The following is a 54,288-nucleotide window of genomic DNA, read 5'->3' on the forward strand; positions in this document are numbered from 1 at the left end:
GCAGCACGACGCCCGCGAGGTCGGAGCCGATGACGTGGTACGGCAGGTCGTGGCGCTTGGTGAGCTCCGACAGGCGCCCGTAGCGCTCCAGGAAGTTGAACGTCGGAATGGGTTCGAAGAGGGCCGACCAGACGGAGTTGTAATTCACCGAACTGGCCATCACCGCCACCAGAGCCTCGCCAGGACCGGGCTGCGGAGTCGGAACCTCTTGGAGGTGCAGCGACTTGCGGGGATCCTTTTCTGCGGTAGCCATGCCCTCGAACATTCCGGCCTCTTCCTTGAGCAGGACGCAGGCTCGGTAGCTCTCCGGAACAGCGAGGGCGGCGAAATCAGAGGCTGCCGCATCATCGGAGAGGATGGCTTCCAGTATGTCTTTCACGTTCGGGTCCCTCTGGGTCTGTTTTGTGTGTGGGAGTGGGCGAGAAGGTCGCCATCGGCCCGACAGCGCAGCACCGTCAACGCTGATTCCTGGATACGACGGTTCCACAGCGCCACGCGGTGTCCCGGCGGGCCGGGGCCCGGGCCGTGTGCGGCCTCAACCGCGGTGCCTGGTTGACTTCGGGCACCGGGGGTTCGGATCGACCGTCGGATTCGGCGGTCGCTACGCCGGTCAGCAGGCGTACGCGGACCGCACGTCCTCCCACGAGTCGTCCAGCCATGCCTCTCGCGCGAGAATGGCCCGGTGCAACTTCTGCAGCTTCAGCCCGGGCTCGACCCCCAGGTCCTGAACGAGGATCTTTCGGATCCTGCCGTACTCTGCGAGCGATTCCGCGATGCGGCCACTGCGATAAAGAGCGATCATCAGGTGCCAGTAGAGGTTCTCGCGGGTCGGCTGCTCATCAATGAGCGAGTAGAGTTCGCCGATCAGTGAGTTGTGGCGCCCGAGCTTGAGTTCGATCTCGAACTTCTGCTCGTAAGCGAAGGCGCGCTTCTCGTTCAACTGCCTGCACAGGTTGTGGAAGAAGGGCACCGCGCGAAGATCGTCGAGGGCCGGGCCACGCCACAACGCCAGGGCGGCATTGAGGGCCTCCGCAGCCTCCTCAAGCCGGTCCTGCGCCTGGAGGGTGCGGAAGTGGCAGAGCAGGGACTCGAATCGGCGCAGGTCGAGCGTCTGGCTGCACAGGTCCAGCCGGTACCCGGGCGGCTGCGTGACGATCAGCTTCGGATCGACTCCCACGCTCGACAGGTACTTCCGCAGCTGCGAAACGTATACGTGCAACGCTGTGGTGGCGCTCTGCGGAGGCGTCCCGGACCAGAGGGCTTCAATGAGGCGGTCCATCGAGACGGGCCGTGTGCTGTGTATGCACAGGTAAGCCAGGAGTGAGCGCAGCTTGAGCGCTCGAGGGCTTACACGCTGCCCATCCTTCGTTTCAATCTCCAATGGTCCGAGTATCTGAAACTGCATCTTTCCCCCGTAATGTGACTCTTTGGAAACAGCGCGTACATCCGCGCGGTTGCAGGCTGCCGGGCCCCAGCGTTTCGGCGGAGCGCCCCGTGCCTCCGTTCCGTGTTCGTGAGCCCGAAGCCCTCGCCCGCTGGCCTCCAGCGCTGCATCTCCCCGTACGAACCCGCCTAGCGAACTAGACGCTCCGCGCACCTCCGTGCCGGTGCGGCTACATACCGCAACAAGACGACACGCACGTCGGCGCGGCGTGCGGTGCGCGCTCTCGCCGCACCGGGCGAAAGCCCAAGTACACCCGGCACAGGGGCCCCTGGCCGGCACGCCGAGAGCGCGCACCGCACGACACATCTTGACAACTAGACACAGTCTGTCGCGCTGCTAGTGGACTAGACGCGAGTGAATGTACGCGGCGACCACTCCGGCCTGTCAAGTGGACTTGATGCGAATCTGAGGTCTGTTGCGACCATATCTAGCGAGGGAGACAATGAGACGCGGACTGACACGCGTCCGCGACCACACAGGCGGAGGGAGGCTGACGGATGAGCGGCAGGGGCTCGGCGAGCAGTCGGCGCACGATTGCGCAAAGACTGGACTACCTGATCGGAGCGATCCATCCCGCGGGACGTGGGCCCTTCACGTACCACGAGATCGCCGAGCTGATCAGGGAACGTGCCGGCGAAGGAGACCCCACGGTCTCCCACGGCACCGTGCAGGCGATCCGTACCGGCAAGGTCACCAACCCCAGCGTCGACTCGCTCCGCGCACTGGCTGACTTCTTCGGCGTCCCGACGGCCTACTTCCTTGATGACGACGTCTCAGAAGCCGTTGAGGACCGGATCCGGGAGATCAAGGAGAGCGCCGAAGCGGCCGAAGCCGCCGACGAACTCGCCGATGTCCTGCAGGACAACGAGGTTCGCGCCGTCGCGTTCCGCCTCGGCGGCCTGTCGGCTCGGTCGATTCGCGGCATCAAGAGCATCGTCGAGGGGTTCCGTCAAGCCGAGGGTCTGTCCGAGGTCAAGCTTCCCCCGTCAAGGCGCCGTCGCGGCTAGGTCGCCAGTGCCGCATCGGCGAGAATGTCCGACCGGGCTGTGTCCGTGTCTGTGTCGGAAAAATGGCGGGGGAGCCGAGTATGAGGTGGTGGTGGCACGGACGCGGCGTCGTGCGCACGGAAGTTGCGGACGAGCTGATCATCCCTCAGCCGTTCAACCTGGAGGTCTTCTGCGCGAACATCTCTGCGCAGCGAGGACGCCCGCTCCTCGTACTCCCCCTCGACGGTCCCGCTGACACCGACCTGCCGTGCGGCATCTGGGTGGGCCTCGACACGGCGGACTTGGTGTTCTACGAGGCCGGGGCCGCGGACATCCTCAAGATCCAGATCGTCCTGCACGAGATCGCCCACATGCTGCTCGGCCACGTCTCGCCCCAGCTGCACCTCAGCGGCGATGCCGACGACGAACCCGTCACCGTCTCCGAGCACTTCCGACGATTCCTGGCGCGCACCAGCGACTTCGAAAAGGGCTTCCATCCCGATCCGTCCATCGCCGACACCATGCGTGCCGAGGCCGCCCGGATCAAAGTGGCCGCCACCAGGACCACGTCCAGCGACATCGAACTGGGGCTGTCCACCGACCGCATCCTTCACCTTCTGGGCCGCACCAGGTTCGTGAACCGGCAGGAGGAAGAGGCAGAGACCCTGGCAACCCTCATCCTTGAACGCGCCAGCCGCAACGAGGCCATCTCCACCTCAAGTGACGCCTCGGACGTCCTCGCCCGCCTCAACGACGCTCTCGGCCACCCAGGGGGAAAGACGTGACAGCGGTAAAGAGCATCACTCTCATCCTGCTGTGGGTCGTGGCGGCCTGGCGCCTTCCCGGCGCCATCCGCACGCCCAGGCAGCGTGCACTGTGGGTCGCCTTCGCATCGATTGCGGCGGCGATGACCCTCGGGGTGCCGGGAGTCATGCACACGGTCGACGCCTTCGCCGGCGTCCACAACCTGGCCACGCTGGGCAAGAACCTGTTCGGCATCGTCGCATCCGCCGCGATTCTCGACTTCGTCACCGTCATCGCCCGGCCCGAGTCCGTCTCCGGCTTGCGCCGCGTCCTGGTTCCGGCATCCGCGATCACCATGACGACACTGACCGTTCTCTTCGCGCTCACCCCTCGGCCGGAAGAATCCGACAACTTCGTCGAGACGAACATGGGGTCTGCCCCGGGCACCGCCTACTACATCGTCTGCTTCGGGTCTCTCGGGCTGGCCATGGCCGTGGCCACTCGGCTGTTCTGGGGGAGCGGCAGACATGCGGGCGCCCGATGGCTGCGCTGGGGCCTGCGGACACTCGGGGCGGGCAGTGCCTTCGGCCTGCTGTACAGCCTCTACCGCACCATCCTGATGCTGTTCGGCCTGTCGCACACCGACGTCGAAGCCGCGCGGGCCGACCTGGTCGCCGACATTCTCGAGTACACCTCCATCTCGCTGATCATCCTGGGCAGCTCCATACCTGCCATCGGCGTCCGGTGGCGTGTGCTGCGTGACTGGCGGTCGCTGCGAGAGATCCGTCCGCTGTGGGCAGTGCTCACCAGGGCCGTTCCCCACGTCGTGTTGGACATCCGGTCCATGCGCCCCGGCCCGCGGGTCCGGCTGCATCGAGCGGTGATCGAGATCCGTGACGCCACTCTGGTGCTGGCAGACTATGCCTCGCCGGACCTTCGCGAACGAGCCGACGCTGCTGCCGAACAGTACGACCTCACCCCCGAACAGAGGTCCGCTCTGGCCGAGGCCGTCCTGCTGCACGCGGCCGTTGCCGCCAAGCTCGCCGGCACATCACCGGCACCGGCAGGCAATGCGCAACCGAGTTCGCAGCTCCCCGCGGATTTCGACTTCGACGTCGAGGTCGACAGGCTCCGCTCCATCAGCGAGGCCTATCACTCGCCCGCGGTCCATGACCTGACCGCGTCTGCCGCCTCCACCACCCGTACGGCCCATCTGTACGCGGCCCCGACCTGCGTCGAGTCGTAGGAACTGGTCGGTCTCCGGGTGCGCCTCCAAGCCGATGTCCTCACCCACCGGGATCGACATGAGGGTCAACTGGAGGTACTTCCCGGACCAGGCGACCGCGCGATAGTCCGTGTTCTCGAGCGTCGCCGACGCAGTGACGCGGGCTTCGGCGCCTGGCCGGAGTTGCAGGGGTGGGCTGCTGCGAGACGATGGAAGGTGGCCGTCACGACCGCACTGTGAGGCAGGAGGCACACCCCATGTCCATTTCCTCGTTGCTCCCGACGCCCATCCTGGAGCCCGCGGCCCAGGAACTGGTGGATGCCACGAAACCGCACCCGCGCCTCTACGAGGTCCCCCCGGAGAACGGCCGGGAGATCCTTGATGATCTGCAGGCCGGCAAGGGAGTGGACAAGCCCGCGGTGGACGAGGAGTGGGTGAGCGTCGACGCGGGACAGTACGGCCAGGTCCGCGCCCGCATCATCCGTCCCCGGGGGATGACGAAGACCCTCCCGGTGGTGTTGTACATCCACGGCGCCGGATGGGTCTTCGGCGACGAGAACACGCACGACCGGCTGGTCCGGGAACTGGCGACCGGAGCGGAGGCCGCGATGGTCTTCCCGGTCTACGACCTGGCCCCCGAGGCGAAGTACCCCACTCAGATCGAGCAGAACTACGCGGTCGGCAAGTGGATCATCCAGAACGGCGAGGAGCGGAACCTCGACGCCTCGCGCATGGCGGTCTGCGGCGACTCGGTCGGCGGCAACATGTCCGCCGTCTTCGCGCTGATGGCCAAGGAACGCGGCGATGTCCGCCTGGCGGCCCAGGTGCTGCTGTACCCGGTCACCGATGCCAACTTCGACACCCCGTCGTACCAGCAGTTCGCCGATGGCTACTACCTCACGCGCGACGGGATGAAGTGGTTCTGGGACGCCTACACCGCCGACCCCGCGCAGCGCGCCGAAATCCATGCCTCACCGCTGCGCGCCGACATCGAGCAACTCCGCGGCCTTCCCCCCACCTTGCTCATCACCGACGAGGCCGATGTGCTGCGTGACGAAGGCGAGGCGTACGCGGCCAAGCTGCGCGAGGCGGGAGTGGACGTCACGGCGGTACGCGTGCTGGGCATGGTCCACGACTTCATGATGCTCGACAGCCTCCGCGACTCCAAGGCGACCGTCATCGCACGCACCATGGCCATCGAAGCGCTGCGCGGAGCACTCCACCCGTAGCCCGCGACCCGTAGGCACCCGGAGCGCGCCGCGCGAACGGGGCGGCGCGCATCCACGGACGGCTGCGCGGGGATCGGTAGGGTCCGCCGCAATGCATCTGGCCTGCGGCCCAGCCGCCCGCGCCGAGGAGGAGCACCATGGCCGATCACCGGCACGGGGGGACGGGATCGGGTGGGTCGAGCGGGTCGAGCGGTGAGGCCGCGGCGCGGCCGCCGGAGGCTCGTGGGCCGAGTGGGCGGGACGCGGTGCGTCTCGCGCTGGTGGTCGGCGCGCTCGGCGTGGTCTTCGGCGACATCGGAACCAGCCCGATCTACACCCTCCAGACCGTGTTCAACCCGAGCGACCCGCACCCCGTCCCGGTCACCACGGACAACGTGTACGGGGTGGTCTCGCTCGTGTTCTGGTCGGTGGTCATCATCGTCCTCGTCACGTACGTGCTGCTGGCGATGCGCGCCGACAACGACGGCGAGGGCGGCATCATGGCGCTGATCACGATGCTGCGCCGGTGGAGCTCGGAACAGAGCCGTCGGGCCACGGGCACGCTGATCGCCTTGGGCATCTTCGGCGCGGCGCTGTTCTTCGGCGACAGCATGATCACTCCGGCGATCTCGGTGCTGTCCGCGGTCGAGGGGCTCAAGGTCGTCGAGCCGTCGCTGGAGAGCCTGGTCGTGCCGGCCACCGCGGTGATCATCGTGGTGCTGTTCATGGTGCAGCGCAGGGGTACCGCGGTGGTGGGCCGGGTGTTCGGGCCGGTGATGATCGTGTGGTTCCTCGCCATCGGCGCGTTCGGGGTGCTCGGCATCGTCGACCACCCGGAGATCCTGCGGGCGCTGTCGCCGACGTACGCCCTGGGCTTCCTGTTCGGCCATTTCGACATCGCCTTCTTCGCCCTGGCCGCGGTCGTCCTCGCTGTCACCGGCGCCGAGGCGCTGTACGCCGACATGGGGCACTTCGGCCGCCGGGCGATCACCCGTGGCTGGCTGTTCCTCGTCTTCCCCGCGTGCGTACTGAGCTACCTCGGCCAGGGCGCGCTGATCCTCGCCGACCCCGCCAACACGAGCAGCCCGTTCTTCCTGCTCGTGCCCGGCTGGGGACGATGGCCGATGGTCCTGCTGGCCACGGCGGCGACGGTGATCGCCTCGCAGGCGGTGATCACCGGCGCGTACTCGGTCGCGTCCCAGGCCGCTCAGCTCGGCTACCTGCCGAGACTGCGGATCGCGTACACCTCCGAGTCCACCATGGGCCAGGTCTACGTGCCGTGGATCAACTGGCTGCTGATGATCTCGGTCCTCACCCTGGTCTTCGCCTTCCGCAGCTCCACGGCGCTGGCCTTCGCCTTCGGCATGGCGGTGACCGGGACCATCACCATCACCACGCTGCTGTTCTTCTACGTCGCCCGCGTGAAGTGGGGCACGCCGGTGTGGTTGCTCGTCATGGGCGGGTCCGTACTGCTCTTCGTGGACCTGCTGTTCGTGGCCGCCAACCTGACCAAGCTCGTCCACGGCGCGTGGCTGCCGCTGCTGATCGGGATCATCGCGTTCACCGTCATGACGACCTGGCGGCGCGGCCGCGAGCTCGTCACCGCGGAGCGGGAACGGCACGAAGGCTCGCTGCGCGAGTTCGTCGAGCAACTGCGCAGCGGCACGGCGGCGACGAGCCGGGTCCCCGGCACCGCCGTCTTCCTCAATCGCGGCAACCAGACCGCGCCCCTCGCCATGCGGGCCAACGTCGAGCACAACCACGTACGGCACGACCAGGTCGTGATCATGTCGCTCCAGACGGAGCCGGTCCCCCGGGTCCCGGCGGACCAGCGGTGCGTCGTCGACGACCTCGGCTACGGCGACGACGGGATCATCCACGTCACCGCCCGGTTCGGCTACATGGAGACACCGGACGTGCCCGGCGCTCTGGCCACGCTCGACCCCGCCATGACCGAGGGGCGGCTCCAGACCGACCAGGCTTCCTACTTCCTGTCGAAGATCGAGCTGCGCCGGGGGAAGGCGCCCACGATGGCGCCGTGGCGCAAACGGCTGTTCATCGCCACGTCCTACATCACCGCCGACGCCGCCGAGTACTTCGGCCTGCCCCGCGACCAGACGGTCATCATGGGGTCGCACATCGAGGTCTAGGCCGTTGGCCCCGTGAGCACATTCGGTCTAGCCGGCCCGGAGCCGCCACAGCGAGGTGACCTCGGCCGCCCGGGCGCTGTGGAAGGGGTCCGACGCGTCCTTCGCGCGGGGGTGACGGGGCTTCGCGAGGTCGGAGAGGATCAGCCAGCCTTCGCCGCCCGGCTCCAGATGGTCCGGGAGCCCGGTGAGGAAGCCCCGCAGCATCCGGCTGTCCGGGTCGTACACCGCCCGGTCGAGCGACGTACGGGGACGACCCGGCAGGACGCCCGTACCGGTGCCGATGTCGAAGGCCGTGTATCCCGCGGGGAGTTCGGCTTCGGCCACCAGGTCCAGGTACTCGCCCCGGACCGGGGAGAAGACCCCGTGGTGCGGGTGGATCCGGTCGCCGCCGAGCGCCGGGATCGCCCAGCCGGCCTCGTACGGGATGAGCAGCATGCCCAGCAGTCGTGCGCGGCGGGCCTGCTCGCCGCGGTGCAGCCGGTACCGGTCGGCATCGGCCGGTGCCGGTGCCGGTGCGGAGGGCGGTGCCGGTGCGGAGGGCGGTTGTCTGCGGTCGAGGCGGCGGCCCAGGGCGGTGAGGAGCCGGCGCGCGGACGGGTAGTCGCCGCGCCAGAGCAGTGCGGTGCCCTCACAGATCAGCCGGTACGCCTCGGCGACGCGGAGGGTGTCGCCGAGGGTGTCGCCGACGGTGACGACGCGCCCGGGTGGCGGGGCTCCGTTGGCCGAGTACCAGCAGGTCGGCACCGTCGCTTCGGTACCGGCAACCGATTCCATGACCTGTGTCATCACCGGACATCAACTCCCTTGAGGGTCGATCCTCGATGCCCTGGAGCGCTGTGGCCGTTCCGTACGGAATGTTTCGCAGTATTTTGACGCGCCGCGAACGCCGCCCATACGCCCGCGCGCGCTCGCTCCTCGCGCAGGGCCGGGGAACCGACCTCACACTCCGGCGCGGCGTCTCGTCGAAGTACCGAGAGCCGGGCGAACGCGTGGCGTTCGGCCACACCGGCGACACCGGCGACACCCATGCATCTGGAGCCCACGAACATGCGCATCCGACTCCTTCAGGCACTCGCCCTGCTCGCCACCGGCCTCCTCGCCGGGGCCTTCGGCTACGGCGCGGCCAACCTCGTCCCCACCTTCAACGCGGTACCCCTCGACATGCGCCTGTCGTTCCACGCCGAGCTGATGAAGATGAACGGCATCACCATGCAGGCCGCGATGGCGGTGTCGACGCTGAGCTCCCTCGCCCTCGCGACCCTGACGCGCGGACGCGCCCGGCTGATCGCGGGTGCGGCGGGCCTGCTGACCCTCGCGTCCTTCCTGATCACCCGGCTCGGCAACGTGCCGATCAACGGCCGGATCAAGGAATGGGCGCTCACCTCGGCCCCGGCCGATCACGCGGAGATCCTGCGGCGCTGGGAACTCTTCAACAACCTGCGCACCCTCACCGCCCTCACGGCCTTCGCCCTGCTGATCACCCTCGCCCTGCAGGGACCGGGCACCGACCGGAAGCAGCCGGCCCGGACAGCCCGTGGACGGGCCTGGTGGGGCGGGCGGGGGTCTGTCAGGATCACGCCGTGATCGAATCCTCGAACGTCGCAAGAATGAGCAGAGCCCTTGACTGGGCGGGGCTGCTTCCGTCCTCCCTCCTGCTGGTGGTCGGCATCGGGCAGTACCGCGACGGCGGGTCCGTGGGGTGGCCGATCGGCGGCGCGCTCCTGGTTCTGGCCAGTGTCTGGGTGGTCTACCGCGGGCTGCCCCACCGCAAGCGCAAGACCTCCGCTTCGCGGTAGGCGTCGTCCTTCGACCTGCCGAGCCCTTGGAACACCGCCGCCGTCCTGGCGGGGAACGGTCTGACTCTGGGCGGGCTGTCCGTCGCGCTGCTGTCCCCGGCCGACTGGGTGGAGTTCGGCTTCGTCCGGGACGCGGTGGGCACCAGCGACTCGGCACTGGAGAGGATCGTGGCGGCGGCGCGCACACCTCCGGCATAGGACGGGAAGGCAACGCCCCTGCGCGGTCGATTCCGCTCCTCCGAGAAGGCCCAGGTCAGCGACCTGGGCCTGCGTCGTTTCCGCGTCCTCTTCCACGGCCCGGAACCGGGTGCAGGAAGCTGAACCGTGCATACAGGAAGCTGAACGTTCTTTCCCCTCTCATGGGCCTTCCGGCGCGGCAGAGTTGTCCTCGTCGAGAAGGAAACGACACCACGAGGGGAAACGAAATGACGAAGCCGGCCACCGCCAAGGAACGTTCGAAGAAGCGCTCGGTCTACGTATTCACCGCACTGGGCCTGGTCGCCGGAATCGCCGTCGCGACCCGGACCAATTCGGGTGACTCGGAAGACCGTTCCGCCGCACCGGCCGGCATCCACCAGGTCACCGCGACCGCCGTCACGGTGGCCGACGAGACCCCCAGCGAGCCGACGGAGCCGCAGGTCACGGCCGCTTCCATCCCGGGCTGGCAGAGCCCCAGCCAGCAGATCCCGGGCTGGCAGAGCCCGAGCCAGCAGGGCCCGAGCCAGACGATTCCCGGCTGGCAGAGCCCGCCGGCGGCCACCGGTCCCGCGACGCAGAGCATCTGAGGCCGGCCACCCGATGTCGACCACATTCGCTCCCGTCGATCTCGACGGAGTTCCGGCGGTGGAATCCTTTCTCGACCGCATGGGATTCGGCCACTTCGACAGGAATTCGGTCTCCGCACCGATAGGCCGCAACGAAATATGGGCCGGCAGCACGGAAAGCGGCCGCGAGGTCTTCGTCAAACGGCTCGTCGGAACCGGCGATGACGTCCGCGACCGGATGCAGCGCCTGCTCGCCTTCGAACGGTTCGCCGTCACCCTCCCGCCCCACGCACTGCGCGGCCCGGTCTTCCTGGGCAACGACACCGCCGAACGGCTGGTCGCCTTCACCTACCTCGACGGCGCCCGCAGCGGTGCCGAGCTGATGGTGGACGAGAGCTTCGACGACGAGCTGGCCGGCCAGGTCGGCCGCGCCATCGGCCTCCTGCACGGCGCGGAGTACCCCGCCCCCGAGGAGCTGGACACCACCCCGCCGGCGCTGCCCTCCCTGCCCTTCCTCCAGGGCCTGCCCCCGGGCATGTTCGACAACCTGGGCTTCGCCGAACTCCAGGCCTGGCGCCTGATGCAGAGCGACGCACAGCTGGTCGAGGCACTGACGCGGCTGCGCGCCGCCGAGGCCGCCGCACCCAAGGTCCCCTCCCACTGCGACTTCCGCGTCGACCAGCTCCTGCTCACCGACGAGGGCCTGTACGTGGCGGACTGGGAGGAGTTCCGGCTCGCCGACCCCGCCCGCGACGTGGGCAGCTTCGCCGGCGAGTGGCTCTACCGCTCCATCCTCGACGTGGTCACCACCCGTGGCGACGAAGAGGGCAGCGGGCCCGAGGAGTACGAGCTCACCCACGAGGCGATCCTCAGCCGCGGCGTGGCCAAGATCGAACGCCTGCGGCCCAAGATCCGGCACTTCTGGCAGGAGTACGCCGCCGTACGCCCCGACATGGACCCCGGACTCCCCGAGCGGGCCGCCGCCTTCGCCGGCTGGCACATGCTCGACCGCCTGATCGCCGGCAGCGCGCAGCGGATGCGCCTGTCCGGCATCGAGCGGGCGGCCGCCGGCATCGGCCGCAACATCCTTCTCCACCCCCAGAAGTTCGTCACCGCACTCGGATTGGAGGTAACCCCGTGAGCACGGGAACGAGAACCAGAACAAGAACGACCACCGACACGAGCACGAACACGGCCACCAACACGGCCGAGGCCCCGCCCGCCGCGCTGCTCCAGGCCCTCGACCGCGTCCGCATCGCCGACGACCGCCTCTCCGCGACCGTCGCCGGCCGCGAACTGACCGCGGACAGCGTCGGCGAGCTCAAGACCCTCCTGGGCACCGCCCTGTACGAGACCCTGCACTCCGGCCAGGACGAGTCGGCCTCCAAGCTGCCGCGGATCCTGCGCGACAGCGACTTCGAGCGGCGCCTCGGCGAGGCCGTACCGCACCGCAGCGTCACCGCCGAGGCCGTGGTGCTGCCCCAGCCGCCCGGCACCCCCGCCGACGCCGCCGACGTGCTCGTCCTGCGGGACGGCATCCGGACCTGGACCCCCCGGCGGACCATGAGCGTCACCGACCCGGCCCCCGGCACCCTCGTCGAACTCGGCGTACCCGCCGCGCGGCCCGCGCTCTCCCCCGGCTTCTTCGTCGTCACCAGCCCGGTCAACCGGGGCGCGCCGGCCGAACTGCTGCGCGTCTACCTGAACCTGGCCGACTCCCAGGCCGCTCCACAGGCCTGGCAGGCCGTCCTGACCCGGCTCAACGAGCTGGAGATCGCGTACCAGGCCAAGGTCCTCTCCTGCCTGCCGCTCTACCCGCGGCGCGACGCCCTCGTCGTCTACCTCCAGCCCGACGCCTGGCACGCCGTTCCGGTCCTCGCCGAACTGGCGCCGTCCCTGCCCGGACTGGGCTCCGAGACCTCGCACTTCGTCCACCGCGTCGCCCCCGGCGTCGGCGTGGCCTTCGAGCCCGCGGACCACCGGCCGGCCATGCGCGGCCTCAGCTTCGGACAGCACCGCGCCGGCGCCGCCGCCGAAGCCCTGCTCGACCGGGCCCGGCACGGCACCCCGCTGGCCGAGGCGCTCACCGCCCGCTTCACCCAGGCCGGCATCGACCCGCACCGCCCGGCGCGCAACCTCACCTCGCCGGAACTCCCCGCACCCGCGACCCCGGGCGCGACCGGCACCGCCTCGACGGCTGCCGCGGCCTGAGGGGGCTGCAGGGCGTGAGTGCCCGCGTACCCGCTCCCTGCTTCCACCTCAGTACGTACCGCACGTGCACCACGTACGGCACACCTCTCGGGTGCCCACAGGGCACCCACCCACAAGGAGAAGAACCATGGACAACGCTTCGATGATGGACCTCGTCGCCGGCTACAACACCTACGCCGAGGCCTCGGAGCTGGGCATCCAGGCCGTCGCCGACGCCCCGGCCACCACCCCGGTCTGCGCCGCGACCATCGCCGCCTCCGCCGTGTCCTCCGGCTGGTGCGCCTCGGCCGCCGCCTCCGCCGCCGGTGGCGCCACCTACAAGCTCGGCTGCTGATCCCCGCGGGATTCCCGCAGCCGCCGTCCCCCCGTACGCAACCAGCCGACGAAGGGAGGTGAAACACATGTCCCACGACCAGAACACCCTCGAGGAGCTGGTGACGGGCTACGAGTCCTACGCCGACGCCGACGAGATCGAGGTCGACGCGGTGACCGGCGCCCCGGCCACCACCCCGTTCTGCGGTGCCGCCGCGAGCTTCATGCTCAGCTACGTCACCACCAACGGACCCGGCTAAGCCGGAGCCTCACCCCAACTCACCATCCACACACACCCTTTGAAGGGAGACGAACACCATGAGCAATGACCAGAGCACGCTCGAAGACCTGGTGACCGGCTACGAGTCCTACGCCGACGCCGACGAGATCGAGGTCGACGCGGTGACCGGCGCCCCGGCCACCACCCCGTTCTGCGGCGCCGTCGCGAGCTTCGCGCTCAGCTACGTCACCACCAACGGGCCGGGCTAAAACGCCCGCGGCGGGTGCCCCACTCCGGGCACCCGCCGCCCCCCGGGGCCTCACGGTCCCGCGCCCGCCCCCGGGCCCCCGCGCCCGCACCTGACTTCCGGGCACCGTGCCCGCCCCACTTCCGGGCCCCGTGCCCATCGACCCCCTCACCTCCACAACGGGAAGCCCAGGCGAATGACCGACAACAGCGCACACACCCAGACCCTCCTCGACATGTCCGACCTCCTCAAGCCCAACGCCGTCCGCGTGGCCGCCACCCTCGGCATCGCCGACCTGGTGGCCGAAGGAGGCGGCACCGCCGCGACGCTGGCCGAACGGGCCGGCGCGCACCCCGAGGTGTTCGCGAAGCTCCTGCGCTACCTCGTGGAACTGGGGCTGTTCACGGTCGACGCCGACGGCGTCCACGCCCTCACCGACCTCTCCCGCCCCCTGCTGCGCACCAATGAGCCGAGCCTGGCCCAGTACCTCAGCATGGAGGGCCTGTTCGGCCGGGTCTCCCTCGGACTGGTGGGCCTGCTGCACACCGTGCGCACCGGCGAGGCCTCCCACGCCGCCGTGTTCGGCCGCGACTACTGGGACGAGATCAACACCGACCCGGTCTACGTCAGAGCCCTGGAGGCCGAGGGGCCGACCGAGGCCGGCTGGGACGCCGACGCCGTCATCCGCGCGTACGACTGGTCGACGGTCCGCAGCGTCGCCGACGTCGGCGGCAACAACGGCACCCTGCTCATCGAGCTGCTGCGCGCCCACCCGCACCTGCGGGGCACCGTCATCGACCTGCCCAACGTCGCGGGGATCGCCGCCCGCCGCATCGAGGAGGCGGGCCTGGCCGACCGCGGCACCGCCGTCGCCGCCAGCTTCTTCGAGGAACTGCCCAAGGGCCACGACGTGTACCTGCTGTCGGGGATCCTCGCCGACTGGAGCGACGAGAAGTCCGTGGCCATCCTGCGCCGCGTCGCCGAGGCCGCCGGCCCCGACGGGCGGGTGCTCCTCGCCGAGATCAACCTGCCCGAGATGGGCACGGGCCTGGCCGCCGCCGACACCGCGCTGCGCGTCGCCGCCACCGTCCCGGTCCCCGCCCGGACCGTCGAGGCCGTCAGGGACCTGGCCGACCGGGCCGGTCTCACCCCGACCTGGCAGGGTCCGGTCACCCCGGTGCGGTCCGTCGTCGAATTCGCCCCGGCTCTCGCCGGGGACCGCGTCCCGGAGGTGGCCGGTGCTTGAGTTCGACGCGCTCACCAAGGGTTTCGGCGACAAGAAGGTCCTGCGCGGACTGTCCTTCCAGGTCCGTCCCGGTGAGCTGTACGGGTTCTGCGGAGCCAACGGCGCCGGCAAGACCACCGCCATGCGCATCGCGCTCGGCATGCTGGCCGCCGACAGCGGCGAGGTCCGTTTCGAGGGCCGCCCCGTCGACAGCGCCGGCCGCCGCCTCATCGGCTACATGCCCGAGGAGCGGGGCCTGTACGGCAAGATGCGCCCCCGCGACCAGCTCGTCTACTTCGCCCGTCTCAGCGGCATGGGGGCCCGCGAGGCCAAGGTCCAGGCCGACGAGTGGATCGAGCGCCTCGGGGTCAAGATGGGCCCCAAGGACGTGCTGGACAAGCTGTCGCTGGGCAATCAGCAGAAGGTCCAGCTGATCGCCGCGCTGATCCACCGCCCCGGTGTGCTGATCCTGGACGAGCCGTTCTCCGGCCTCGACCCGGTCGCCTCCGACGCGATGGCCCAGGCGCTCACGGAGTTCACCCGCGACGGCGTTCCCGTCGTCTTCTCCAGCCACCAGCTCGACCTGGTGGAGCGGCTGTGCGACCGGGTGGGCATCGTCCGCGACGGCGCCCTGGTCGCCGAGGGGACGGTGGAGGAACTGCGCGGCAGCACCACCCGTCGCCTGGAGATCGCCCTGGAGGGCGCTCCGGCCGGGTGGGCGTCGGCCGTTGCGGGCACCCGCGTCGTCGAGGCGCGGCACGACCGCTACACGCTGGAGGTCGAGGAGCAGGTCCCCGTACGGGAGATCCTCTCGGCCGCCCAGACCCACGGCGACATCGTCCACTTCGCCTGGCGCGAGTCGTCCCTGACCGAAATCTTCCGCGAGGCGGTGACAGCATGAACCGGAACACCCCGCACGGGCCGCTCACCCTCGTCGGCCTCGTCGCCTGGCGCGAGATCGTCACGCAGTTCCAGCGCAAGGAACTGTGGGCCTCCCTGGTCATGATGATCCTGGTGTTCTGCGGCGCCCTCGGGCTGCAGAAGGTCTTCACCGGCGCCGCGGACCGTCCGGTCCTCGCCGTCGTCGGCGAACACCGGGACCTGACCGAATCGCTGCGCGCGCAGACCGCCGGGGCATCCGGCGACGGTGGCGCGCGCGGCGTGGAGGTCGTCTCCTACGAGAACGAGGCGGCCGCGGAGGCCGCCGTACGGGCGGAGAAGGCCGACGCCGCGCTGGTCGGCGAGGGCCGGGTCCTGGTCCGCGAGAAGCTGCCGGAGCCGCTGGCCGGCCCGCTGTACGAGGCCCACCGCACGGCGCAGACCACCGACCGGCTGCGGGACGGCGGTCTGACCGACCCCGCCATCGCGCGGGCCCTGGCCGTACAGCCGCTGACCGTGTCCGCGCTCGACCCGGACGCGGACCGCACGACCGAGCGGACCATGACCGCCGCGATCGGCGTGATGGCCCTGTTCTTCCTGACCTTCATGTTCGGCCAGGGCATCGCCCAGGGCGTCCTGGAGGAGAAGTCCAGCCGCATCGTGGAGGTGCTGCTCGCCAAGGTGCACGCCTGGCAGCTGCTGGCGGGCAAGGTGCTCGGCATCGGGCTCGTGGCGTTCGTGCAGATCAGCGCCATGGCGGCGGGCGGCGTCACGGTCGCCATCGCCGCCGATCTGGTGGACGCGCCGGCCGACGCGATCGGCACCAGCGTGTCCGTGGTGCTCTGGTTCATCCCCGGCTTCCTGGGCTTCGCCGCCCTGTGGGCCGTCGCGGGGGCCCTGGCCTCCCGGGCCGAGGACCTCCAGCACGCGGCCGGCCCGGTCAGCATGCTCCAGACCCTGAGCCTGATGGCCGCGCTGGCGCCCTTCACCGGGATCAGCGACACCCTCACCCGGGTGTTCTCCCTGGTGCCGGGCCTGTCCTCGGCCGTGATGCCGGTCCGGATGGCGAGCGAGAACGTGCCGTGGTGGGAGATCGCCCTGGCCGCCGTCCTGTTGCTCGGTTCGATCGCCGCGCTGCTGCGCGTCGGCGGCCGGATCTACATCGGCGGACTGCTCCAGCACGGCGGCATCGTCAAGGCGCGGACCGCCCTGCGCAACGCCCGACTGGGGGGAATGTCATGACCGTCACCACCGAAACCAAGGCGACCACCGGGGAGCAGGCGCAAGCGGAGGCCGAGGCGGAAGCCCGGGCCGCCGCCGACCGCGCCGAACGCGCCGCCGACTCCTGGGACGGCGAACTGCGCATCCTGCGCGAGCTGTTCCGGCCCGGCAACCGGCTCCAGATGGCCGTCATCGCCCTGCTCGCGGCGGTCTCCGCCGCCGCCACCCTCGTACTGCCGCTGGTCGTCGCCGAGCTGGTCCAGCAGGTGCAGCAGGGCCAGGGACTCACCAGGGCCGCCCTGCTGATGATCGGCACCGGACTGGGTTCCGCCCTGGCGGGCGCGCTCGCCGCGTTCCTGCTGTCCCGCCTCGGCGAGCAGCTCGTCCGCCGGCTGCGCATCACCACGATGCGGCGCGGCCTGGCCATGCGGCTGTCCGACGCCAAGGCGGTGGGCAGCGGCGACCTCGCCACCCGGCTGACCGCCGACGCCATGCAGCTCAAGGGCGCCATCAACATCGGGCCGATCCAGCTCCCGATGGCCGCGATCACCCTGCTCGGCACCATCGTCATCATGGGCGTCCTGGACTGGGTGCTGCTGCTGATCACCCTGGCCGGATTCGTGTGCGCCCTGGCCATCGTCGCCGTCGTGATCCGCGGTCTGCGGCGCACGTACCAGAACATGCAGGACGACATCGGCACCCTGACCCACCAGTTCATCACCGCGCTCGACGCCCTCGTCATCATCAAGGCGTACCGGGCGGAGGAGCGGGTCGGCCGCACCCTGGACGGTCACGCACGGCGGCTGGAGAAGCTCGGCGTGGACGCGGCGCGCATGGAGTCGCTGGTCGTCCCCGTGATCAACCTGGGCCAGCAGATCGCCCTGCTGACCGTGCTGCTCGGCGGCGGCGCCCGGCTCGTGTCCGGTGACCTCGCCCTCCCCGACTTCGTCGCCTTCCTCCTCTACCTGCTCCAGCTGACCGCTCCCCTGATCATGGCGGCCTCCGGTGCCGCGCAGATCCAGGCCGGGCTCACCTCCCGGCAGCGGTTCAACGACGTCTTCGCCCTGCCGGTGGAGGACCTGACGCCCGGCACGGCGGAGCCGGCCCGGACGGCGGGCGGCCGGAACACCCCCGGTCCGGCCCCCGCCGTCCGCTTCGAGGACGTGACCTTCGGCTACGGCGACGAACCCGTCCTGCGCGGCGTGGACTTCGAGGTGCCCGCCCGGGGCCTGACGGCCGTCGTCGGTCTCTCCGGCGCCGGCAAGTCCACCGCGCTGGCCCTCATCGAACGGTTCATGGAGCCGCAGTCGGGCCGTGTGCACCTGTTCGGCGAGGAGGCCGCGAGCCTGCCGCTCAACGAGCTGCGCGGCCGGATCGCCTTCGTCGACCAGGCGTTCACCCTGCTCGGCGACACCGTACGGGCCAACCTGAGCCTGGGCCTGGCCGCCGTGCCGACCGACGAGGAGCTGTACGCGGCGCTGGCCGCGGTCGGCCTCGACGCCCCCGTCCGGTCCCTGCCCGACGGCCTGGACACCGTCCTCGGCGGCGCCCACGACCTCTCCGGCGGTCAGCGCCAGCGGGTCGCCCTGGCCCGCGCGGTGCTGGCGGACAGCAACCTGGTCCTCCTCGACGAGCCGTCCTCGCAGCTCGACAGCGTCAACGAGCAGCGGCTGCGGCAGATCGTCGACACCCTCGCCGAGGACCGCGCGGTCCTGGTGGTCGCCCACCGCCTGTCCACCGTCCGGCACGCCGCGAAGGTCGTCGTCATGGACCGCGGCCGGGTCATCGCCGAAGGCACGCACGACGAACTGCTCGACTCCAGCCCCGCCTACATCGAACTGGTCAGCGCCCAGTTGCTCAGCGGCGCCGCCACCCCGGCGGCCCGGCCCACGAAGGAAGTCACGGCATGACCAAGTACTCGATCATGATGCCGTTCATGCCGACCCGGCACGAGCAGGCGCTCCCGCTGGCCGCGCTGGTCGCCTCCGGCGCCGCGGACCGGCTGTGGCAGGGCCAGGCCCTGATGTCCGAGCCGTACCAGACCTTCACGTACGCGGCGGCCTCCGGATTCCGGATCCCGGTGGGCACGGCGGTCACGCTGATGCCCTTCCGGCACCCGATCGAGGCCGCGCTCCAGGCCAAGTCCCTCGCGGTGACCACCGGCCACCCGGTGGTCGCGGGCATCGGACCGGGCGCGGCGATCCTCCAGAAGAACGTGCTGGGCGCGCCCTACCGCAGCCAGCTCGGCGCGGTGCGCGAGTACTTCACCATCATGGGCGGCCTGCTGGCCGACCGCGAGGTCGAGCTGCGCGGCGAGTACTTCGACTGCCGCATCGGGCTGCCGTCCCTGCCGGGACCGCGCGTCGAGCTCGGCGCCGGGGTGCTGCGGCCGAAGATGGCCCGGCTGGCCGGCGAGGTGGCGGACGTGGCCATCACGTGGCTGACCCCGCCGAAGTACCTGCGGGACGTCATCGTCCCCGAGCTCCAGGCCGGGGCCGAGGCCGCGGGCCGGCCGATGCCGCGCCTGGTGGCGATGGTGCCGGTGGCGCTGACCGCGCCCGACCGGGACCCGGCGAAGCTGGTCCTGGCGGGCAACACCGGGCACCTGTCGATGCCGCACTACCAGGACATGCTGCGCCGCTCCGGCATCGACATCGACCAGCCCGACCCGCTGTCCGTCGCGAAGGCCGTGATCGACGGCGGCGCGTTCGTCCACGGCGACATCAGCGAGGTGCGGGACCGGCTCGTGGAGTACGCGGCGGTGGGCGTCGACGAGATCGCGCTGAACCTGACCGGTGTGTGCCAGGTGGAGGGGCTGCCCTCCGCGCTGGCCGACCTGCGGGCGATGCTGCCGGAGCTGACCCGGTGAGCGCCGGCACGCAGGCCGTCGCGACCCCCGTCGCGCCGGCCCCGGCGGCCGTTCCGGCGCCCGCGCTGGGGATCTCGCGGCTGCTGCTCGTGGTGACCGGGGCCGTGGCCGCCGCCGAACTGCCGTACTGGCTCGGCTGGTTGCGCAGCACCTACCCGGCCCTGGAACTGCGGATCGGGGTGACCGCGAGCGCCGAACGGTTCGTCAGCCGGGTCACGCTCGCCGGGCACAGCGGCGCCGAGGTACTGCCGGACCGGTGGGCCGAGGACGAGGTGCACGCGCGGCACGTGCTGTGGACCGAGTGGGCCGAGGCCGTCGTCGTCGCACCCGCCACCCTGCACTTCATGGCGCGCCTGGCCCTCGGGCTGGCCGACAGCCCCGCGCTGCTGGCCGCTCAGTGCACCACCGCCCCGGTGGTGCTGCTGCCCGCGCTGCCGCCGGGCGGACTGCACAGCGCCGCCTACCGGGCCCACCACGCGGCGCTGGCCGCCCGGCCCAACGTGGCCGTGCTGCCGCCGCGTCCCGGGCTCTCCATGACCACGGGCCGCGAGGACGCCTGGGCGCCCGCGCCGCTGCCGGACGCGCTCGCGATGGTCGAGCAGCGCCGCCGCGAACTGGCCGCCGCCGCCGTGTCCGTGCCCCTCCCGCCGCCGGCGAGCACGCTGTGACCGCCGGCGCCACCGCCGTCGAGAACATCGCCGTCGACGTCGGCGGCGGTCCCGTCCGCTTCGGGACCGGGCTGCTGCGCACGACCGTCCACGGCGGCCTGTGGGTCCGCGAGCCCGGACCGCTCGCGCCCGCCGGCTTCCACCCGCTCCCGGCCCCCCTCCCCGCGACCCCCCGGACCCCGGGCGTGCGCCTCGTCTACGGGGAGGAGCTGCCCGGCGGCGCGCGCGCCTACCGGGGCCTGTCCGGGGACGAGTCCGTGGCGGGCCACCTGCTGCGGCACGGCCCGCACCCCGGGCTGCGCCCGGCCCTGCACGCCCTCGGCCGCGCCCTCGCCGCGCTGCACACCGCCCCGGTCCCGGTCCCCGTGCCCGTGCCGGCCGGCGCACCGGCCCCGCCCACCGCCTCGCGCGGCTGGGCCCGGCTCGACGCGTGGCTCGCCGGCCGCGCGCCGGAGGTCTGGGCCGCGCAGGCCGCGTCCGTACTGCGCGAGCGGCTCGGCGCCGAGCGCTGGCACCGGCTGCGCGACTGGACCGCCGAACTCGCCGCCGACCCGGCCCTCGTCGTCTCCCACGGCGCGCCCGGCCTCGGCTCGCTCGTCGCCGACCCCGTATCCAACCCCGTATCCGCCGCCGTATCCGACCCTGCCGCCGACGGCCCCGTGGAGCTGCTGGTCGGCGAGGACGTGTGCCTCGCCCCCTGGTACTCCGACGTCGGCTGGGCCGTCGGCGAACTCACCGAGCTCGCCTGGCAGCTCGGCGGCGACAGCGAGGCCTGGCAGGGGCTCGTCGACGCCGTCGAGGAGGGGTACGGGCGCCCCCTCGGCCCCCTGCGGCCGCGGCTGGCGGCCCTGCGCATCGCCCTGCACCTGCACGACTACACCGCCTACGTCGGCTGGCAGCCGGAGACCGTCGAACGCTTCGCCGGTTTCCTCGGCTACCTCACCGGTTTCGGCGGTCCCACCGCACCAGGAGACCACTGATGCACCGGTTCACCCTGCCCAACGGGCTCCGGGTGCTGCTCGCCCCCTCCCACCGCCACCCCCGGGTGGCGGTGGCGGTGCACTACGGGGTCGGGTTCCGGTCCGAACCCCCCGGCCGCGAGGGCTTCGCGCACCTCTTCGAGCACCTCATGTTCCAGGGCAGCGAGCAGCTGACGGGCGGCGAGTTCTACGACCGGATCCACCGGCTCGGCGGCTCCGCGAACGGCACCACGCACCAGGACTACACGGACTACTACCAGGCCGTGCCCGCCTCCGCCCTCGACGGGGCGCTGTTCGCCGAAGCCGACCGGATGCGGGCGCCGCTGTTCACCGAGGAGGCCCTCGCGGAGCAACTGGAGGGCGTCGCCCTGGAGATCCACGGGACGACGGTGGAGCGCCCGTACGGCGGCTTCCCCTGGCCGCTGCTGCCCGCCGTGCTCTACCGCTCGTACGCCAACGCGCACGACGGGTACGGGGACGCGGAGCGGCTGCGCGCGGCGACCGTCGCCGACTGCCGGGCCTTCTTCGCCGAGCACTACGCGCCCGGCAACGCCGTGCTGACGCTCGCCGGCGGGTTCGACGCGGCCGAGGCCCGCGCGCTGGTCGAGCGGCACTTCGGGGACATCCCGGGGCGGCCCGTGCCCGCCCGCCCGGACCTGCGCGAGCGGGCGCCGGAGGCCGACCGGTGGGCGTACGGCACCGAACCGGGCGTGCCCGCGACCGCCGTGGCGCTCGGCTACCGGCTGCCGGACCCCGCCCGCGACCTGGCCGGGTACCTCGCGCACACCGTGCTGGCCCGGCTGCTGCGCGCCACCGGCGCGCGGGGCGGCGGCGGTCCCGTCGAGACGAGCTGCGGGTTCTTCGGGCCGCTCGACGCCCTGGCCCCCGAGACCCTGGTGGTCACCGGGCTGCTGCCGCCGGACACCGCGCCCGAGCTGTTCGTGGAACGGGTCGACGCCGGGCTGGCCCACTGGGCGGAGCCGGGCGCGCCGGGCCACGGCGAGGCGGTCCGCACGGCCGTCCGCGACCTGGCCCTGGACCACGTGCGCCGGCACGACGACCTGCAGACCCGGGCCCGCGCGCTGGGCCGGCTGGAGCTGCTCTTCGGCCGCCCCGGACTCCTCGCCGAGCTGCCGGACCTGCTGGCCGACGTCGGCCCCGCCGACGTGGCCGGGGCCGCGCGGGCGCTGCGCGGGACCGCGCGGGCGGTGCTGGTGCTGACGCCGGGCCCGGAGCGCACGCGCCCGGCGCCGTACGAGGCCCCGGCCGCCCCGGCCCGGTCCGCGCGCGCCACCGGCGAGCCGGTCGTGCCCGCGTGGGCCGAGACCCTCACCCCGGCCGGCACCCGCGTGGTCTGCTACCGGGACGAGCGGACCCCGCTGGCCGAGCTGCGGATCAAGGCGCCGCTCGGTCCGGGCGGCTGGCGGGCCCCGGGCCGGATCCGACGGCTGGCGTACGAGGCCCAGCTGCGGGCGGGCGCGGCCTGGCGGGCCACGGGACACTTCGGCACCGTCCAGGTGACCACGGACGACCAGTGGCTGGAAGTGAGCGGTCACGCGCCGGCCGAACGGGCCGGGGACTGGCTGCGCACGGTCGTCGGGACGGTCCTGACCGCCGGTACGGGCGGGGCGGGTGGGCCGAACGGGCCCGCGCAGGCGGCGGCGTTGGCCGCCCCGGCCGCGATCGCGCTCCAGCGGACCGCCGATGCCGCGCTGCGCCTGCGGCTGCTCCCGGCGGCCGGCGGCGCTGCCGCGCTGCCCGGACCCGCGGGCGCCGTGGTCGTCGTGACGGGTCCCGGTGACCCGGACGCCACGGCCGCCCTGGTGACCCGTACCCTCGCCGGGTGGAGCGCCGCCGACGCCGTCACGCCCGAGGGGGCGGCGCCGGGGCCCGCAGACGCCTACGGGGAGGACACCGTGCTGACCCTGCACCGGCCGGGTGCCGCCGAGGCGCACGTGACCCTCTGCGCGCCCGCGGCGATGAGCACCGCGACCGAGGCCGCGGACTACCTGGCCACGGCCGCGCTGGGCGGCTGGTTCGGCTCCCGGCTGGCCGTCGACCGCACCTCCGGCCTGACCGTGATCACCGGCCGCGACACGGCCGCGGCGGGCCACCGCGCCTACCTGCGGGCCTGGTACGAAGGACCGCACCGGCCGCATACGGTACGGGAGTTGCACGAGCGGGTGCGCCGGCTGGCGCGCGAGCCGTTCACGGCGGCCGAGACGGACGCCACGCGGGTCTTCTGCGCGGGCCAGGTGCTGAGCGTGTTCGACACACAGGAGACCCTTGCGGACATGCTCTGTCAGACCGCCGCCTACGGGCACGACGCGACCTGGCTCATGCGCCTGCCCCGGGCGCTGCGCGAGGCCCCGCTCGCCGACGTCTCCCGGGCCGCCGTACGGATGTTCGCGGAGCGGCCGCTGACGGCCCTGGCCGTACAGACGGACGCGGCGGACACGGCGGACACGAGCGCGGTGCCGCCGGACCCGGCTGCGACGGACACGGACGAGGCGGACACGGACGAGGCGGCGCGGGACCTGCCGGGCGGGCGGGCGGCATGACCCACGGCCCTCACGAGCCCGCGCCGCGGGACACCGGTGCGCTGACCTTCCTGCGCGTCCTGGTGATGCCCTCCCCGGCGGCGGCGTCCGCGCCGGCCCACGAGCGGCCCGGGGCGCCGGAGACCACGGCGGTGCGGGTGTCGTCCCTGCTGCCGTCGGGATGGCGCGGAACGGTGCAGTTCTTCGCCGTCGGCTTCTCGCTGGCGGTCGTCCTGCCGGAGGCGACGGCCGCCGAGGCCGTCACCGAGGAACTGCGGAGGCTGTGGCAGGACCCGGGGCTGGTCGGCTGGGAGTGGCTGCTCGACCCCGAGGACACCCCGGGCCGCTGACGCGGCCCGGGGGTCCCGGCCCCGCGGGATCCGGCCCTCGTCAGATCCAGCCGCGGTCGCGGGCCAGCAGCGCCGCCTGGAAGCGGTTGGCCGCGTCCAGCCGGCCCATGAGCGCGGCCACGTACTTGCGGTACGTGCGGACGGAGACGCCGACCTCGCGCGCGCCGATCTCGTCCTTGTCGACCATCTGCATGGTGGCCAGGATCTGCCGTTCCAGCTCGGACAGTCCGCCCTCGGGGCCCGCGCCCTCCGCGGGGCTGCCGACGACCTCGTCGAGCTCGCGGCTCTCGGCCCAGATCCGGTCGAAGAGCGAGATCATGCCGCCGACGAGCCCCGGCTCGCGGACGGCCACCGCGCCCAGCGTCGAGTCGTTCGGGTCGATGGGTGCCAGCGCGGTCTGCCTGTCGAAGATCAGCAACCGTTCGGCGGTCCGTTCCACGACCCGGATCCGTACCCCCTTGGTGGTGAGTTCCTGCAGGTAGGCGGCGGTGGCCAGGTCGGCGACGGCGCCGCTCTCCACGATGGTGCGCATCGCGACCCCGCGCCGCAGCAACTGCTCGGTGAGCGGCCGGGCGGCGGCGATGTTGTCCTTCGTCATCGGTCCGCCCGGCTGGGTGGCGAGCAGTTCGGTCCGGCAGAAGAACGACAACTCGTCGAGTTTCTCGCGGACTTTGACCAGCCCTTCGAGCCGTTCGATGAGCGGCGCGTCGGTCCGGGAGTCGGCGTACAAGCCCCCGTTCTCGAATTCCTGCTCGCGCAGCAGGGATTCGAGCAGGTCCCGGGTCTCCGAGACGTGCCGCATTTCCTCGTGGAGGGCCTTGAGCCGCCGCTCGACGAGCCGGGCGACCACCGTGCTCGGCGCGACCGGCCGGTAGACCTCCGTCCCGTCGGCGGTGGCCATGCCCATGGCCACGAGCGTGTTCAGCACGGATGCCACGGCCTCGGTGTCGTCACAGCCGAGGTGGACCGCCAGGGTGTGGGGCGTGGCCCGTGTACAGCGCAACAGGCCTCTGTATGCCTGCTCTTGCCTTTCTTCTACTCCGAGCCGACCCAAATGGTGATGCATGTGATTCCCCCGCATCGCTTTCACCTGGGCTTCTGGTCAAGCCCAAGCAAAATCGGATGATAGTGCGGTGATCGTTCCACGGCTATGTTTTCGGCTTTCGGACAGCCTTTTCACGCCACGAACACACCCACCCGATGCCCACCCGTTGCGGACGGCGGCCTGTTGCCGGGGCCGGGGCCGGGGGAAGGGCCCGCCGGCCTAGATGGCCCGTTCGGCGGTGGGCACCGGGGCCTCGGCCTGCTTGGCGGACAGGCGCTGTTGGCGGGCGGGGCCGCCCGGGAGGCGGTGCAGGGCGTATCCGCCGGGCTTGTGCGCCTCTTTGGCCAGGTGCTTGACGATGCCCTTGCACACCGCCTCCTTCAGCTTCGCGCCCGGGCCGCCGTCGACGTGGAGCCACACCGCGACGTCGGACCGGTTGCCGAACTGGAAGATGCCGGTACGGCGGCCCAGGCTGATGCACTGCGCGCCGAAGGACTGGTTGAGGGTCTCGGGCCGCTCGCCCGCGATCCGGCTGAGCACCGTGTCGGCGGCCCGCGCACCCATCGGCATCGCGGCCTGGCAGCTCATCCGCAGCGGCAGGTCCGACGGCGCGGCCGAATCGCCGGCCGCGATGACGCGTACGTCGTCCACGCTGGTCAGCGTCTCGTCCGTGAGCAGCCGGCCCTCGGCGTCGGTGCTCAGCCCGCTGCGCACGGCCAGGTCCGGCACCGCGAAGCCGGCGGTCCAGATGGTCACCTCGCTCGGCAGCGTCCGGCCGTCGGCGAGCCGTACGGCGTCGCGCGTCACGGCCGTCACCTTCGCGCCGGGGCCGTCGAGCACGGTCACCCCGAGCGCGGCCAGCCGCCCGGCCACCGAGCGCCGGCCCCGGGCGTGCAGGTACGGCCCGAGGACCCCGCCGCAGACGAGGGTCACCGCCCGCCCCCGCTCGGCCAGTTCGGCGGCCGTCTCGATGCCGGTCGGACCCGCTCCGACCACCGTCACCGCGGCCGACGAGGGGGCGCCGTCGAGCACCGGCCGCAGCCGCTGCGCCTCCTCCAGCGTGCCGAGCGGGTAGGCGAACTCCGCGGCCCCGGGCACGCCCGGGTCGGCGCTGCCGCTGCCCACCGCGTAGACGAGGTAGTCGTAGTCGACCGCACCGCCCGAGGCCAGCGCCACGCTGCGCCCGGCCGCGTCGATCCGCGTCACGCTGTCGACCACCAGCCGCACGCCGTCGGCCAGGACCTCCCGGTAGTCGACGACCGCGCTGTCGGTCCCGCCGACCAGCTGGTGCAGACGGACCCGGTGGACGAAGGCCGCACGCGGGTTGACCAGCGTCACGCGCACGTCGCCGCGCCGCGTCAGCCGGTTGGCCGCCATCACGCCCGCGTAGCCGCCGCCGATCACGACGACGTCGAAGTTCTCAGCCATGGTGTCCTCCGCTTCTAGGGGTTACGCCGTATGGACACCGGCCGAACGCCCCCTGTGACAGCATGTGAGGCAGATCACTTCACCCGCGCGGTGCTCCCCTGAACCCCAACCGGTGAACCCCCGGCCCTCGTTCACGGGGTCGGCGGGCTCGTGGCGGGCGTGAAGATGCGGTCCAGGTGGTGGTGGAGCACCGCGATGGCCGACTCCGGGCCGCGCTGGCCCACGAGGATGCTGGTGCCCATGGCCGCCGTCATCGCGAGCAGGCTGATCGCCTCGGTGCGCGCGTCGATGCCGGGGTCGGCCAGGTCCGAGGCCTTGGCCTGTTCGAGCAGTCCGGTGAGGGCGTTCTCGGCGGCGTCGGGGTTGTCGATGAAGGGCTGGGCGGCCAGCGCCTCGTCGGTCACGGACAGGATCGAGTACGAGCTGTAGAGCAGGTGGAAGGTGCGGCCCTCCTCGTCGGTCGGCAGGGAGGCCAGCAGCAGCGCCTCGATCGTCGCGCGCGGGCCCGGGTCCGGTCCGGCGGCCGCCAGGCGGGCGCCCACCCGCGCGGTGAAGCGGTCGGTGAGGTGCTGGAGTCCGTAGAAGAGCAGCTTCTCCTTGGTCTCGAAGTAGTACTGCACGAGGCGCAGGGACACCCCGGCCTCCGCGGCGACGTCCCGCATGCCGACCGCGTGCAGCCCGCGCCGCCCCGCGACCCTGATGAGCGCCTCGGCGATCTGGGCGCGCCGTTCCTCGTGGTCCACGCGCTTCGGCATCTGCCGTCGTCTCCGCCCTCGGTCGAGTCCGTGGTCCGGGCTCCCCGGACGCCTTCATGGTACCGCCGTACCATGATCGTGGTACAGTCGTATCACGAAGAACGAGTCCTCCCGGAGGTGCCCCGTGCCCGAGAACACGACCCGTAAGCCGCGGCGCGACGTCGGCCGCTACGTCAACGACCCTCTGCGCGACCGCTACTTCGCCGCCGCGGACGTGCTCTACGCGATGGGGGCACCTGTCCGCTCCGAGACGGACGTGGAGACCGGCTTCGGCACCACCCACGTCTACCGGTACGGGCCCTCGGACCCCGCGGCCGAGTCCCGGACGCCCATCGTCCTGATCCACGGCGCCGGCTACAGCTCGGCGATGTGGTACCCCAACACCCCCGGGCTCAGCCTCGACCGGCCCGTGTACGCCCTCGACACCCCCGGCGACGCCAACCGCAGCATCCACCGCGAGCCCATGTGGCAGCCCGAGCGCGCCGCCCAGTGGATGGACGAGGCCCTCGACGCGCTCGGCCTCGACCGGGTCCACCTCGTCGGCTCCTCCTACGGCGGCTGGCTGGTGCTCAACCAGGCCCACCGGCGGCCCGACCGCCTCGCCTCGGTCACCGCCCTCGACCCCGGAGGCCTGGAGAAGGTCGGCCTGCGCTTCTTCGCCTGGGTCTTCGTGAGCCTGTTCGCCACCTTCGCCCCGAAGGCTCTGCGTCCCCGGCTCGCCAAGTGGCTGGACCAGCCGGTCATCGCCGTCCCCGAGATGCGCAAGTGGATCCAGCTCGGCGCCCGCGCCTACCGGATCCGCCGCCCCGCACCGCTGCCGCTGGCCGAGGACGCGCTGCGATCCATCCGAACCCCGCTCTACGTGATCATGGGCAAGCACAGCCTGCTCGTGCACCCGGGGCGCCAGCTGGAACGCGTACCGCGCCTGGTCTCCGGTGCCCGCGCCGAGATCATCACCGCCACCGGGCACGGCCCGCAGATCGACCACCCGGACGTGGTCAACGCCCGGATGCTGAGCTTCATGGAGGACGTCGACTCCCTCGGTGCGAACAGCGCCCCGACGGTAAAGCACGACCTGTAGTCCGTTTCATCCCCTCGCCCCCCGGGCCCGGTTCCCCGTCCGCGCTGCGCCGCCCGGGTGCCCGTACGCCGTGTCGTCCCGGGGCCGCCGGGCGACGGTACGAGGATGTGCCCGACGGAACGGGGCTCCCGGGGGCGCACCAGCGGATGGGGTGGACAGACGTGTCGACATCGAGTCACGAGACGTTCGGCGCACCCTGCTGGGTCAGTCTGATGGCCCGCGACCCCGCCGCCTCGCAGGCGTTCTACGCCGCGGTCCTCGGCTGGCAGTTCGGCTCGGCCCGGCTCGGGGACGGGTTCACCGTCGGCTTCAGCGACGGGGTCCCGGTGGCCGGGATCGGCGCCCTTCCGCCGGCGGTCACGGCTCCCGTCGCCTGGACCCCGTACTTCGCCGTGGACGACGCCGACGTCACGGCGGCGCGCATCCGCGAACGCAGCGGAACCGTCGCCGTCGGCCCCCTCGCCTTCGGCACCGGCCGGGCGGCGCTCGCCTCCGACCGCGACGGGGCCGTGTTCGGGATCTGGCAGGGGGACGCCATCCCCGACTGGGGCATGGGCGCGGAAGCCGCCCCGGCCTGGCTCGAACTGCGCACCCGGGACGCCTTCGACGCCGCCATCTTCTACGGCGAGGTCCTGGAGTGGGCCTGTGGGCAGAGCGGCTGCTGCGAGGTCGCCTACGTGGAGGCGGACAACCGCATCCAGCTGCGCCACGCGGGCCGGACGGTGGCCCGTCTGCACGGCGGGAGCCTCGCGGCGGCCCCCGATCCGAGCCTGCGGCCGCGCTGGCACGTCCACTTCCGGGTGCCCGACGTGGAGACCGCGGTGAAGGCCGCCACCGGCCTGGGCGGCGGCACCGTCTCCTCGACCCGTCCCGGTGACGGGCCCGGGCCCGTCACCGGCACCGCGTCCGACTCCGGTCTCTTCCCCCACGAGGTCACCCTGCGCGACCCCGAAGGCGCCCTGTTCGGCATCGTCGGACCGGCCGGCCGGGCCCGCTCCTGACCGGCCGGGTCAGCCTGCCGGGTCAGCCGCCCGGCGTGAACTGCTCCGTGCCGACGACCCGGAGGAGGGCGAGGCGGTCGGCCGAGTCCGTGCCGGGCGGGGGCGTGAGCAGGACGAGGCGCTGCTCTCCCTCGGGGGCGAGGAGCACCTGGCAGTCGAGGTCGACGGGGCCGACGACCGGGTGGATGACGCGCATCCGGCTGTGGCGGCGGACGGCGACCTCGTGCAGTTCCCACAGCGCGGTGAACTCCTCGCTGGCCTCCCGCAGGCGCTCCACCAGCCGGGTGGCGGCCGGGTCGGAGGCCCGCCGGCCGACGGCCGCCCGCAGGTCCGCGACGTGCACCCGGCTGTACCGCTCGTGCTCCTCGGCCGGGTACGCGTCCCGCGCGGCCGGGTCGGCGAACCAGCGCCAGATCACGTTGCGGCCGTGCTCGGACACCGTGCACACCCCGCCGAGCAGGGAGCGGGCCATCTCGTTCTGGGCCAGGACGTCGCCGAGGTCGCCGAGCACCTGCGCGGGGATGCCGGGCAGCTGGTCCAGCAGGTGCAGGAGGCCGGCACTGACCTGGTCTCCGGCGACCCGCCCGGCGGGCGGGCGGTGCCCGGCGAGCAGGTGCAGGTGGTCGCGCGCGTCGTCGCCGAGCCGCAGGGCGCGGGCGAGCGCGGACAGCATCTGCGGTGACGGCTGCGGGCCGCGAGCCTGCTCCAGCCGGATGTAGTAGTCGGCCGACATGCCCGCGAGCTGGGCGACCTCCTCGCGCCGCAGCCCGGGCGTGCGCCGCCTGGGTCCGGCGACCAGCCCCGCGTCCTGCGGGCGCACCCGCTCGCGCGAGCGGCGCAGGAAATCGGCGAGTTCACGGCGGTCGATCGTCATGTGGATCATCCTGCCGGACGGTTCCGCCTCGTAACCAGGGATCGCCGGTCCCAGGTTCAGCGGGGCTCTGCCACCCCTCGCGGCCCGGCGGCAGTGTGGGCGGAGCCGGAGCGGAACACCTCCCCGGCACCCGTCGCACCACAGGGAGAAGCCATGTCCGCCACTGCCACCCTCACCGCCACCCTCACCACCCCCACCACCGTCGCCGCCACCGTGAGCGTCGCCGGCGCCCGGGTCCACTACGAGCGCTCCGGCTCCGGCACGGGCCCCGCGCTCGTCCTCGTCCACGGCACCGGATCGGGCGGCTCCGCCGTGAACTGGAGCCGGACGCTGCCCCGTTTCACCGCCGGCCACACCGTGATCACCCCCGACCTCTCCGGTACCGACCGCACCACGGACGACGGGGCCCCGCTGACCGTGGAGGGTCTGGCCGCGCAGGTCATCGCCGTGATCGAGGACGCGGGCGTCGGCCCGGTGGACCTGCTGGGCTTCTCCATGGGCGCCCCGGTGTCCGCCGCCGTCGCCGCCCTCCGCCCCGACCTCGTCCGCCGCCTGATCCTGGTCGCCGGCTGGGCCCACACCGAGGGCGACGAGTACCTGCGCAACCTGTTCACCCTGTGGAAGCAGATCGGCGTCTCCGACCCGGCCGCCTTCGGCCGCGCCGTCGCCATGACCGGCTTCAGCCGCGGCTTCCTCAACTCGATCGGCCGCGAGCAGGTGGAACTCCTGATCCCCAACATGCCGCCCACCCCCGGCACCCTGCGCCACGTCGACCTCGACACCCGCATCGACATCCGCGACCTGCTGCCGCGCATCGAGGCACCGACGCTCGTCATCGGCGCCGCCCGGGACCTCACCGTCCCGGTGGAGAACAGCCGCGCCCTGCACCGGGCGATCGCGCACAGCACGTACGCCGAGATCGACGCCGGGCACGTCGCGTTCTTCGAGAAGGAGGACGAATTCGTGCGGCTGGTCGGCGAGTTCACCCTCGCGTCGTGATCCCGTCCTCCCGGTCGGTACCGAGCCAGCGGGCCGGCAGGGGCTCGCGGGCCACCACGTACCCGACGGCGATGGACAGCGTCAGGACGATGAACAGCACGATCAGCCAGGACATCAGGGCGAAGACCGACCCGAGGCTGCCGAACTGCCGCATGCTGCGCTCCACGGCGTGCGGCATGTAGAGCCTCGACGCCATCGACAGCAGCTGCTCCCCCGTCCCGGCCAGCACCGCGCCGGGCAGCAGCGGCAGCCACGGGATCCGGGCGCCGAGCAGCAGGTGCTGGGTCCACCACCAGAGCAGCGTGCCGCTGACCACGGCGAGCAGGAACCCGACGACCGGCCCGGCGCCGAAGGCGCTCTGGAGCGGCCCCTGGAAGAGCAGGGCGCTCAGCCAGACGAGGAGCCAGGCCAGCCACCGCCAGGCCGCGAGCCGGGCCTTGGCCTTGGGCAGGTGCCAGGAGCGTTCGCAGGTCATCTGCAGGGCGCGGCTGCAGGCGGTGGCCGAGATCAGCGTCACCACGACGCCCACCGCGCCGGTGCTCGCGGTGGCGGTGGAATCGGTGGCGGAGTACACCTGCCGCACCTGGTCGAGGGCGGCGTTCTGGAGCCCGAGCGTGGCCCGGATGGACGACACCAGCTCCTTCTGGAGCCAGTCGGGTGCGAGGGCGCCGATGACGAAGAGGGCCGGCACCGCGCCGAGGAAGGCCTGCGCGGCCAGCCGGAACGCGCAGTCCAGGACCTTGACGCCGGCGAGCTGTTCGAGGACCCGGCTGAGCAGCGGCGTGTGCTTGCGCATCCACGGGGGCAGGCGGAGCCGGCGCGCGGTGGCCTCCGGACCGGACACGGTGCACTCCTCACGGGGACGGTTGCCGACGTCGGTGACCACCCTTCCACGAGAAACAGAGAACGGCACATATCCGGCATTTCACCGCCCGGTCCCGTCACTCCCGTGATTGCATCCCTCCCATGACCCGCAACACGTGACCCGACCCGTGACCGTGAGGGGGCTTGGCCGCATGTTCCAACGGCCGACGCGCGCGATGCGCCGGGACCTGACCCAGCTGATCTGCGCGCTCGGCGGGCTGGTGCTGGGGCTGCTGGCCCCCCTGGCCGACGTGGGACCGCAGGTGGAAGCCGGACGCGTGACGACCATGCTGTTCTCGGTCGGGTTCGGCGTCATCAGCCTGGTGAGCATCATCTACTCGATGCTGTTCCTGGTCGTGCAGTTCTCCGCGACCACGTTCACCCCGCGCCTCGCGTTCTTCCGCGACGAACCGATCGTCTGGCGCGCCTTCGCCTTCGCCGTCGGGGTCTTCGTCTTCTGCGTCGTCGCGGGGCTCGGCATCGGCACCCGCAAGGAGGTCGCGGCCCTCCTCCCCTGCATCGCCATGATCCTCACGCTGATCGCCCTCGCCCAGATGAGGACGCTGCAGACGAAGGCGTTCGACTCGATCCAGCTCGCCCACTCGCTCACCGCGATCGCCACCCGCGCCCACCGCTCGTACGACTCGCTGCACCTGCGGCCGTACGTCCCCGGCCGCCCGGCCCCGGCGCCGCAGCCCCCGGGGACCGGCGCCACCTCCACCGTGCGCTGGTCCGGGCCGGCCACCGTGGTCCAGCAGATCGACGTACACGCCCTGGTGGCGGTGGCTCAGCGGCACGACTGCGCCATCGACTTCCGGGTCACCCCCGGCCTGACCGTCTCGCGGGGCATGGTCCTGGCCGAGGTGACGGGCGCCGAACTGGCCGAGGAGGTCGTGCGCGAGGCCGTGATCACCGGCGTGGAACGCACCTTCGACCAGGATCCCGAACTGCCCTTCAGGCTCCTGGTCGACATCGCGCTCCGCGCGCTCTCCCCCGCCGTCAACGACCCGGCGACGGCGGTGGAGACCGTGGGCCGCCTGGAGGACCTGCTCACCCGGCTCGCCGACCGGGAGCTGGACTTCGGCCGGTTCACCGACGGGGCCGGCCGGGTACGGGTGACGGTCCCCGTCCCCGACTGGGAGCAGTACGTCCGGACGGCCTTCGACGACCTCCTCTTCGCCGCCACGGACTCCCCGATGGCCCTGCTCCGCGTACGCGACCTCCTCGGCCGGCTCGCGGAGGAGAGCCCCGAGAGCCGGCGGGCCGTCGTACGGGAGCGGCTCGAGTGGGCCGAACGCACCGGGAGCGCCGCGTTTCCGCTCATCTGGACGCCCGTGGCACTGCCTTGACACCGCCGGCTCCGTCATCCGCGTGCGGAGATGCGCGGCGCAGCGGCGGGTGCTGCAATGGCCGGGGGGCTCCGCCCGCCTGCGCGAGGAGTGGTCCATGGACGGCACCGCCACCGGAACACCCCGGGAGCGCCGGCGCGTCCTGTGGGGCTGTCTGCTCCGCTCGGCGGCCTCGATCGTCCTGATCACGGCGCTGTACTACCTGGCGCCCCTGGACGGCGAGATCGTCCTGCGCACCCTGGTGTCGCTCGTGCTGGGCCTGGGCCTCTTCGGCTGGCTGGTGGTCAGGCAGGTCACCGCCGTCGCCCGGGCGACGTTCCCCCGGCTGCGCGCCATGGAGGCGCTGGCCACCGCCGTGCCGCTGTTCCTGGTGATCTTCTCCGTGACGTACTTCCTGCTCGCCAAGGAGGTGCCGGGCACGTTCTCGGAGTCGCTGGACCGCACGGACGCCATGTACTTCACGGTCACGGTGTTCGCGACCGTCGGCTTCGGGGACATCGTCCCCGTCACGGAGACCGGCCGCGTGCTGACCACCCTGCAGATGGTCGCCGACCTGCTCCTGGTGGGCGTGATCGCGAAGGCGCTCTTCGGCGCGGTCGAGCTCGGGATCCGCCGGCGCGGGGCGGGGCCCGCCGATCCGGACGGCGGCGGCGACGCCAACGGCAACGGCAACAGTGGCGACGGCCGCGACGACGACGCGTGAACGTACGCGGGCGGGACCCCGGCCGGGGAGCCGGCCGGGGTCCCGCTCGTTCACCCCGTCAGCACCGCAGACCGGTGGAGGCCGCCGACGCGGTCTCGTCCAGCTTCTGGATCTGCGGCTGGAGCTGGGTGAGGGCGTCCTTGCCGGTGGTGTCGCCCGGCAGGTCCTCGTAGCCCTTCTTGAGGTTCTCGGCGGCCGACTTCACCGCCTCCCGCTCCGCGTCCTTCAGCTTGCTCAGGTTCTCCTTGACCCCGTTCCAGTCCTCCTGGACGGCGTCGTAGGCCTCCTTGACCTGGTCCTTGGTCGCGGTGGCGGGGTTCAGGGCCTTCAGCTTGGCGTTGTCGGCCTTCAGCGCGGTCAGGTCGGTGCAGAGGTCGGCCGCCGCCTGGGTGGCCTCCTCCTCGGGCGAGCTGTCGTCGGAGCAGGCGGAGAGACCGAAAGCCACGCTGACGCAGAGCAGACCGATCACCGGGAAACGCTTCATGGGGGCCTTCCTCAGTCAGACAAACCGGATGTACGGGATCTTCCGGTACACCTGACAAAATATGCAGATCCCATGACATTCCGCATCCGCATGGCTCCGGACGGCAGCGACTCCCGCCACGGCCCCCGCTACGGCTTGATGTTCTGGTTCAGGTGGAACAGGTTCCCCGGGTCGTAGGTCCGCTTGACCTCCGCCAGCCGGTCGTAGTTCCCCTTGTAGTTGGCCCGGATGCGGCCCTGGTCGTCATCGGCCATGAAGTTGATGTAGCCGCCCTCCTCGGAGTGCGGGGCCGTGGCCGCGTAGTAGTCCCGGACCCAGGCGGTGTTGGCCTCGTTGTCGGCGGGGTCCGGCCACATGCCGGCGATGACGGTGGCGAACGAGGCGTCGCGGTAGGCGTAGGCCGTCGCGTCCGGGGCGACCCGGTGGCAGGCGCCGTTGACCGGATAGATGTGGACCGTCGAGTTCACGGCGGGCAGGCGCGGGGCGTGCTCCAGGTGCGCCGCGATCGCCTCGTCGGTGAGCTCGGTGACGAAATTGGCCTTCCAGTAGTGCTGGAGTCCGGGCGGTACGAGAGCGTCGAAGGCGCTGTTGAGCGCGGGGTACGGCATCGGACCCACGTGCTCGGCGACCACCGGCGCGAAGTCGTGGAAGGCCTCCAGGGCCCGCGGCCCCTCCTCGACCGGCCCGGCCCAGCAGGCCACGATCAGCGCGAACGGCTCGCCGTGCCGGTCCTCCGGGATGAAGGGCAGCGGCGGGGCGATCTGGAACGCCGGGAACCCGCCCAGCTCCTCCGGTGCGTCGGCGATGTGGTCCGCGAAGGAGCGCAGCACCGTGGCGGCGTCCTCCAGCTCGAACAGCATCGGCCCGCCGTAGATGTCCTTGACCGGCCCGAGCCGGTACTCGAAGGAGGTCACCGCGCCGAAGTTGCCGCTGCCGCCGCGCAGCGCCCAGAACAGGTCGGCGTTCTCCTCCTCGCTCGCCACGAGCAGCCGGCCGTCCGCCGTCACCACATCGGCCGAGATCAGGTTGTCGCAGCTCAGGCCCATTCCGCGGCACAGGTAGCCGATGCCGCCGCCGAGGGTGAGCCCGCCGATCCCGGTGGTCGAGATGATCCCGCCGGTGGTGGCCAGCCCGAAGGCGTGCGTCGCCGCGTTGAAGTCGCCCCAGGTCGCGCCGCCCTCCGCGCGCGCCGTCCGGCGCGCCGCGTCCACGCGGACCCCGCGCATCCCGGACAGGTCGGCGACCACGCCGTCGTCGCAGGTGCCGAAGCCGGGCACGCTGTGCCCGCCGCCGCGCACCGCCAGATCGAGCCCGTTCTCGCGGGCGTACTCCACGGTGGCCATGACGTCGCCCGCGTTGGCGCAGCGCACGACGGCGGCCGGCCTCCGGTCGATCATGGCGTTGTTGACCTTGCGGGCCTCGTCGTAGGCCGCGTCGCCGGGCGTGACGACCGCCCCGCGGACCCGTTCGCGCAACTGGTCGATCGAGAGCTTGCCCATGGCCATCGCTCCTCGTACCTGGTGCTCTGGAAGCTGGTGCCCGCAGCCCGCCCCCGTGGCCGGCCCCCGCAGCCGGTCCGCGCTACGGCTGGAGGTGGCTGAATCCCACCTCGAAGTGTTCGACGGAGACGATCCGCTGGCCCTCCCGCTGCGCCGTCTCCTCACGGATGCGGGCGGCCTGCTCCTCGCTGTCGTCCATGGCCCGCTCGTCTTCCCACAGGGTCAGCGACTTGGCCTCGCCCGTGGCCCGGTCGACCAGGTAGTAGACGCCCCGGAATCCGGGAGCGTCCTTGACCTGCCTGACGGCCGCCTCCGAACTCACGGTCAGGTCTCCCCCCGGGGGGACCGGTGATCCCTGGTAGGTGCTCAGCCTCGCGAACATCTCCAGTCCTTCCTGGCCGGGCCGCCGGTCGGCGAACAGACGGCTCCACGACCAGGGTGCTCCGGCAGACCGCGCCCCGCATGCCGGGACGGCGCGACAATGGGGATGAGGTACGCGTCTGCCGTTGCCGTTGCCGAGAGGCGGGTCATCGACGTGCCCTACATAGCTGTGACCGCCCTGAGTCATGTCGGGCTGGTGCGCGAACGCAACGAGGACAGCCTCGTCGTCGGCCCGTGGACCCTGTGCGGGACCGTGACCCAGAACCCCCAGACCCTGCTCTTCCCCTTCGGCAGGCCGCTCGTCGTCGCCGTCGCCGACGGGCTCGGCGGGCAGCCGGCCGGTGAGGTCGCCAGCGAACTGGTCGTACGCCACCTCGCCTCGCTCGGCGCCGAACTGGACGGCGAAGGCGCCCTCGACGACGCACTGCACCGCTGCAACCACGCCGTGCACTCGGCCACCGACGGCCGGCCGGACCTCGTCGCCATGGGCACCACGATCGCCGGGGCCCTCGTCCTGCCGGAGTCGCTGGTGGTGTTCAACATCGGCGACAGCAAGGTGTTCCGGGCGGCGCCGGACGGCCTGCACCAGGTCAGCGTCGACGACAGCCCGCCGCCGGCCCCCGGGCACCGCACCACGTCGGCCGTCACCCAGACCCTCGGCGGCAGCCGCGGCTACCACACGATCGCGCCCCACATCGCGGCCTTCGAGCTGGCCGAGGGCGACCGCTACCTGGTGTGCAGCGACGGGCTGACCGACCCGGTGCCCGACGAGGAGATCGAGGACCTGCTGCGGGTGCACGACGACGGCCGGGCCGCCTTCGAGCTGTGGCGGGCCGCCATCGACGCCGGTGGCCCCGACAACATCACGCTCGCGCTGGTCCGCATCGGCGCGTAGGCCGGACCTTCCGCATGACGTGCGTCACACCGCGCACGGCCGCAGGCAAGGGGGACACGCGTTTATATGATTTTCACGCGTGGATTTCCGTTCCCGCAGGTGCGCAATTACGCCAGACCTGCTACAGGGAAAAATTTACGCCCCCGAAGCCATCCACCGTGCTACTGTGAAGTCAGTTGCAGTTGTGGTTCCCAAAAACTTACAAGTGCTCTCACCTGATTTTCGGTGGGCGCACTTTTTATTTCCGGCGCATGCAGTGAGATTTGCACATTCCGGTCGGGGCAATCATCGCGGCGACGCCGGGCTCGCACAGTGCGGACCCGGGCACTGCCCCAAAGGAGAATTCATATGGCATCTGGCACCGTGAAGTGGTTCAACGCGGAAAAGGGCTTCGGCTTCATCGAGCAGGAGGGCGGCGGCGCTGACGTCTTCGCTCACTACTCGAACATCGCCTCTTCTGGCTTCCGTGAGCTTCAGGAAGGCCAGAAGGTTACCTTCGACGTCACGCAGGGCCAGAAGGGCCCGCAGGCCGAGAACATCGTTCCCGCCTGACGCTGACGCGTACACGCAGCTGAGGCCCGCACCTTGGGGTGCGGGCCTCGGCGCGTTGCTTTTTCCCCGCTCGCGCACCCTGTCGGTCCCCGACGGCCCGCGTGAGCGGCGGGTGACGGCGCTCGGCGCCGGCCCGCCTCGACGTCCGGCCGGGCGGCAGTGTCTCCCACGACGCACCGCCCCGCCCCCGCCCGCACACCGTCCGCCGCATCCCGGCTCTCCGACGCGCAGCGCGGCACCCTCTCCACGACGGACCGGCCCGCCCCTTACGGCACGGCACGGCCCCGTCCCGGCTTTACTCCGGCTCGTTCTCGCGAATCCCCCTGCCCGGGAATTCCTCGATACGCGCCGCATCGAGGAAGGTTCTGCATGAACCGCACCACTCGCACGAACGACCGCACCTCCCGCACCCCCCGCAAGGGCGGTTCCGCGGGCTTCGGCGGCTCCGGCGGCTCCGGCGGCTCCGGCCGCGGCAGCCGTTTCGGCTCGTCGGCCCCCAGCCGCTCCGGCAGCTCCGGTTACGGCGGCTCCGGCCGTTCCGGCGGCGGCCGCCGCCCCGCCGCCCTCCAGGGCGAGTTCGCCCTCCCCGAGACGATCACCCCGGCGCTCCCCGCCGCCGAGGCCTTCGCCGACCTCGACATGCCCGAGCAGCTGCTGGCCGCGCTCGGTTCCGAGGGCGTCACCGTGCCGTTCCCGATCCAGGCCGCGACCCTGCCGAACTCCCTCGCGGGCCGCGACGTACTGGGCCGCGGGCGCACCGGCTCCGGCAAGACCCTCGCCTTCGGACTCGCGCTGCTGGCCCGTACGGCCGGACAGCGCGCCGAGGCCCGGCAGCCGCTGGCCCTGGTCCTCGTCCCCACCCGCGAGCTCGCGCAGCAGGTCACGGACGCCCTCGCCCCCTACGCCCGCGCCATGAAGCTGCGTACGGCCACCGTCGTGGGCGGCATGCCCATCGGGCGGCAGGCGAGCGCGCTGCGCGGCGGCGCCGAGGTCGTCGTCGCGACGCCCGGACGGCTCAAGGACCTCATCGACCGCGGCGACTGCCGGCTGAACCAGGTCGCGATCACCGTCCTGGACGAAGCCGACCAGATGGCCGACATGGGCTTCATGCCGCAGGTCACCGCCCTGCTCGACCAGGTGCGCCCCGAGGGCCAGCGGATGCTCTTCTCCGCCACCCTCGACCGCAACGTCGACCGGCTGGTGCGCCGCTACCTGACCGACCCCGTCGTGCACTCCGTCGACCCCTCGGCCGGCGCCGTCACCACGATGGAGCACCACGTGCTGCACGTGCACGGCACCGACAAGCACGCGACCACCACCGAGATCGCGGCGCGCGACGGCCGGGTGATCATGTTCCTGGACACCAAGCACGCCGTCGACCAGCTCACCACCCACCTGCTGAACAGCGGCGTGCGGGCGGCGGCGCTGCACGGCGGGAAGTCCCAGCCCCAGCGCACCCGGACCCTGGCCCAGTTCAAGACCGGGCACGTGACGGTGCTCGTGGCGACCAACGTCGCGGCGCGCGGGATCCACGTCGACAACCTCGACCTCGTCGTGAACGTGGACCCGCCCACCGACCCCAAGGACTACCTGCACCGGGGCGGCCGTACCGCGCGCGCCGGCGAGTCCGGCAGCGTCGTCACCCTCGTCACCCCGAACCAGCGCCGCGAGATGACCCGGCTGATGGCGGCCGCGGGCATCGTCCCGCAGACCACCCAGGTCCGTTCGGGGGAGGAGGCGCTGAGCCGGATCACCGGCGCCCAGGCCCCCTCCGGCATCCCGGTCACCATCACCGCGCCGCAGCAGGAGCGGTCCGGGCGCAGCGCGCGTTCCTCCCGCGGCCGGCGCAGCCGCCCCGCCCAGGAGCGCCGCCGCTCCCTGGGCATGGCCGCCTGACCCGCGGGCCCGCACCGCCCTCCGTACCGCCCTGTACCGTCCCGTCCCGCCCGCTCCGTCACGTCTGTGAGGCATCATGCGCTTCGTCATCGCCCGGTACCCCTTCGACCTCGAGAAGAGCGAGGTGGAGGAGAAGATGAAGGGCGTCAAGGCCGAGCCCGTCACGGGAGCGTCGGTGATCATCAGCCGCCGCACCTACCCCGTCAAGCAGGTCGGTGAGGTCATCACCCGGCAGGACCGGCGCGACTTCACGGCGGCCGAGGTGACCCGGGCGCTGACCCGGCTCGGCTTCACCTGCCGCGACCTTTCGGTCCCCGTGCCGGCGCCCGCGCTGACCCCGCTCCAGGAGGCCTCGGCACTGCTCGGAAGCTCGGCCGATGCCTGACCGCGCTTGCTAGAGTCGCTGTCCATGTCGATCCCTGACGACCTGCTCCTCGCTCTCGCCGCCATGGTCGAGTCGGAGCAGACCAATCAGATGTCCCTGACCGTCGTCGTCCACGGTGCCGTCATCACGGGCCGGCTCGCCCCCGAGAGCGTCTGGCGTCAGCGGGTGGCCGAGGTCCTGCGGGACTCCGACCAACTGGGCCCGTTCGCCGAGATCTTCAGTTCGGCCGGCCGCGGTGACAGACAGGCCGCGGCGGCACCCTCGCACCTGCACTTCCACGTGGCGCGCATTCTCCAGGGCACCCTGGGCATCCCCGAGACGGGCGGGATGTACCGGATCGCGGTGAAGGACGTCGGCGCGTGGACCGTCGGGGATTTCAGTTACTCCGACAAGTAGGCCCCGCGCCGGGACGTTCCGGCGGGACGTTCCGGCGCGACGAAAGACGGCCCCCGCATTTCCTCTGCGGGGGCCGTCTTTCGTGCATCGGTTACTTGCAGGGCGGCACGAGGCGCACGCGGTCGATGATCGCGATGTTGTTGCTCTTCATGATCGCGGTGACTTCTCCGCACACGTCGGCCACGCGCACCGGACCGGCGTACTGGCTGAAGTTCCCCTCGTCCGTCTGGCACGGACGCGGCGTGCCCGCGGGGCGCGGCTTGGAGGTTTCGCAGATCTTCAGCTTCATGTACTTCGCCGTGCCGAGGTTGTTGTCGAAGACGGCACAGGAGCCCACACCCTCCTTGCGGTAGGTGAAGAGGGTTCCGAACCGGCGGGAGTCCGGCAGCTGCTCGGCGAAGGTCAGCTCGTAGCCGGCGCCGCACAGGTTGGCCGTCGCGGCGGCGGCCGCCGGCTGGGCCTTGGCGACGGCGCGCGTGGTGGCGTCCGCCGCGGCGGAGATCTGCACGCCGCCGGCGGCCGGTACGGACTCCACCGCGGAGGCCTGCGGGGCCGTCAGGGCGAAGGACGCCATGGCGACCGCGGCGACGGTCACGCGCATGGCGGATTTCTTGGAAACGAAAGACATGTTCTCCCCCAGATACTCATTCCGCGATCCCCGATTGCACTGCCGGAGTCGCGCAGACTAAAGTGTCGCTAAAGCGCCCGCACTCCACCCTGATTGGTCGCGCCAGGCCGAAGCGACAGTCAGTAGATCATCACCAACTGCCGTCATTTCGGGCCTATCCGGCAATCGTCGATAACGAAATGGCAATATCGGCGGGGCAAGTCGCACAATGTCGGCATGTGGATCTCGATGCTGGGGGCCCTGGACGTACGGGGCGAGGACGGAAACGGCGTCGGAGTCGGGGGAACACGACTGCGCGCACTGCTGATTCTGCTGGCGCTCGAACCGGGGCGGGTGGTCGCCTCCGAGTCGCTCGTCGACGGGATCTGGCAGGACGAGCCGCCCGCTGGCGCCGCGAACGCCCTGCAGGCACTGGTGTCCCGGCTGCGACGGACCCTGCGCGGCACCGGCGCGGACGTGGAATCGCATCCGGCCGGGTACCGCCTGGCGGTCGAACCGGACGCCGTCGACGTGGTCCGCTTCGAGCGGCTGGCCTCCGCGGGCCGCGGGGCCCTGGCCCGGGACCCCGACACCGCCGCGCGGGTCCTGCGCGAGGCACTGGAACTGTGGCGCGGGCCCGCCCTGCTCGACGTCGCGTCCGCCGACTTCTTCCGGGCGCCGGTGACCCGGCTCTCGGAACTGCGGATGGCGGTCCTGGAGGACCGCATCGAGGCGGACCTACGGGCGGGACGCGGCCGGGAGCTCACCGGCGAGCTCGCCTCCCTCGTCGCCGAACACCCCTTGCGGGAAAGGCTCGTCGGCGCCCTGATGCGGGCGCTCGTCGCGGCCGGGCGCCCCGCCGAGGCACTCACGGCGTACGGGAACGCGCGCGAGGTCCTCGCCGAGGAGCTCGGGGCGGACCCCTCGCCGGAGCTGTCGGCGCTGCACACCGCCGTCCTGCGCGGGGAGGTCCCGGCCGGGCCGCCCGCAGCCGCTCCGGCCGAACCGGCGGCTCCGACCGCACCGGCCGTGCCGGCCGCACCGCTCGGTCCCGAGGTGTCACCGCCGACCAACCTGCGCACCGGCCTGGCCAGTTTCGTCGGCCGGGACGAGGACCTCGCCCACGTCGCCTCGCTCATGGGCCGGTTCCGGCTCACCACGCTCACCGGGCCCGGCGGCGCCGGGAAGACCCGGCTGGCCGTCCAGAGCGCCCGCCCCCTGCTCGACCGGTGCCCCGACGGGGTCTGGCTGGTGGAGCTCGCGCCGCTGAGCGCGGGGGACGACGTACCGCAGGCCGTGCTGAACGCGCTGGCCCTGCGGGAGCACGCGCCGGCCGCGGGCGACCCGCTGGACCGGCTCTGCGCGGCGCTGCGCACCCGGACCGCCCTGCTGGTGCTGGACAACTGCGAGCACCTGATCGAGGCGGCCGCGGCGACCGCCGACCGGCTGCTCGGCGAATGCCCCGGGCTGCGCGTCCTGGCCACCAGCCGGGAGCCGCTCGGCCTGACCGGTGAGGCGCTGTGGCCGGTGCACCCGCTGGCCCTGCCGCCGCGGGACGCGGACGCGGCGCAGGCCATGGCCTCCCCGGCGGTCCGGCTGCTGAACGACCGTGCGGCGGCGGCCCGTTCCGGTTTCGCAGTCACCGCGGAGACCGCTCCGGCGGTGACCCGGATCTGCCGGGCCCTGGACGGGATGCCGCTGGCCATCGAGCTGGCGGCGGCCCGGCTGCGCACGATGAGCGCCGAGCAGCTCGCCGCACGGCTGGACGACCGGTTCCGGCTGCTCACGGGCGGCGCGCGGACGGCTCCGCGCCAGCACCGGACGCTGTGGGCGGTGGTCGACTGGAGCTGGGAGCTGCTGACGGAGGCGGAACGGGCGCTGCTGCGCCGGCTCGCGGCCTTCCCCGGCGGCGCCACGGTGGAGGCGGCCGAGGGGGTCTGTGCGGGCGGCCCGGTCGCGGTGGACGGGATCCTCGACCTGATCACGTCGCTGGCCGACAAGTCCCTGCTGGTGACGGCGGGCGACGGGCGGTACCGGATGCTGGAGACGATCCGGGCGTACGGCCTGCAGAAGCTGGCGGAGGCCGGCGAGCAGGAGGCGCTGCGGCGCGCGCACGCCGCGTACTTCACCGGACTGGCCCGCACCGCGGACCCGTACCTGCGCCGGGCGGAACAGCTGGAGTGGCTGGCCCGGCTCACCGTGGAGCACGACAACCTGTCCGCGGCGCTGCGCGGGGCGATCGCGGCGGGCGACGCGCGGGCGGCCGTACGGCTGGTGGCGGCGGCCGGGTGGTACTGGTGGCTCAGCGGGCACAAGGCGGACGGCGCCGAACTCGCGGCGCGTGCGCTGGCGTTGCCGATGCCCGAGGACGGGCGGCCGGGGGACGGACGGCCGGGGGACGGGCCCGACGGGGAGGCCCGCGCCGTGGCCTGCGCGCTGGCCGTGCTGTTCGCGACGGCCGGACTCGGCGACGACCGGCGGACCGAGGCGCTGCTCCGCGAGGGGGTGGAGCTCGCCGGGCGGACCGGAAGCCGGCATCCGGTGGTGCGCTTCCTGGGGCCGCTGGACCGGCTGCTGCGCGGTGCGGGCAGCGGCGAGGCGCCCCCGGTGGATGCCTGGGACGGGCTGCTGGCCGACGAGGACCCGTGGATACGGGCACAGGGGCGGCTGGAGGGAGCCAAGACCCTGCTGGGGACCGGCGGCCGGCCGGCGGACGCGGAGGCCGCGATCGGGGCGGCCCTGGCCGGGTTCCGCGGGCTCGGGGAGCGCTGGGGGACCTCCTTCGCGCTGACCCTGCTGGCCGACCTGGAGGCCCGGCGGGGCGATCACGGTGCGGCGATCGCGCACTACGAGGAGGCCGTCGCGGTCATCGGCGAACTGGGCGGCATCGAGGACCGGCTGTACGCGTGGGTGCGGCAGGCACAGCTGTGCCTGCTCGCCGGGGATCCGGCGGCCAGCGCCGCGGCCATGGCGCGGGCCGAGCGGGACGCGGAGGCGGCCGGCTGGCCCGAGACGCTGGCCATGATGGCGCAGGGCAAGGCGGACCTGGCCCGCTGGAGCGGCGAACCGGCGCTGGCCCGGGCCGAGCTGGCGCGGGTCCGCGAGGCGGTCCGCGAGGTGGCCGTCCACCCGGTGTACCAGGTGGCGCTCCTCGACTCCCTCGGGTACCTGGACGCCGCGGACGGCGAGTTGGCCGCGGCCGGGGCCCACCGGGCGGAGGCGCTCGAACTGGCGGTGGCCTCCCTGCACGCGCCGACGCTCGCCCAGGTGCTCGTCGGCATCGCGGACCAGGCGGTCCGGCTGGACCGGCCGCGGGAGGCGGCGCGGCTGCTGGCCACGGCCCTGGCGGTGCGCGGCGGCCCGGACCACTCGCGCGCCGACGCGGCGCGGGTGGGGAGCGCGGTGCGCGCCGCGCTCGGCGGGCCGCACGAGGAGGAGACCGCCGTCGCGGACCCGGAGACCGTACGAAGCCTCGCGCGGGCCGTGCTGGGCAGCTGAGCCCGGCGGGGCGGGGCCCGGCGGGGCCCCTTTCAGCTCCGCGGCAGCTCCTGGAGGAAGCGCTGCTGGTCGGCGAGGAGATCGGGCGGGAAGAGGGCGCGCGGGGCGAACACGGCCGTCAGGGTCAGCCGCCAGGAGGAGCGCTCGACCGAGGTCCGGAGCAGGGAGTGGGACGCTCCCGGATAGCGGCGGACCGTGAGCGTGCCGGGGGCGAGCAGGCTCCGGTACACGGCCTCGGTCTCGGCCCCGTCGACGTTCAGGTCGTCGGCGCCGGAGATCAGCAGCACGGGGACGGCTCCCGTGGCCCCCATCGCCCGCAGGTCGGCGGTCGCGTCCGCGGTGTGATTGCGAGTGATGAACGACCAGCGCGCCGCCGTGAGTTCCCGGTCGGCGCCCGGGCTCGCGCGGTACTCCTCGTAGGTGGCTCCGCGCCGCAGCAGTGCCAGGGTGTCCGCCCGGGTGCGCAGTGCGGCCGCCGTGCGCCCGGCGTCGGCCCCGGCCGCGCGGAGCTCGGCCCGCAGGTTGTACTCGCCCTGGCGCTCCCAGTTCACGGCGGTGCCGACCGCGATGACGAAGCGCACCCCGGGCGCCGGGGCCCGCGCGACCACCTTGGGCATGACCCAACCGGCCTGGCTCGCGCCCCACAGGCCGATGCGGCCGGCGTCGATCTCGGGCCGGGTACGGGCCGCCCAGGCGAGCGCGTCGGTGGTCTCGCGGGCCCGGTCGTCCATGCTCTGGCCGAGCCAGTCGGCGGGCTTGTCGAGGGAGAGCGAGGCGTATCCGGCCTTGGCGAAGGCCTCCCAGTAGGGGCGGTAGAAGCCGTCGTGGGTGGCGCCGACCTCGCCGTCGCCGTGCACGAGGACGACGAGCGGGAAGGGGCCGGGCCCCTTGCCGGCGGGGGTGGCGAGCACGCCGGGCAGATCGTGGCCGGCGGCGGGGACGGTGACGCGCTCCTCGTGGAGGCCGTAGTCGTGCTGCCGGAGGACGAAGACGGTGACGCCCGCGGCGAGGAGGGCGGTGGCCAGGAGGAGGAGCAGGGCGGTGCGGAGCGTGCGGGACATGGGGCTCCTTCTCGAATCGGTCGATCCGTCGATCCGTCGATCGGGTCGCTTCATGAAAGCTATCGACTTCAAAACGATCGTAGCGCGAATGAGCGTATTAGACTCGTGCGTATGACGACATTGCTGCGCGAGGTGCCCGACGGCGCCGAGGAGCGGGTGGCCGAGCTGTACTGGGAGGCCTTCGGGGGGAAGCTGGGCACCGCCCTCGGCCCGGCGGAGGCGGGGCGGCGGTTCATCGCGCGGCACCTGCACCGGGACCGGGCCGTGACGGCCCTGTCGGACGAGGACGGCCGGGTGGTCGGCGTGGCGGGCTACCAGCTGGCCGGGCGCGGCCTGGTCGGCGGGGACGCGGCCGCGGTCAGGGCGGCGTACGGGCCCGTATGGGGCCTGTGGCGGGTCTTCCTGCTGGCCCTGCTGGAGCGCACCCCGGCCCGCGGCGAGCTGGTCATGGACGGCATCGCCGTGGACCGGGCCGAGCGGAGCCGGGGCATCGGCGGCCTGCTGCTGCGGGAGGTCGAGACGATCGCCGTGGAGCAGGGGTGCCGGCGGATCCGGCTGGACGTGGTCGCGGAGAACCCGCGGGCGCGGGCCCTGTACGAACGGCACGGTTTCCGGGCGGTGCGGGTCCAGCGGACGCCCTGGCTGCGCGACGTGCTGGGATTCGGAGGCGTGACGACGATGCACAAGGCGGTGGCGCGGTGAGCGGTACGGAGGGCGGGATCCCCACGCGGATGGTCGTGCACGCGCTGGTCCGGGAGGACGGGACGGTCGCGGGCGGCGAGCTGTACGAGGTCGCAGGGCTGCTCGGGATGACCGACCAGCAGGTGCGGCTGTGCGTGAAACGACTGGTGGCCGAGGGCCGGTTCACGGTGGAGGGGCGCGGCCGGCGGGCGGTGCTGCGCCTGGTGGGGACGGCGGGGCCGGGGCCGGTGCTCGTACCGGAGGTGGGGTTCGTCCGGCACGCGTACCGGCAGGACCGGGGACTGGAGCCGTGGGACGGTGTCTGGCACGCCTTCGCGTTCGCCGTACCGGAATCCGCGCGGGCCGCGCGGGACGCCCTGCGGGACGCGCTGACGGGCCTGGGTGCGGCGCCCGTGCAGGGCGGCCTGTACGTCACGCCCAACGCCATCGGCCCGTACGTGCGGGCCCGGGCGGCGGAGCTGGGTCTCGCCGAGGCACTGAGCTGCCTGAGCACGCGCGATCTGGCGGTGGGCGCCGCCGCGGACCCGCGGGCCCTGGCGGCCCGCCTGTGGCCCCTGCCGGAGATCGCCGCCCGCTACGAGACCCTGCACGCCCTGGCGACCAGCGGTACGGAACCGGCGGAACCGACGGGCGGGGCGAACGGCGCGGACGGGGCGAACGGCGCGGACGGGGTGGTGGCGGGGCTGGCGCGCGCCGTCGCACTGGCCGCGGCCTTCTCCGCCGCGATGGTTCCGGATCCGCTGCTCCCGCCGGAGCTGCTGCCGAGGCCGTGGGCCGGGGCGACGGCCCGGGCGGCGGCCGCCGCGGCCTGGGACCGGCTCGCCGCCGCCGCTCCGGCCGACGGCCCGCGGCTGTTCCGCCTGTACGACGAGGCCCTGGCCTGACCGCGGGTCGGCCGGGCCGGCCCCGGCCGACCGCGGCCGGCCTGTGCCGAGCGCCACGGGGCGGACACGGTGGGCGACCCCCGCCGTGTCCACATCCTGGACAACTACGCTCGTTTCATGAACGCAGAAGCCGACGCCCTCGCTGCCGTGAAAGACGCTGACCGGAAGCACGTCTTCCACTCCTGGTCGGCGCAGGAGCTCATCGACCCGCTCGCCGTCGCCGGCGCCGAGGGGTCGTACTTCTGGGACTACCAGGGCAACCGCTACCTCGACTTCTCCAGCGCCCTCGTCTACACCAACATCGGCTACCAGCACCCCAAGGTCACCGCGGCCATCCAGGAGCAGGCGGCCAGGCTGTGCACCGTCGCGCCCGGCTTCGCCGTCGACGTGCGCTCCGAGGCGGCCCGGCTGATCGCCGAGCGCACCCCGGGCGACCTCGACAAGATCTTCTTCACCAACGCCGGGGCCGAGGCCGTCGAGAACGCCGTCCGCATGGCCCGGGTGCACACCGGCCGGCCCAAGGTGCTGTCCGCGTACCGCTCGTACCACGGCGCCACCTCCACCGCGATCAACCTGACCGGCGACGCCCGCCGCTTCGGCAACGACTCCGCGACCGCCGGCGTCGTGCACTTCTGGGGGCCCTTCGCCTACCGCTCGCCCTTCTACGCGGCCACGGAGGCCGAGGAGTGCGAGCGGGCCCTGCGGCACCTGGAGGACACCATCGTCTTCGAGGGCCCGCAGTCCATCGCCGCGATCATCCTGGAGACCGTCGGCGGCGCCCCGGGCGTCCTCGTGCACCCCGACGGCTACCTGGCCGGCGTGCGCGAGCTCTGCGACCGCTTCGGCATCGTCTTCATCCTCGACGAGATCATGGTCGGCTTCGGGCGCACCGGCCGCTGGTTCGCCTCCGAGCACTGGGACGTCACCCCCGACCTGATCTGCTTCGCCAAGGGCGTGACCAGCGGCTACGTACCGCTCGGCGGCGTCGCGATCTCGGCCGCCATCGCCGAGACCTTCGCCCGCCGGCCCTACCCGGGCGGGCTGACGTACTCCGGGCACGTGCTGGCCTGCGCCGCCGCCGTCGCGACGATCAACGTCATGGAGGAGGAGGGCGTCGTCGAGCAGTCCGCCCGCACCGGCGCGGAGCTGCTCGGCCCCGGCCTGCGCGCGCTGGCCGAACGGCACCCGTCGGTCGGCGAGGTCCGGGGCCTCGGCACCTTCTGGGCCCTGGAGCTCGTACGGAACCGGGAGACGCGCGAGCCGCTGGTCCCGTACAACGCCGCCGGGGCGGACAACGCGCCGATGGCCGAGTTCGCCGCCGCCTGCAAGAAGGGCGGGCTCTGGCCGCTCGTCGCCGGCAACCGCATCCACGTCGCGCCGGCCTGCAACATCTCGGCGCAGGACGTGGCCAAGGGGCTGGAGATCCTCGGCCAGGCCCTCTCGGTGGCCGACGCGCACACGGTCTGACCTGGGGAGATGTTCGGTCGCCCAATCCGTGGGTGCCTGTCTTGGATGTTCCGCGCCATTACCAACAACGCGTTGACGTGCTGAAATCCGAACAGAGCACCTACGGACCGGGATGCACGTCAGTCCCGGGGCGGTCCTCCGTGACCGAACGGCGGGGAGCGGGCCTTCCGCTGGACGCCGGGCGTACGGGATCCAGTCAGCCGGACTCCGTGTACCCGAAGGAAGACAGCCATGAGCAAGCACGTCCTGGCACAGAACCAGTACGGCAAGGCCGAGAACCGCATCGTCAAGGTCACCCGCAAGGGCGGCGACAGTTCGTGGCACGAGATCCGCGACCTCAACGTCTCGGTCGCGCTCCGCGGCGAGTTCCGCGACGTCCACCTCACCGGCGACAACGCCAACTGCCTGCCGACCGACACCACCAAGAACACGGTGTACGCCTTCGGCAAGGAACACGGCATCGACTCCCCCGAGGCGTTCGGCATCCTCCTCGCCAAGCACTTCGTCTCCTCGCAGCAGCCGATCCGCGAGGCGCAGATCCGCATCGAGGAGTACGTGTGGGACCGCATCCCGGTCCCGACGCGCAAGGAGCAGCACTCCTTCGTCCGCAAGGGCCAGGAGGTGCGCACCGCGCAGATCACCTACAGCGAGACGACGGGCCTGCAGGTCATCTCGGGTCTGAAGGACCTGACGGTGATGAACTCGACCAACTCCGAGTTCCACGGCTACATCAAGGACAAGTACACGACGCTCCAGGAGGCGTACGACCGCATCCTGGCGACCAAGGTCACCGCGCGCTGGGCGCACTCGGCGCTCGCCGCCGACGACGCCTCGTACGACTGGGACCAGTCGTACAAGAAGGTCCGCAAGAACATGCTGGAAGCCTTCGCGGAGACCTACTCGTACTCGCTGCAGCAGACCCTGAACCAGATGGCCGAGCGCGTGCTCGACCACTGCCCCAAGGTCAACGAGGTGCGCCTCAACCTCCCCAACAAGCACCACTTCCTCGTCGACCTGGAGCCCTTCGGCCTCAAGAACGACAACGAGGTCTACTTCGCCGCGGACCGGATGTACGGCCTGATCGAGGGCACCATCCACCGCGACGGCGTGCAGCCGGTGATCGCGACGTCCGACTGGATCGTCGCGTAACGCCCGTCAGGACGGCGTGCTCGGCCCGGACCGCGTCGCGGGGTCCGGGCCGACGTGCTGCGGCGGCCCCTGCTCCACGTCCTCCGGCCGGCCCAGCAGCAGGTTCCAGCGCCCCGCTCGCCCGGTGAGGGTGGTCACCGACTCCGGCCGTACGTCCAGCCGCCAGAAGACCGGCGCCGGCAGCTCCAGGGCGTACACCACGGCCGCCCGCACGACGGCCTGCTCGACCGCCATCCGGTGGGTGCCCGCGGCCAGCCCGGCCAGCTCCGCCCCCACGCGCGCGATCAGCGCGTCCACGGACTCCCCGCCCGGGGGCGCGTACCCGGGGTCCGTCATCCAGGCCTGCAGGGCCGCCGGATCCGCGGCCGCCACCTCGTCCAGGGTGCGCCCCGCCCACTCCCCCGCGTCCAGGCCGCGCAGCCCCTCGTGCCCGGGGCACGGGCGCGCGTGACCGAAGCGGCCCTGGCGGGCGGCCGTGTCCAGTGGGAGCCTGGAAAGACGGACACGTATCAACGGGGTCTTCATAAGGGGAGCGTAAGCGCGGTACGGTCCGGACGACACAACTGAATGACGACGGTACGACGGAAGCACCGGTGAGAATCCGGCACGGTCGCGCCACTGTGAAACCTCCCGGAGGGGGAGGCGAGTCAGACCCGTCACCGTCGTCGAGAGCACCACTGACCGGGACGCGTGTTTCCCTCTGGAGGTTCTGCCATGGCCCACTCCGCCGTGCCCACGACGAACGCCCCCGCCCTTGCCCCCATCTCGCTCTCCGCACTGGCCCCCTGGGCCGTGTTCGTCGGGGTCCTGATGCTGGTCCTGCTCTATTTCGTCGGCGCCGAGCAGGGCGCCACCGCGGTCTTCCAGGGAGAGACGATCCACGAGTGGTTCCACGACGGACGCCACCTCCTCGGGTTCCCCTGCCACTGATTCCCCTGCCACTGACCTCCGTCTCCGCAAGGGAACAGAACCATGAACGTTTCCCCCCGCACGCTCCTCGTCAGGGGCATGCTCGCCGGTCTGCTGGCCGGCGCCGTCGCCTTCCTCGTCGCGTACCTCCTCGGTGAATCCAAGGTGGACGCGGCGATCGCCATCGAGGAGGCCGCCGCGGCCGGACACGACCACGGCGAGGAGGCACCGGTCAGCCGGGCCCTCCAGGCCACGGCCGGCCTCGGCACCGGCGTCCTGCTGTACGGAGTCGCGCTCGGCGGCATCGCCGCGCTCGTCTACTGCTACGCGCTGGGCCGCATCGGCCGCTTCGGCCCGCGGGCCACGGCCGCGCTGGTCACCGCGGCCCTGTTCGTCACCGTCACCCTGGTGCCGTTCCTCAAGTACCCCGCCAATCCCCCCGCCGTCGGCGACCCGGAGACCGCCGGGCGGCGGACCGCGCTCTACCTCCTGATGATCGCCCTGAGCGCGCTGCTGGCGGCGGGCGCGCTGATCCTCGGCCGGCGGCTCGCGCCGAGGCTCGGCAACTGGAACGCGTCGATCGTCGCCGGGGCGGCCTTCGTCCTCGCCATCGGCGTCTCGTACGCCCTCCTGCCCGGCATCAACGAGGTCCCGGCGACCTTCCCGGCCGCGCTGATCTGGGACTTCCGCCTCGCGTCCCTGGCCATCCAGACCACCCTGTGGACGACTTTCGGCCTGGCCTTCGGTTATCTAGCCGAACGGGCCCTTGCGCCCGCCTCCGCCCGCAAGGAGGCTGTGCAGCCGACGAGTTGACGATGAGGGGGCCGGTAGCACATGCCGACGGCGATCAGGCAATGGCGAGGCTGGACGGGCGCCGCCCCGTTCTGGCTCAACTCGCTCCTGCTGCTCCTGGCCCCCTGCTGCGCCGTCACGCTGTTCGGCCAGATCGGCGTCATCGCCGCCCTGGCCGCCCTCGGCGGCCTGGTCCGCCACCTCTGGTACGGCGACTACGGCCACCCGGCCGTGCACCTCGCCGCCGTCGCGATGGGTGCGGGCACGGCCGCCGTCGTCATGTGAGACTCCGGCACCCCCTTCCACATCACCCTTTCGGGCGCATCACCCACGGGCGCGGGAAGGGGCGCAGGCATACGGCGCGAGCTGGGGAAACGCGTGGATCCCAGGACGACACGCCCGTGACGGTCTGTCAGTCCCCCGTGTTTCACCGGGTGCCGATGGGCACAGGAGGTGTCCACTGCTCACATGACCCGGCCGCACGTGCCGGACAGGAGGGATTCCCATGCCCCGCGCCCAGTGGGTCGTCGCCTCGCTGACGGTGGCTCTGTTGTCCACCGGCATCGTGGTGTTGCAACGGACCGAGGGCGCCAAGCCCGCCGCCGTGACCACCGACGACGCACTCCCCTCGCGGGCGCTGGGGCTGTCCGGACACCGCCGGCTCGTGCGGGAGCTGGAACAGTCCGGGCAGTCCGGGCAGCACACCCCCGGCCGGGGGGAGCGGTCACCGAGGACCGCCGCGGGGCCGCTGCGGACGGTCACCGGACCCCTGCGGACCGCGCGGCCCCTGCGGTTGCGCATCCCCAGCCTGGGCGTCGACGTGCCCCTCACCGGCGACCGCGACGAGGTCGTCTGGGACACCGACGGCCCCGCGCCCGGGGCGGCCGGGACGGCCGTGGTCACCGCGGAGGGGCTGCGCCTGGGCGAGCTGCGGCGCGGCCGGACCATCGAGATCCCGCGCGCGGACAGCCGTACGGCCGTGTTCACCGTCGTACGGGTCTCCCCCGGCGGGGCCATCGCCCGGGAGGATCCGGCCGGGCGGCCACAACTGCGGCTGCTCGGCGGCGAGACCGCCGTACTGGCCCGGCTGACCGGGCAGCGCCGCACCCGCTGACCCGCCCCCGGGATCCCGCGGTCCGGCGCGGCCGGCCGCATCCCCAACCCGCCTCCCACCGCCGTCCGTCAGCCGTGGGGGGTGTCTTCGTCCTCCGGTCGGGGGCTTCTCGGGACCGGACGGGGAGTCGCCCGGCGTGGCGGGGCACACCCCTCGCATGAGCGGGAGGCAACGCGCACGTTCGGCACTGACCCGGGCCCTGACCGCGGCCTGTGTCGTGCTGCTGTGCGTGTTCGGCGCCGGCCCGGCCGGCGCCGCGGCCGCCGAGTCCCGTCCCGCTTCCACGGCGCCCTCCGAGCCCGGCGAACCGGGCGAGGGCCCGTCCGATCCGGCCGCCGACCCCGAGGCACGGGCGGCCGTACGGACCGCCGCGCGCGGGCTGCCCGGCGTACGGCGGGCAGCCCTTGCGGTGTTTCACGTGAAACACCCGGACGCGCCGCCGTGCGGGCCGGCCGCGGAGACGGCCGAACCGGCCCTGTCCCTGCGGACGGTGCGGAGTGTGGTCCTGCGCTGCTGAGCGGGCCGAGGAGGTGTCCGGCCCTTCCGGCAGGACATCCCCGGGACACCCCCGGTCACCGCGCAGCCCCCACACCCCTTGAGCACCGTGAGGTTCCGCCATGCCCATCGACCCGTACGCCGCACTGAACGCCATGCTCCGCGCCGAGGTCACGCGCTTCACCCCGCCGGTCCGCAAGACCGAGCCGGCCGAGCCATCGAAGGCCCAGGCCGTGGCCGTGGCCGCCGAGTCCGAGAGTGAACCGAAGCAGACGGCCACCTCCGACTCGGCCGCGTAGGGGCGACCCGACGCGCCCGCAGGACCGTGCGGTCCTGCGGGCGCCTCGGTACGGGCGCCGCTCTGCGCCTCGGGTCCAGGCGTCAGTTCTCGCGCTGGTAGTAGCGGTAGAACGCCGCCAGGCCGACGCCGATGCCGACGAAGAGGCCGGTCATGGTGGCGCGGAGCACGGAGCAGTTGGTGAGGCTGTGCAGATAGCCCGCGGCGATGCCGAGGAAGACGCCGTACGAGGCGGCGTGGACCTCGCGCTTGAGGCGGGGGCCGATCCGGGCCAGGGCGAACATGATCCCGGCGAACAGCACGCCGCACAGGATCCCGTAGAAGACGTTGCCCGCGTCGACCGGACCCATCTGGCGCTGGATGAAGGCGGCCCATACGCCGTACACGAGTCCGGCGAGCAGGGGTCGCACGTAGGCGCTCTTGCTCAGGTGGGCCATGTCCGCCGACTGCCGGGGCCGGCGCCGGGCGGTGGGTGCCGCATGTGCCATGACGGGCTCCTCTCTCCCATCATCCAGGGCACACCCGCCACCGCGGACCGGCAAGTGGATCAACGGTCAGGGCGTGCGCACCGCGACGGCGTCGATCTCGAAGAGCATGCCGGGCAGGGCCAGCGCGGCCACCCCGATCAGGGTCTGGGCGGGCAGCTCGGTGCCCCAGGTGGCGTGCAGCTCCTTGAGGAGCACCTC

At 72.5% G+C, this 54,288-nt stretch carries 58 protein-coding genes and 1 pseudogene (1 of these 59 only partly in view); 43 read left to right on the forward strand and 16 right to left on the reverse strand.

What is annotated here, in order from left to right; translation table 11 throughout:
* Positions 1-379 (reverse strand): annotated as a pseudogene (locus tag ACFYZ4_RS37820) (crotonyl-CoA carboxylase/reductase); the annotation flags it as partial.
* Between the two features lie 231 nt (positions 380-610).
* The gene (locus ACFYZ4_RS37825; protein WP_390786132.1) at positions 611-1,750 is read right to left on the reverse strand and encodes a BTAD domain-containing putative transcriptional regulator; all 1,140 of its coding nucleotides are present in this window, start codon (positions 1,748-1,750) and stop codon (positions 611-613) included.
* A gap of 191 nt (positions 1,751-1,941) precedes the next feature.
* On the opposite strand from ACFYZ4_RS37825, the gene ACFYZ4_RS37830 reads away from it, so the two are divergent.
* The 5 genes from ACFYZ4_RS37830 to ACFYZ4_RS37850 all read left to right on the forward strand — a co-directional run bounded on the left by ACFYZ4_RS37830 (position 1,942) and on the right by ACFYZ4_RS37850 (position 7,757).
* Positions 1,942-2,451, forward strand: coding sequence for a helix-turn-helix transcriptional regulator (locus tag ACFYZ4_RS37830; RefSeq protein ID WP_351292092.1), 510 nt, complete (start codon positions 1,942-1,944; stop codon positions 2,449-2,451).
* Positions 2,452-2,561: 110 nt separating this feature from the next.
* Entirely contained in the window at positions 2,562-3,215 is a 654-nt protein-coding gene (locus tag ACFYZ4_RS37835) for a hypothetical protein (protein WP_351292094.1), read from the forward strand.
* The gene (locus ACFYZ4_RS37840) at positions 3,212-4,420 is read left to right on the forward strand and encodes an MAB_1171c family putative transporter (RefSeq protein ID WP_351292096.1); all 1,209 of its coding nucleotides are present in this window, start codon (positions 3,212-3,214) and stop codon (positions 4,418-4,420) included. Before ACFYZ4_RS37835 ends, ACFYZ4_RS37840 begins: the two co-directional genes overlap by 4 nt.
* Before the next feature lie 236 nt (positions 4,421-4,656).
* Positions 4,657-5,628 carry an alpha/beta hydrolase gene (locus tag ACFYZ4_RS37845; RefSeq protein WP_390786133.1) on the forward strand — a complete coding sequence of 324 codons (972 nt, stop codon included), beginning with the start codon at positions 4,657-4,659 and terminating at the stop codon, positions 5,626-5,628.
* A gap of 245 nt (positions 5,629-5,873) precedes the next feature.
* Positions 5,874-7,757 (forward strand): potassium transporter Kup, encoded by a 1,884-nt coding sequence (locus tag ACFYZ4_RS37850; protein WP_390786134.1) that lies wholly within the window; start codon positions 5,874-5,876, stop codon positions 7,755-7,757.
* A 27-nt stretch (positions 7,758-7,784) separates the two neighbouring features.
* On the opposite strand, the gene ACFYZ4_RS37855 is transcribed toward ACFYZ4_RS37850, so the two are convergent.
* Entirely contained in the window at positions 7,785-8,531 is a 747-nt protein-coding gene (locus ACFYZ4_RS37855; protein ID WP_390786135.1) for a hypothetical protein, read from the reverse strand.
* Between the two features lie 273 nt (positions 8,532-8,804).
* Here ACFYZ4_RS37855 and ACFYZ4_RS37860 point away from each other — a divergent pair, with 273 nt between their 5' ends.
* The 17 genes from ACFYZ4_RS37860 (at position 8,805) to ACFYZ4_RS37940 (ending at position 24,039) form a co-directional block, all read left to right on the forward strand.
* Positions 8,805-9,341: an anthrone oxygenase family protein gene (locus ACFYZ4_RS37860; RefSeq protein ID WP_390786136.1), complete on the forward strand. Its 537-nt coding sequence runs from the start codon at positions 8,805-8,807 to the stop codon at positions 9,339-9,341.
* Positions 9,342-9,364: 23 nt separating this feature from the next.
* Complete coding sequence (locus ACFYZ4_RS37865; protein ID WP_351292101.1) at positions 9,365-9,553, forward strand: hypothetical protein; 189 nt, start codon at positions 9,365-9,367, stop codon at positions 9,551-9,553.
* Positions 9,554-9,978: 425 nt separating this feature from the next.
* Complete coding sequence (locus ACFYZ4_RS37870; RefSeq protein WP_390786137.1) at positions 9,979-10,338, forward strand: hypothetical protein; 360 nt, start codon at positions 9,979-9,981, stop codon at positions 10,336-10,338.
* A gap of 13 nt (positions 10,339-10,351) precedes the next feature.
* A complete protein-coding gene (gene lxmK, locus ACFYZ4_RS37875; RefSeq protein WP_390786138.1) occupies positions 10,352-11,458 on the forward strand; it encodes a class V lanthionine synthetase subunit LxmK in 1,107 nt (368 codons plus the stop codon).
* The gene (locus ACFYZ4_RS37880) at positions 11,455-12,528 is read left to right on the forward strand and encodes a T3SS effector HopA1 family protein (protein ID WP_390786139.1); all 1,074 of its coding nucleotides are present in this window, start codon (positions 11,455-11,457) and stop codon (positions 12,526-12,528) included. Before lxmK ends, ACFYZ4_RS37880 begins: the two co-directional genes overlap by 4 nt.
* Positions 12,529-12,655: 127 nt before the next feature.
* A complete protein-coding gene (locus tag ACFYZ4_RS37885) occupies positions 12,656-12,862 on the forward strand; it encodes an LxmA leader domain family RiPP (protein WP_030718520.1) in 207 nt (68 codons plus the stop codon).
* 67 nt (positions 12,863-12,929) lie between these two features.
* On the forward strand, positions 12,930-13,100 hold the full coding sequence (locus ACFYZ4_RS37890; RefSeq protein WP_158717266.1) for an LxmA leader domain family RiPP: 171 nt from the start codon (positions 12,930-12,932) through the stop codon (positions 13,098-13,100).
* 58 nt (positions 13,101-13,158) lie between these two features.
* Positions 13,159-13,329, forward strand: coding sequence for an LxmA leader domain family RiPP (locus ACFYZ4_RS37895; protein ID WP_351292112.1), 171 nt, complete (start codon positions 13,159-13,161; stop codon positions 13,327-13,329).
* Positions 13,330-13,503: 174 nt separating this feature from the next.
* Positions 13,504-14,553 (forward strand): methyltransferase, encoded by a 1,050-nt coding sequence (locus ACFYZ4_RS37900; protein WP_351292114.1) that lies wholly within the window; start codon positions 13,504-13,506, stop codon positions 14,551-14,553.
* Entirely contained in the window at positions 14,546-15,433 is an 888-nt protein-coding gene (locus ACFYZ4_RS37905) for an ABC transporter ATP-binding protein (RefSeq protein ID WP_390786140.1), read from the forward strand. The genes ACFYZ4_RS37900 and ACFYZ4_RS37905 overlap by 8 nt, the downstream gene beginning before the upstream one ends.
* On the forward strand, positions 15,430-16,653 hold the full coding sequence (locus tag ACFYZ4_RS37910; RefSeq protein WP_351590509.1) for an ABC transporter permease: 1,224 nt from the start codon (positions 15,430-15,432) through the stop codon (positions 16,651-16,653). The genes ACFYZ4_RS37905 and ACFYZ4_RS37910 overlap by 4 nt, the downstream gene beginning before the upstream one ends.
* Entirely contained in the window at positions 16,650-18,542 is a 1,893-nt protein-coding gene (locus tag ACFYZ4_RS37915; RefSeq protein WP_390786141.1) for an ABC transporter ATP-binding protein, read from the forward strand. The genes ACFYZ4_RS37910 and ACFYZ4_RS37915 overlap by 4 nt, the downstream gene beginning before the upstream one ends.
* On the forward strand, positions 18,539-19,501 hold the full coding sequence (locus ACFYZ4_RS37920; protein ID WP_351292122.1) for an LLM class flavin-dependent oxidoreductase: 963 nt from the start codon (positions 18,539-18,541) through the stop codon (positions 19,499-19,501). Before ACFYZ4_RS37915 ends, ACFYZ4_RS37920 begins: the two co-directional genes overlap by 4 nt.
* A complete protein-coding gene (locus ACFYZ4_RS37925; RefSeq protein WP_351292124.1) occupies positions 19,498-20,169 on the forward strand; it encodes a flavoprotein in 672 nt (223 codons plus the stop codon). Before ACFYZ4_RS37920 ends, ACFYZ4_RS37925 begins: the two co-directional genes overlap by 4 nt.
* The gene (locus ACFYZ4_RS37930; protein ID WP_390786142.1) at positions 20,166-21,149 is read left to right on the forward strand and encodes a hypothetical protein; all 984 of its coding nucleotides are present in this window, start codon (positions 20,166-20,168) and stop codon (positions 21,147-21,149) included. Before ACFYZ4_RS37925 ends, ACFYZ4_RS37930 begins: the two co-directional genes overlap by 4 nt.
* On the forward strand, positions 21,149-23,710 hold the full coding sequence (locus ACFYZ4_RS37935) for an insulinase family protein (RefSeq protein WP_390786143.1): 2,562 nt from the start codon (positions 21,149-21,151) through the stop codon (positions 23,708-23,710). Before ACFYZ4_RS37930 ends, ACFYZ4_RS37935 begins: the two co-directional genes overlap by 1 nt.
* Positions 23,707-24,039, forward strand: coding sequence for a hypothetical protein (locus ACFYZ4_RS37940; protein ID WP_351292130.1), 333 nt, complete (start codon positions 23,707-23,709; stop codon positions 24,037-24,039). Before ACFYZ4_RS37935 ends, ACFYZ4_RS37940 begins: the two co-directional genes overlap by 4 nt.
* A gap of 40 nt (positions 24,040-24,079) precedes the next feature.
* On the opposite strand, the gene ACFYZ4_RS37945 is transcribed toward ACFYZ4_RS37940, so the two are convergent.
* From ACFYZ4_RS37945 to ACFYZ4_RS37955, 3 genes are all read right to left on the reverse strand, one after another.
* The gene (locus ACFYZ4_RS37945; RefSeq protein ID WP_384349507.1) at positions 24,080-25,042 is read right to left on the reverse strand and encodes a helix-turn-helix transcriptional regulator; all 963 of its coding nucleotides are present in this window, start codon (positions 25,040-25,042) and stop codon (positions 24,080-24,082) included.
* 261 nt (positions 25,043-25,303) lie between these two features.
* Positions 25,304-26,512, reverse strand: a complete 1,209-nt coding sequence (locus ACFYZ4_RS37950) for an NAD(P)/FAD-dependent oxidoreductase (RefSeq protein ID WP_390786144.1) — start codon at positions 26,510-26,512, stop codon at positions 25,304-25,306.
* Positions 26,513-26,643: 131 nt separating this feature from the next.
* Positions 26,644-27,267, reverse strand: a complete 624-nt coding sequence (locus tag ACFYZ4_RS37955; RefSeq protein WP_390786145.1) for a TetR/AcrR family transcriptional regulator — start codon at positions 27,265-27,267, stop codon at positions 26,644-26,646.
* A gap of 124 nt (positions 27,268-27,391) precedes the next feature.
* On the opposite strand from ACFYZ4_RS37955, the gene ACFYZ4_RS37960 reads away from it, so the two are divergent.
* Entirely contained in the window at positions 27,392-28,348 is a 957-nt protein-coding gene (locus ACFYZ4_RS37960) for an alpha/beta fold hydrolase (RefSeq protein ID WP_390786146.1), read from the forward strand.
* Between the two features lie 212 nt (positions 28,349-28,560).
* Positions 28,561-29,349: a VOC family protein gene (locus ACFYZ4_RS37965; RefSeq protein WP_390786180.1), complete on the forward strand. Its 789-nt coding sequence runs from the start codon at positions 28,561-28,563 to the stop codon at positions 29,347-29,349.
* 22 nt (positions 29,350-29,371) lie between these two features.
* On the opposite strand, the gene ACFYZ4_RS37970 is transcribed toward ACFYZ4_RS37965, so the two are convergent.
* Complete coding sequence (locus ACFYZ4_RS37970; RefSeq protein WP_390786147.1) at positions 29,372-30,232, reverse strand: helix-turn-helix transcriptional regulator; 861 nt, start codon at positions 30,230-30,232, stop codon at positions 29,372-29,374.
* A gap of 144 nt (positions 30,233-30,376) precedes the next feature.
* Between ACFYZ4_RS37970 and ACFYZ4_RS37975 the strand changes: the two genes are divergently transcribed.
* Complete coding sequence (locus ACFYZ4_RS37975) at positions 30,377-31,222, forward strand: alpha/beta fold hydrolase (RefSeq protein ID WP_390786148.1); 846 nt, start codon at positions 30,377-30,379, stop codon at positions 31,220-31,222.
* Here ACFYZ4_RS37975 and ACFYZ4_RS37980 read toward each other — a convergent pair.
* Positions 31,206-32,066, reverse strand: coding sequence for a YhjD/YihY/BrkB family envelope integrity protein (locus tag ACFYZ4_RS37980; RefSeq protein ID WP_351292144.1), 861 nt, complete (start codon positions 32,064-32,066; stop codon positions 31,206-31,208). The genes ACFYZ4_RS37975 and ACFYZ4_RS37980 overlap by 17 nt on opposite strands.
* Positions 32,067-32,238: 172 nt before the next feature.
* On the opposite strand from ACFYZ4_RS37980, the gene ACFYZ4_RS37985 reads away from it, so the two are divergent.
* Together ACFYZ4_RS37985 and ACFYZ4_RS37990 are read left to right on the forward strand one after the other, a co-directional pair.
* Positions 32,239-33,435 (forward strand): DUF2254 family protein, encoded by a 1,197-nt coding sequence (locus ACFYZ4_RS37985; RefSeq protein WP_390786149.1) that lies wholly within the window; start codon positions 32,239-32,241, stop codon positions 33,433-33,435.
* A gap of 97 nt (positions 33,436-33,532) precedes the next feature.
* On the forward strand, positions 33,533-34,138 hold the full coding sequence (locus ACFYZ4_RS37990) for a potassium channel family protein (RefSeq protein WP_390786150.1): 606 nt from the start codon (positions 33,533-33,535) through the stop codon (positions 34,136-34,138).
* Between the two features lie 58 nt (positions 34,139-34,196).
* Here the strand turns inward: ACFYZ4_RS37990 and ACFYZ4_RS37995 are convergent, their stop codons facing one another.
* The 3 genes from ACFYZ4_RS37995 to ACFYZ4_RS38005 all read right to left on the reverse strand — a co-directional run bounded on the left by ACFYZ4_RS37995 (position 34,197) and on the right by ACFYZ4_RS38005 (position 36,443).
* Positions 34,197-34,622: a hypothetical protein gene (locus ACFYZ4_RS37995; protein WP_351292150.1), complete on the reverse strand. Its 426-nt coding sequence runs from the start codon at positions 34,620-34,622 to the stop codon at positions 34,197-34,199.
* Between the two features lie 128 nt (positions 34,623-34,750).
* Complete coding sequence (locus tag ACFYZ4_RS38000; RefSeq protein ID WP_390786151.1) at positions 34,751-36,121, reverse strand: FAD-binding oxidoreductase; 1,371 nt, start codon at positions 36,119-36,121, stop codon at positions 34,751-34,753.
* Positions 36,122-36,203: 82 nt separating this feature from the next.
* Positions 36,204-36,443, reverse strand: coding sequence for a hypothetical protein (locus tag ACFYZ4_RS38005; RefSeq protein WP_390786152.1), 240 nt, complete (start codon positions 36,441-36,443; stop codon positions 36,204-36,206).
* 213 nt (positions 36,444-36,656) lie between these two features.
* Here ACFYZ4_RS38005 and ACFYZ4_RS38010 point away from each other — a divergent pair, with 213 nt between their 5' ends.
* The 5 genes from ACFYZ4_RS38010 to ACFYZ4_RS38030 all read left to right on the forward strand — a co-directional run bounded on the left by ACFYZ4_RS38010 (position 36,657) and on the right by ACFYZ4_RS38030 (position 40,626).
* Positions 36,657-37,397: a PP2C family serine/threonine-protein phosphatase gene (locus tag ACFYZ4_RS38010; protein WP_351292156.1), complete on the forward strand. Its 741-nt coding sequence runs from the start codon at positions 36,657-36,659 to the stop codon at positions 37,395-37,397.
* A 348-nt stretch (positions 37,398-37,745) separates the two neighbouring features.
* Complete coding sequence (locus tag ACFYZ4_RS38015) at positions 37,746-37,949, forward strand: cold-shock protein (RefSeq protein WP_030011983.1); 204 nt, start codon at positions 37,746-37,748, stop codon at positions 37,947-37,949.
* A 369-nt stretch (positions 37,950-38,318) separates the two neighbouring features.
* Complete coding sequence (locus ACFYZ4_RS38020; protein WP_390786153.1) at positions 38,319-39,845, forward strand: DEAD/DEAH box helicase; 1,527 nt, start codon at positions 38,319-38,321, stop codon at positions 39,843-39,845.
* Between the two features lie 76 nt (positions 39,846-39,921).
* Positions 39,922-40,230, forward strand: coding sequence for an SCO5918 family protein (locus ACFYZ4_RS38025; protein WP_351292160.1), 309 nt, complete (start codon positions 39,922-39,924; stop codon positions 40,228-40,230).
* A gap of 24 nt (positions 40,231-40,254) precedes the next feature.
* Positions 40,255-40,626, forward strand: a complete 372-nt coding sequence (locus tag ACFYZ4_RS38030) for a hypothetical protein (protein WP_351292162.1) — start codon at positions 40,255-40,257, stop codon at positions 40,624-40,626.
* Between the two features lie 91 nt (positions 40,627-40,717).
* Here the strand turns inward: ACFYZ4_RS38030 and ACFYZ4_RS38035 are convergent, their stop codons facing one another.
* The gene (locus tag ACFYZ4_RS38035) at positions 40,718-41,227 is read right to left on the reverse strand and encodes a hypothetical protein (RefSeq protein WP_351292164.1); all 510 of its coding nucleotides are present in this window, start codon (positions 41,225-41,227) and stop codon (positions 40,718-40,720) included.
* Positions 41,228-41,470: 243 nt separating this feature from the next.
* On the opposite strand from ACFYZ4_RS38035, the gene ACFYZ4_RS38040 reads away from it, so the two are divergent.
* On the forward strand, positions 41,471-44,731 hold the full coding sequence (locus tag ACFYZ4_RS38040) for a BTAD domain-containing putative transcriptional regulator (protein ID WP_390786154.1): 3,261 nt from the start codon (positions 41,471-41,473) through the stop codon (positions 44,729-44,731).
* A gap of 32 nt (positions 44,732-44,763) precedes the next feature.
* On the opposite strand, the gene ACFYZ4_RS38045 is transcribed toward ACFYZ4_RS38040, so the two are convergent.
* A complete protein-coding gene (locus ACFYZ4_RS38045) occupies positions 44,764-45,792 on the reverse strand; it encodes a serine aminopeptidase domain-containing protein (protein WP_351292168.1) in 1,029 nt (342 codons plus the stop codon).
* 111 nt (positions 45,793-45,903) lie between these two features.
* Between ACFYZ4_RS38045 and ACFYZ4_RS38050 the strand changes: the two genes are divergently transcribed.
* From ACFYZ4_RS38050 to pucL, 4 genes are all read left to right on the forward strand, one after another.
* On the forward strand, positions 45,904-46,494 hold the full coding sequence (locus tag ACFYZ4_RS38050; RefSeq protein WP_351292170.1) for a GNAT family N-acetyltransferase: 591 nt from the start codon (positions 45,904-45,906) through the stop codon (positions 46,492-46,494).
* 29 nt (positions 46,495-46,523) lie between these two features.
* Positions 46,524-47,378: a PaaX family transcriptional regulator C-terminal domain-containing protein gene (locus tag ACFYZ4_RS38055; RefSeq protein ID WP_351292194.1), complete on the forward strand. Its 855-nt coding sequence runs from the start codon at positions 46,524-46,526 to the stop codon at positions 47,376-47,378.
* A gap of 117 nt (positions 47,379-47,495) precedes the next feature.
* The gene (locus ACFYZ4_RS38060) at positions 47,496-48,845 is read left to right on the forward strand and encodes an aspartate aminotransferase family protein (RefSeq protein WP_390786155.1); all 1,350 of its coding nucleotides are present in this window, start codon (positions 47,496-47,498) and stop codon (positions 48,843-48,845) included.
* 231 nt (positions 48,846-49,076) lie between these two features.
* Positions 49,077-49,994, forward strand: coding sequence for a factor-independent urate hydroxylase (gene pucL, locus ACFYZ4_RS38065; protein WP_390786156.1), 918 nt, complete (start codon positions 49,077-49,079; stop codon positions 49,992-49,994).
* 6 nt (positions 49,995-50,000) lie between these two features.
* Here pucL and ACFYZ4_RS38070 read toward each other — a convergent pair whose 3' ends face one another.
* Complete coding sequence (locus ACFYZ4_RS38070) at positions 50,001-50,519, reverse strand: histidine phosphatase family protein (protein ID WP_351292176.1); 519 nt, start codon at positions 50,517-50,519, stop codon at positions 50,001-50,003.
* A gap of 189 nt (positions 50,520-50,708) precedes the next feature.
* Here ACFYZ4_RS38070 and ACFYZ4_RS38075 point away from each other — a divergent pair, with 189 nt between their 5' ends.
* The 6 genes from ACFYZ4_RS38075 to ACFYZ4_RS38100 all read left to right on the forward strand — a co-directional run bounded on the left by ACFYZ4_RS38075 (position 50,709) and on the right by ACFYZ4_RS38100 (position 53,603).
* Positions 50,709-50,924 (forward strand): CbtB-domain containing protein, encoded by a 216-nt coding sequence (locus ACFYZ4_RS38075; RefSeq protein WP_351292178.1) that lies wholly within the window; start codon positions 50,709-50,711, stop codon positions 50,922-50,924.
* Between the two features lie 42 nt (positions 50,925-50,966).
* A complete protein-coding gene (locus ACFYZ4_RS38080; RefSeq protein WP_351292180.1) occupies positions 50,967-51,716 on the forward strand; it encodes a CbtA family protein in 750 nt (249 codons plus the stop codon).
* A 21-nt stretch (positions 51,717-51,737) separates the two neighbouring features.
* Positions 51,738-51,980 (forward strand): hypothetical protein, encoded by a 243-nt coding sequence (locus ACFYZ4_RS38085; RefSeq protein WP_351292182.1) that lies wholly within the window; start codon positions 51,738-51,740, stop codon positions 51,978-51,980.
* A gap of 220 nt (positions 51,981-52,200) precedes the next feature.
* Complete coding sequence (locus tag ACFYZ4_RS38090; protein WP_390786157.1) at positions 52,201-52,809, forward strand: hypothetical protein; 609 nt, start codon at positions 52,201-52,203, stop codon at positions 52,807-52,809.
* A 157-nt stretch (positions 52,810-52,966) separates the two neighbouring features.
* The gene (locus ACFYZ4_RS38095) at positions 52,967-53,326 is read left to right on the forward strand and encodes a hypothetical protein (RefSeq protein ID WP_351292186.1); all 360 of its coding nucleotides are present in this window, start codon (positions 52,967-52,969) and stop codon (positions 53,324-53,326) included.
* A gap of 100 nt (positions 53,327-53,426) precedes the next feature.
* A complete protein-coding gene (locus ACFYZ4_RS38100) occupies positions 53,427-53,603 on the forward strand; it encodes a hypothetical protein (RefSeq protein ID WP_351292188.1) in 177 nt (58 codons plus the stop codon).
* Positions 53,604-53,685: 82 nt separating this feature from the next.
* Here ACFYZ4_RS38100 and ACFYZ4_RS38105 read toward each other — a convergent pair whose 3' ends face one another.
* Positions 53,686-54,090, reverse strand: coding sequence for a hypothetical protein (locus ACFYZ4_RS38105; RefSeq protein ID WP_351289816.1), 405 nt, complete (start codon positions 54,088-54,090; stop codon positions 53,686-53,688).
* 66 nt (positions 54,091-54,156) lie between these two features.
* Positions 54,157-54,288 carry the 3' end of a RidA family protein gene (locus ACFYZ4_RS38110; RefSeq protein WP_351289818.1) on the reverse strand. Its footprint extends 267 nt past the window's final position, so 132 of the gene's 399 nt are visible here — the last part of the coding sequence; its start codon lies off the right edge, out of view — the gene reads right to left on this strand; its stop codon occupies positions 54,157-54,159.

The organism is Streptomyces sp. NPDC001513 (assembly GCF_042894695.1).
Taxonomy (GTDB): domain Bacteria; phylum Actinomycetota; class Actinomycetes; order Streptomycetales; family Streptomycetaceae; genus Streptomyces.

Bases quoted from the DNA above. Each gene is read 5' to 3' on its own strand.
- ACFYZ4_RS37825 (WP_390786132.1), bottom strand. From the start codon at position 1,750: ATGTGTCGTGCGGTGCGCGCTCTCGGCGTGCCGGCCAGGGGCCCCTGT.
- ACFYZ4_RS37830 (WP_351292092.1), top strand. From the start codon at position 1,942: ATGAGCGGCAGGGGCTCGGCGAGCAGTCGGCGCACGATTGCGCAAAGA.
- ACFYZ4_RS37845 (WP_390786133.1), top strand. From the start codon at position 4,657: ATGTCCATTTCCTCGTTGCTCCCGACGCCCATCCTGGAGCCCGCGGCC.
- ACFYZ4_RS37855 (WP_390786135.1), bottom strand. From the start codon at position 8,531: ATGGAATCGGTTGCCGGTACCGAAGCGACGGTGCCGACCTGCTGGTAC.
- ACFYZ4_RS37860 (WP_390786136.1), top strand. From the start codon at position 8,805: ATGCGCATCCGACTCCTTCAGGCACTCGCCCTGCTCGCCACCGGCCTC.
- ACFYZ4_RS37865 (WP_351292101.1), top strand. From the start codon at position 9,365: ATGAGCAGAGCCCTTGACTGGGCGGGGCTGCTTCCGTCCTCCCTCCTG.
- ACFYZ4_RS37870 (WP_390786137.1), top strand. From the start codon at position 9,979: ATGACGAAGCCGGCCACCGCCAAGGAACGTTCGAAGAAGCGCTCGGTC.
- lxmK (WP_390786138.1), top strand. From the start codon at position 10,352: ATGTCGACCACATTCGCTCCCGTCGATCTCGACGGAGTTCCGGCGGTG.
- ACFYZ4_RS37885 (WP_030718520.1), top strand. From the start codon at position 12,656: ATGGACAACGCTTCGATGATGGACCTCGTCGCCGGCTACAACACCTAC.
- ACFYZ4_RS37890 (WP_158717266.1), top strand. From the start codon at position 12,930: ATGTCCCACGACCAGAACACCCTCGAGGAGCTGGTGACGGGCTACGAG.
- ACFYZ4_RS37895 (WP_351292112.1), top strand. From the start codon at position 13,159: ATGAGCAATGACCAGAGCACGCTCGAAGACCTGGTGACCGGCTACGAG.
- ACFYZ4_RS37900 (WP_351292114.1), top strand. From the start codon at position 13,504: ATGACCGACAACAGCGCACACACCCAGACCCTCCTCGACATGTCCGAC.
- ACFYZ4_RS37910 (WP_351590509.1), top strand. From the start codon at position 15,430: ATGAACCGGAACACCCCGCACGGGCCGCTCACCCTCGTCGGCCTCGTC.
- ACFYZ4_RS37915 (WP_390786141.1), top strand. From the start codon at position 16,650: ATGACCGTCACCACCGAAACCAAGGCGACCACCGGGGAGCAGGCGCAA.
- ACFYZ4_RS37920 (WP_351292122.1), top strand. From the start codon at position 18,539: ATGACCAAGTACTCGATCATGATGCCGTTCATGCCGACCCGGCACGAG.
- ACFYZ4_RS37935 (WP_390786143.1), top strand. From the start codon at position 21,149: ATGCACCGGTTCACCCTGCCCAACGGGCTCCGGGTGCTGCTCGCCCCC.
- ACFYZ4_RS37940 (WP_351292130.1), top strand. From the start codon at position 23,707: ATGACCCACGGCCCTCACGAGCCCGCGCCGCGGGACACCGGTGCGCTG.
- ACFYZ4_RS37950 (WP_390786144.1), bottom strand. From the start codon at position 26,512: ATGGCTGAGAACTTCGACGTCGTCGTGATCGGCGGCGGCTACGCGGGC.
- ACFYZ4_RS37955 (WP_390786145.1), bottom strand. From the start codon at position 27,267: ATGCCGAAGCGCGTGGACCACGAGGAACGGCGCGCCCAGATCGCCGAG.
- ACFYZ4_RS37965 (WP_390786180.1), top strand. From the start codon at position 28,561: ATGGCCCGCGACCCCGCCGCCTCGCAGGCGTTCTACGCCGCGGTCCTC.
- ACFYZ4_RS37970 (WP_390786147.1), bottom strand. From the start codon at position 30,232: ATGATCCACATGACGATCGACCGCCGTGAACTCGCCGATTTCCTGCGC.
- ACFYZ4_RS37975 (WP_390786148.1), top strand. From the start codon at position 30,377: ATGTCCGCCACTGCCACCCTCACCGCCACCCTCACCACCCCCACCACC.
- ACFYZ4_RS37985 (WP_390786149.1), top strand. From the start codon at position 32,239: ATGTTCCAACGGCCGACGCGCGCGATGCGCCGGGACCTGACCCAGCTG.
- ACFYZ4_RS37990 (WP_390786150.1), top strand. From the start codon at position 33,533: ATGGACGGCACCGCCACCGGAACACCCCGGGAGCGCCGGCGCGTCCTG.
- ACFYZ4_RS37995 (WP_351292150.1), bottom strand. From the start codon at position 34,622: ATGAAGCGTTTCCCGGTGATCGGTCTGCTCTGCGTCAGCGTGGCTTTC.
- ACFYZ4_RS38000 (WP_390786151.1), bottom strand. From the start codon at position 36,121: ATGGGCAAGCTCTCGATCGACCAGTTGCGCGAACGGGTCCGCGGGGCG.
- ACFYZ4_RS38015 (WP_030011983.1), top strand. From the start codon at position 37,746: ATGGCATCTGGCACCGTGAAGTGGTTCAACGCGGAAAAGGGCTTCGGC.
- ACFYZ4_RS38020 (WP_390786153.1), top strand. From the start codon at position 38,319: ATGAACCGCACCACTCGCACGAACGACCGCACCTCCCGCACCCCCCGC.
- ACFYZ4_RS38025 (WP_351292160.1), top strand. From the start codon at position 39,922: ATGCGCTTCGTCATCGCCCGGTACCCCTTCGACCTCGAGAAGAGCGAG.
- ACFYZ4_RS38030 (WP_351292162.1), top strand. From the start codon at position 40,255: ATGTCGATCCCTGACGACCTGCTCCTCGCTCTCGCCGCCATGGTCGAG.
- ACFYZ4_RS38035 (WP_351292164.1), bottom strand. From the start codon at position 41,227: ATGCGCGTGACCGTCGCCGCGGTCGCCATGGCGTCCTTCGCCCTGACG.
- ACFYZ4_RS38040 (WP_390786154.1), top strand. From the start codon at position 41,471: ATGTGGATCTCGATGCTGGGGGCCCTGGACGTACGGGGCGAGGACGGA.
- ACFYZ4_RS38045 (WP_351292168.1), bottom strand. From the start codon at position 45,792: ATGTCCCGCACGCTCCGCACCGCCCTGCTCCTCCTCCTGGCCACCGCC.
- ACFYZ4_RS38050 (WP_351292170.1), top strand. From the start codon at position 45,904: ATGACGACATTGCTGCGCGAGGTGCCCGACGGCGCCGAGGAGCGGGTG.
- ACFYZ4_RS38055 (WP_351292194.1), top strand. From the start codon at position 46,524: ATGGTCGTGCACGCGCTGGTCCGGGAGGACGGGACGGTCGCGGGCGGC.
- ACFYZ4_RS38060 (WP_390786155.1), top strand. From the start codon at position 47,496: ATGAACGCAGAAGCCGACGCCCTCGCTGCCGTGAAAGACGCTGACCGG.
- pucL (WP_390786156.1), top strand. From the start codon at position 49,077: ATGAGCAAGCACGTCCTGGCACAGAACCAGTACGGCAAGGCCGAGAAC.
- ACFYZ4_RS38070 (WP_351292176.1), bottom strand. From the start codon at position 50,519: ATGAAGACCCCGTTGATACGTGTCCGTCTTTCCAGGCTCCCACTGGAC.
- ACFYZ4_RS38075 (WP_351292178.1), top strand. From the start codon at position 50,709: ATGGCCCACTCCGCCGTGCCCACGACGAACGCCCCCGCCCTTGCCCCC.
- ACFYZ4_RS38080 (WP_351292180.1), top strand. From the start codon at position 50,967: ATGAACGTTTCCCCCCGCACGCTCCTCGTCAGGGGCATGCTCGCCGGT.
- ACFYZ4_RS38085 (WP_351292182.1), top strand. From the start codon at position 51,738: ATGCCGACGGCGATCAGGCAATGGCGAGGCTGGACGGGCGCCGCCCCG.
- ACFYZ4_RS38090 (WP_390786157.1), top strand. From the start codon at position 52,201: ATGCCCCGCGCCCAGTGGGTCGTCGCCTCGCTGACGGTGGCTCTGTTG.
- ACFYZ4_RS38095 (WP_351292186.1), top strand. From the start codon at position 52,967: ATGAGCGGGAGGCAACGCGCACGTTCGGCACTGACCCGGGCCCTGACC.
- ACFYZ4_RS38100 (WP_351292188.1), top strand. From the start codon at position 53,427: ATGCCCATCGACCCGTACGCCGCACTGAACGCCATGCTCCGCGCCGAG.
- ACFYZ4_RS38105 (WP_351289816.1), bottom strand. From the start codon at position 54,090: ATGGCACATGCGGCACCCACCGCCCGGCGCCGGCCCCGGCAGTCGGCG.